The sequence below is a fragment of the Pseudoduganella sp. OTU4001 genome (assembly GCF_038440195.1).
GTDB lineage: Bacteria > Pseudomonadota > Gammaproteobacteria > Burkholderiales > Burkholderiaceae_D > Rugamonas.
Map to the genome: position 1 here is coordinate 1 of NZ_JASATG010000023.1, position 53,937 is coordinate 53,937.

Genomic DNA, 53,937 nt, shown 5'->3' on the forward strand with positions numbered 1-53,937 from the left:
CGCGGCCGGCGTTGCCTGCACCAGCACCGGCTCAATGCGGCGCAATTGCGCCAGCACACCCGCTGCACCCGGTACGCCATGCTGCGCGGCCCGCGCAAACCACGGCAAAGCCTGGGCCCGCGCGGTCAGCGCAACCTCAAATGAAATATGGGTCCCGATCAATTGCCAGGCCTCGTCCACGCCCTGGGCGGCAGCGCGGCATAGCCAATGCAATGCGGTCGGCGCGTTGTGTGGCAGGCTGGCCCCGCCGAAAAGGTAGAGCTTGCCCAAGGCTAGCTGGGCGGCGGCGTCTCCTGACCGCGCTCCCCTGATAATCACCAGCTCTTCTCGATTTGCCATCGATCCTTCCGGTTTCCAAGGAAAAAGCTTGTCCAGTGTAGCTGCGGGGGCTATTACCCGGCGCATGACTCACAGACTTCTTGATATATGACAAATGTGACAGGCCTAGCTTTCGCCTTCCTTACAACTCTTTCACTACTTGACGTCCCCCCGCCCTAAAGGACGGCGATTCCTGCAGCCAGCGTCGCACGTCCGCGACGGAGAATGTTCAACGCAGCATTGAGATCACGATCATGTACCGCGCCGCAATCACTGCAAGTCCACTCTCTTATTCCAAGGCCTGCGATACCTTTCGGCCGCGACTCGGGCAGTGCGCCGCAATTCGAGCAGGTCTGGGTGGTGAATCGTTCGTCCACTTCCACATACCGCGCGCCATGCCTCACAGCCTTGTACGCAAGCATTTTCCGGAAGGACGACCAGCCGGCGTCAAGCACGGACTTCGCCAGGCTGGTTTGGGCGAGTCCGCTGGCATTGATATTACCAACAACAATATGGTCAAAGGCGCGTGCGATCTCCACCGAGCGTTTGTGCAGGAAATCTATCCGGCAGTGCGCCGTGCGCGCCTGAATCGCTTTGACTCTGCGCCGCTTGTGCGCACGCTGCGCCACCGCCAGCGCCGCCTCGGCTCTTCGGTAGTAACCCGGCGCAGGAATCCTCCAGGCATTCGACAGAACCGCGAGCTCCTTCAGGCCCAAGTCAATGCCAACACCGTGTTCGAACTTACGCACTGGCGGGTCAGCGAGTTCGATGACAATATTGAGATACCAGTTGCCCCGGCTATCTTGGGAGAAGCACGTCCCGTCCTTGATCTTTCCTTCGGGCAGAGGGCGCGAGTAAAACACGCGAAACGTGTGGCCCGCATAGCGGAACGCATCGCCTTCACGGTGCAGGTCACGGCCCTTGAGCGGGACCCAACCAAGCGTCTTCATCCCACGGTAGCGCAAGTAGGGACGCCTGTGCTGTGCACGTGACTTGGCAAACTGTTCGCAAACAGCGTTGATCGTACCGGAGTGCAAACCGAGTTCTTTGCTGCTGCCCTTCGTCAAGTTGTTCAAGTCGAAGCCCGTCAGCCAGGGACGAGTGAAACGCAGCGCATCCTTCTGCCGATCGTTGCAGTAATTCCAGACGAAGTTCACCTTCCGGGCTTGCTCGTTCAACAGCCCATACAACGACTTCACACGGTAGCGATAGACGACAATCATACTGTAATTTTATACAGTATCTCACTAATCTCAAGGAGAACGACAGCTTCGCTGCCGGCTCCTTTCACTCCTCACCTTAAAGGACGGGGTTTCTCGGAGCATATTCGATGAATAGCCTGACAAGCGTTTCAAAAATACAACAATGCACACCGGCGGTGCGGATAAATGACCAATTCACCAGAAAAGTGCGCCTAATGCACTTATCGTATAACTATCCCCGCTACCCGGTCTCATTGAAAAAAGGAAGAACACATGAAGAAATCGTTATTGGCCCTGGCCTTGATGGGCGCTTTCAGCAGTGCTGCCTTTGCGCAATCCTCCGTCGTGATCTACGGCACGCTGGATGCCGGCATCACCAAGACCACCAATTCCGCCAACACCGCCATCCTGGAAGGCGGCCGCGACAATAGCAAACTGGGCTTCCGCGGCCAGGAAGACCTGGGCAATGGACTGAAAGCCCTGTTCCACCTGGAAATTCGCTATGAAGTCGACACCGGCAATATCGAACGTTCCACCCGTCCGCTGTTCCAGGGCCAGAGCCGGGTCGGCCTGCAAGGCGGCTTCGGTACCATCCGCCTGGGCCGCGCGCTGACCGCGCTGCAGGAAACCACCACCCAGTTCGATCCATGGTCCGGCATGCCGAACGTGGCGGGCTTCCAGACCGACATGATGGTGGCCGGCTACCGCGCCGCCGTCCCGGGCAGCGGCTCCGACCCGCTGGGCGTATCGAGCACCTCCGGCAACCGCTTCGCCAATGCGCTGTGGTACAACAGCCCGGTGGTGGAAGGCTTCCAGCTGAACCTGAACGTGGGCAGCAAGGAAAACAACGGCCTGACCAGCGCCATCGTGGGCCGCGGCACTGCCGCCGCGCCGCAATATCCGGTGGGTGCGCGCGCCGAAGCCTATCCTTACTCGATCAGCGCTACCTACATGGCGCCGGGCAATACCCCGCAATACGCGGTGTACGTCGGTTCCGAGCGCAACTCGACCGAGGTGAAATGGCACTCCGTGGGCGCCTATTTCCGTCCGATGCCGGCCCTGAAGCTGATGGCCACCTACGGCAAGCAGGACCTGAGCCATATCCGCGCCATCAACGACACCATGAAAGCCTGGGTGCTGGGCGCCAACTACACCGTGGGCACGGGCCTGATCCGCGCCGGCTACGGCCAGCGCGACACCGATGGCGAAATCAAGACCAAGGAACTGTCGGTGGGCTACGAGCACAATATCTCGCCGCGCACCTATATCTACCTGGACCTGTCGCAGAAGAAGGTGCCGGTGGCGACCGCGCCAGCCAGCATGGACATGAACCAGAACCACTACGCGCTGGGTATTCACCACAACTTCTGATGTTTATGCTGCGGGAGCGGGCTGCGGCCCGCCCCGGCAGCTGTTCCCATCGGTTAGAATGTCCACGCCTGCAATATTCGATGTGACATCAACAATGACCGACACCCTGGATTCCACAATCGTCGCGCAGTACCTGGCCGACAATCCCCACTTCTTCGAAGAACACGCCAACCTGCTGGGTGACGTCAAACTGTCCAGCCCCCTGACCGGCCGCGCCGTTTCGCTGCAGGAACGCCAGATGGAAGTCATGCGCGACAAGTACAAGGCGCTGGAACTGCGCCTGTCCGAGCTGACCCGCCACGCCGAAGCCAACGCCGCCATCGCCAACCGTTTCCACGCCTGGAACCAGGCCCTGCTGCAAGTGCGCAGCGATGCCGAAGTGCCGCGCGCCGTGGTGCAAGGCCTGGTCGACAGCTTCCACGTGCCGGCCGCCACCCTGCGGCTGTTCAACGTGGCGCCCGAGTTCGCCGACGAATGGTTCGCCAGCGGCGTGTCGGAAGACGCGCGCCTGTTCGCCAACAGCCTGCTGGCGCCTTACTGCGGCAGCAATAACGATTTCGAAGCCGTGCGCTGGCTCGATGATGCCGAGCACATCAAGTCGGCCGTGATCCTGCCGCTGCGCAAGCCAGGCAGCAAGGGCGCCGCTTTCGGCCTGCTGATCATGGGTTCGCCCGACCCTGAGCGCTTCACCTCGCTGATGGCGACCGACTTCCTGGTGCATATCGGCGAAACCGCCAGCGTCGCGCTGGCGCCCCTGCTGGCCTGAACATGAGCGGCGCCGGCAAGCTGCAACCGGCCGACGCCTACCTGGCCCACCTGGCCACCCAGCGCAAGCTGTCGGCGCACACGGTGGCCGCCTACGGGCGCGACCTGCGCGAGCTGGCCACCCTGTCCGACGGCAAAGCCTGGGACGCCATCACCCACTTCGATATCCGCCGCTACGCGGCCCAGCTGCATAGCCGCGGCCTGGATGCGCGCAGCATCGCCCGCAAGCTGTCCGGCTGGCGCGGCTTCTTCGCCTGGCTCGGCCAGCACAGCACGCTGGCAGCCAACCCGGTGGAAGGCGTGCGCGCGCCCAAGCGCGCCAAGACCCTGCCGAAAGCCCTGTCGGTGGACGACGCGGTGCAGCTGGTCGCCCCGGCCGGTCCCAGCGCCGCCGCCAGCGAGCCGGCCCAGCTGTGCAACCGCGCCATGTTCGAATTGCTGTATTCCAGCGGCCTGCGGGTGTCCGAACTGGCCGGCCTGGACCGCGAATTCCGCAAGGCCGGCGACGGCCAGCCCGCCTCGCTCGGCTGGCTGGAGCTGGAAAACGCCGAAGTGGTGGTCACCGGCAAAGGCAGCAAGATGCGCCGCGTGCCGGTCGGCAGCGCCGCCCTCGCGGCGCTGAAAGCCTGGCTGGCCGTGCGCCCGGCCCCGGCCGACGGCAGCAGCGCCCTCTTCGTCAACGAGCGCGGCAAGCGCGTCACGCCGCGCGTGGTGCAGCTGCGGCTGAAGGCGCACGGCATCCAGGCCGGCGCCCCGGTCGCGGTGCACCCGCACATGCTGCGCCACTCGTTTGCCTCGCACGTGCTGCAATCCTCGGGCGACCTGCGCGCGGTGCAGGAGATGCTGGGACACGCCAGCATTACCTCGACCCAGGTGTATACCGCCCTTGATTTCCAGCACCTTGCGCTGGTCTATGACAAGGCCCATCCAAGGGCTAAAATTAAATAGAGCAAGGCTTGATCCTGCTCAAGTTTGCCCATTTGCCAGCATTTCCAGAATTCCGGCATAATCGACCGATTCCAAATGCAGCGAGTATGACTATGGCAATGATTCCAACCACTATTTTGACCGGCTTCCTCGGCGCCGGCAAAACCACGCTGCTGAACCGCATCCTGCGTGAAGAGCACGGCATGAAGATTGCCGTCATCGAGAACGAATTCGGCCAGGAAAACATCGACAACGAGATCCTGGTGCAGGAATCGCGCGAGCAAATCGTGGAAATGAACAACGGCTGCATCTGCTGCACCGTGCGCGGCGACCTGATCGTCGGCCTGAGCGACCTGGCCAAGCGCCGCGCCGCCGGCGAAATCCAGTTCGACCGCGTGGTCATCGAAACCACCGGCCTGGCCAATCCGGGCCCGGTGGCCCAGACCTTCTTCATTGACGAGGAAGTAGGCGCTAACTACCTGCTCGACGCCGTGGTGACGGTGGTCGATGCACGCCACGCCATGCAGCAGCTGGACGAGCACGAAGAAGCCCAGCGCCAGGTCGGCTTTGCCGACAAGATCCTGCTGTCCAAGACCGACCTGGTGGACGCCGCCGCAGTGGATAGCCTGACGGCACGCCTGAAGCGCATCAACCCGCGCGCGCCGATCAGCCGTTCCGATTTCGGCAAGGCCCCGCTGACCGAAGTGCTGGACCTGCGCGGCTTCAACCTGAATGAAAAGCTGGAAATCGACCCCGACTTCCTGGCCGAGGACGAACACGGGCACGTGCACGACGAACATTGCGGCCACGACCACGAGCACGGCGAGCACTGCGACCACGACCATCACCACCACGCCCATCACACCGACGATATCGCGGCCTTCGTGTTCAAGAGCGAACGCCCGTTCGATCCGGCCAAGCTGGACGAATTCCTGGGCGGTCTCGTTGATGTGTACGGTCCTCGCATGTTGCGTTACAAAGGCGTATTGTTGATGCAGGGCGCAGAAAGGAAGGTTGTGTTCCAGGGCGTGCACCAGCTGATGGGGAGCGACCTGGGGGCAAAATGGGGCGAAAACGAGACACGCGCCAGCAAAATGGTGTTTATTGGTAAAAATCTGCCAAAAGACATCTTTATTACTGGCCTTGAACAATGTTTGGTATAAACTAAGGCGCTTTTTGAAGCAACACAGCGCTGCAATTTGAAAACTCTGTCGTATCGAAGGTAAGCGAAGTCATGACAAAAGCAAATAAATCGACCCCCGCCGCAGACGTCCTGCTCACCGAAGAAGAAATTCTGAAGATGAGCGACAAGGACTATATGAACCCGGCTCAGATGGCGTTTTTCAAGAATAAACTGCAGAACCTCGAAAAGGAATTGCTGAAAAACGCTGGCGAAACCACCGAACACCTGCGCGAAACCGTGCTGGTGCCGGATCCGGCCGACCGTGCCACCATCGAGGAAGAGCACGCCCTGGAACTGCGTACCCGCGACCGCGAGCGCAAGCTGCTGAAGAAGGTGCAGCAATCGATCCAGGCCATCGACAATAACGACTACGGCTATTGCGAAGAAACCGGCGAGCCTATCGGTATCCCACGCCTGATCGCACGTCCAACGGCTACCCTGTCGCTGGAAGCACAGCAGCGCCGTGAGCTGAAACAGAAGCTGTACGGCGACTGATTTCCGACCCATGCGGAAAAAGGCACGCTGCGGCGTGCTTTTTTCTTGCGCCTTCCCCTACGGTACGCCCTTATTTTTTTCCCTTGGGCTACACTAGTGATCCTATGGGACTGTTCTCCATTTTCAAAAAAGGCAAGGCCGACGACGTCATCGTAGACGATGACGATAACGCTGCACGCCTGGCCGCGAACAGCGAACTGGAGCGCCAGCGTGCGCAACAGTCGGACCTGCAGCGCGAAATCGCGCGCGCCACCGCCATGAAAATCGACGCCATCGAGGCGGCGATGGCGGCTGACATCTTCAATGAACCGGAACCGGCCTGGGCCCGCCGCCCGCGCCCGCTGCAAGCGAGCGCCGCGAGCAACGATGGCGCCACCCTGCCCATGCTGGACCAGTACACCACCGAATTGCTGGGCGATGAGGACGTGCCGCTGGAAGCCGCGGCCGCCGAAAGCGCGCCCATCGTGGAAGAGATCGCGATCCTGTATTCCAACGGCCAGTCCGAAGTGGCCGAGCAGATGCTGCTGGGCAGCCTGCCGGATGCCGCGCAAGACCGCACCGTATGGTGGATGCTGTTCGACCTGTACCAGGTGCTGGGCAAGCAGGAAGCCTTCGAAAACATCTCGATCGACTACGCCAGCCAATACGAAACCTCGCCGCCATCGTGGACGGTCCCGGCCGGCGCCGCCAGCGACGCACCGGTGGCAGCGGGCTATTCCGGTGTAGCGCCGACCCTGGGCCTGGCCGGCACCCTGAACGCTTCGATTGCGCCGCAGCTGGAACGGCTGGACAGCATGAACCAGAAGCTGCCGCTGCGCCTGGACTTCTCGCGCGTCAACGGCGTCGAACCGGAAGGCTGCGCGCTGCTGCTGGCCGCCCTGAAAAAGGCCCAGACCGGCGACCGCGAGCTGATCGTGGTGGCGGCCACCGAACTGGCCGACCAGGTGCGCGCCATCCTGCTGATCGGCAGCCGCGAAGGCGGCGAAGCGCCATGGCTGCTCTACCTCGAGCTGCTGCGCCTGCTGAACCGCGAAAAAGAATTCGAAGAATCCTCGATGGACTACTGCGTCACCTTCGAAGTGTCGCCGCCGCCCTTCGTGGCGCCAAGCAAGGTGGCGAATGCCCCGCGCCAGGCCACGGCCGGCGCCTCCGACCGCTTCATGCTGCCGGCAGTCATCGAAGGCGACATCAGCGGCTTGCTGGCCGCCATCGACGAGTACGCCGGCCAGTACCCGGCCCTGGTATTTGACTGCGGCCGCCTGGGCCGCATGGAGTTCGGCGCCGCCAGCTCCCTGCAATCCAAGATCGCCGAATTGTCGGCCGGCGGCGAGCGCCGCATCGAATTCCGCGACCTGAACCACCTGGTCGCGGCGCTGATGCGCTTGCTGGGCTATGCTGATATAGCGCGGTTGTTCCCCCACAAATACTGAACGGAAAAACAGGGACGTAACACGTTTCCTTGAGTTTTGGGGGCCTAGCCCCCAAATACCGCGTTAATCCTCAAACAAAGGCATTAACATGGAACAATTTCACGGCACCACCATCCTGTGCGTGCGTCGCGGCAACGACGTCGCGATCGGCGGCGACGGCCAGGTTACCCTCGGCAACATCGTCATGAAAGGCACCGCACGCAAGGTGCGCAAGCTGTACCAGAACAAGGTGCTGTGCGGCTTCGCCGGCGGCACCGCCGACGCCTTCACCCTGCTCGACCGTTTCGAAGCCAAGCTCGAAAAGCACCAGGGCCATTTGCTGCGCGCCTCGGTCGAAATGGCCAAGGACTGGCGCACCGACCGCGTGCTGCGCCGCCTGGAAGCGATGCTGCTGGTGGCCGACAAGGATTCCACCCTGGTGATCACCGGTAACGGCGACGTGCTGGAACCGGAGCACGGCATCGGCGCCATCGGCTCGGGCGGCAGCTACGCCCAGTCGGCCGCCCTGGCCCTGGCGCAGAACACCGACCTGTCGCCGACGGAGATCGTGAAGAAGTCGCTCACCATCGCGGGCGAACTATGCATCTACACCAACCTGAACCACATCATCGAGACCCTGGACCCAGCATGAACATGACCCCTCAAGAAATCGTCGGCGAACTCGATAAGCATGTGGTCGGCCAAGGCAAGGCCAAGAAAGCCGTCGCCATTGCGCTGCGCAACCGCTGGCGCCGCCAGCAGGTGGAAGAGCCGCTGCGCCATGAGATCACCCCGAAAAACATCCTGATGATCGGCCCGACCGGCGTCGGCAAGACCGAGATCGCGCGCCGCCTGGCCAAGCTGGCCGACGCGCCCTTCATCAAGGTGGAAGCGACCAAATTCACCGAGGTCGGTTATGTGGGCCGCGATGTGGACACCATCATCCGCGACCTGATCGACATCGGCGTCAAGCAGACCCGCCAGTCGGAAATGGCCAAGGTGCGCGCGCGTGCCGAGGATGCGGCCGAAGACCGCGTGCTCGACATCCTGTTGCCGCCGCCGCGCGATTTCGGTTTCTCCGCCAACGGCAACGAGCCGCGCACGGACGACACCACGCGCCAGACCTTCCGCAAGCGCCTGCGCCAGGGCGAGCTGGATGACAAGGAAATCGAGATCGAACTGGCCGAGCAAAGCCCGACCATGGAAATCATGGCGCCGCCTGGCATGGAGGAAATGACGGAGCAGATCAAGTCCATGTTCTCCGGCATGGGCGGCGGCCGCAGGAAGGCGCGCAAGATCAAGATCAAGGAAGCCATGAAGCTGCTGCTCGACGAGGAAGCGGCCAAGCTGGTGAACGAAGACGAGATGAAGAAGAAGGCGCTGGTCAACGTGGAGCAAAACGGCATCGTCTTCCTCGACGAGGTGGACAAGATCGCCTCGCGCTCGGAAGTGGGCGGCGCCGACGTGTCGCGCGCCGGCGTGCAGCGCGACCTGCTGCCGCTGGTGGAGGGCACCACCGTCAACACCAAGTACGGCATGGTGCGCACCGACCATATCCTGTTCATCGCTTCGGGCGCGTTCCACCTGGCCAAGCCGTCGGACCTGATCCCTGAATTGCAGGGCCGTTTCCCGATCCGCGTGGAGCTGGAATCGCTGTCGATTGCCGACTTCGAGCGCATCCTGACCAGTACCGATGCCTGCCTGACCAAGCAGTACGAGGCCTTGCTGGCGACGGAAGGCGTGCAGCTGGACTTTGCGCCGGATGGTATCAACCGCCTGGCGGAGATTGCGTTCCAGGTCAACGAGCGCACCGAGAATATCGGCGCGCGCCGCCTCTATACTGTGATGGAGAAGCTGCTGGAGGAGATTTCCTTCAGCGCGACCGAGAGCGGCGACAAGCAGGTGGTGATCGACGCAGCCTATGTGAACCAGCGGCTGGATGCGCTGGCGGTTAACGAAGATTTGTCGCGCTACGTACTGTAATGGCTAATAAACAGCTGGCGACCCGGCAGAAGATGCGGATCCGCGTCGAGCCCTCGCAAAACTTTGGCAAGCCCCGCAATCCGATTGCGGCGCTGGCCAAGGCACGCGCCGCAGGCCCGCACGACAAGAGCCGCACCACCGCCGAACGCCAGGCTGGGAAGAAGCTGATTGACAAGAAGCTGCGCGGCGACGATGACGACGAAAACCGGTAAACCTGGGTCTGACCCATAGGGTCAGACCCAGGTTTACCGGCTTACCAAACCGGCCCGAGGAACAGGTAAAGCGTCTGCTCGCCATCGCGCGTAGCCCCGGCGCCAAGGAACAGCGGCCCAAACCGCGTCTCGACCGACAGGAACGCACTCCCCGCCTGCTTCAACGCCCGCCCCGTCGCCTCCGACGTGCGGTCAAATCCCCCGCCCGCCTCCAGCGAGAACCCCGCCCTCAGCGTGCCCCCAAAAGCGCTCGGCAGCGCCGCGATCTTACGCGCCAGCACCATCCGCCCCAGCATCATGGTCGGCTCCTGGATCGAATTGGTCGCGGTCCCCGACAGGCGCAGGAAACCTCCCAGCGACACCGGCGAAGCCCCCGCCTGCGAACGCGCCCATTCCAGCGACACATGCCCCGCCCAGTTATCGACACGGAAGGCCTGCAACACCGACGCGCCCCAGTTGAAAGCCGCCGTGCCTACGCCCTTGCCGCTGCCCGGCGTCTGCTCACGCCCAACGTTCACCAGCATGCCGCGCGTCGGGAAGGCCAGCGAATCGAGTGTATCGACGCGGAAGCGCGCAAAAACGGTGGTGTCGTACAGCCGCCCGATGCCGAGCGGCTGCGGTTCCGGAATCAGCGGCCGCACCGAATACGCCTGGCGCGCCACGCCCACAGAGAACTCGCCCCAGTTGCCAAACTGCCGGCCCACCGCGAACGAAGCCGCGCGCGCACTGTAGGATACGCGCGCCAGGCGCTGCCCCTTCTGGAAAATATCGCCGGCAATCTTGCCGATCTGCGCCGACGGCATCACAAACCACTTGCCGCCAGCGCCCAGCGGCTGCCACCACTGCACGCCGACGCCGCGTTCATTGCCTAGCCGCGCTTCGGTGCGGATTTCGCCGCCCCAGCTATTGAGCGCCGACTTCACATGCATCACCTTGATCGCGAAATCATTCGAGTCGCGGAAATCGCTGGCCAGCTCCAGGCCCACGCGCATGCGGCTGCGCGCCCAGTCGGCTTCCGTGGCGCGGATGGTGACGGTGCGTTCGCCCTCCACATCGTCGATATCGGTTTCGACCCGCGCCATATCGCCGCGCCCATAAAGCGCAACGGCGGCTTGCCGCACCTGTTCGCGCGTGGTCGGCTGGCCCGGCTCCAGGCCGGACTGGTTAAGCAATACTTCCGGGTTCACGTCGCGCGTGCCCTGCACCTGCACCCTGGCCAGCTTGACCGGCTTGTCGGCCGTGGCAGGCGTGGCCAGGCGCAGGCTTTCGGTACTGGCGTAATCGCCTTCCGGCACGGCCAGCGCGGCCAGGCGCGGCGCCAGTGCGCGCGCAGCCGCTTCGCCGGCCTTCATGGCCTTGTCCCAGGTGGAAAAGTCGAGGAAGCTGATGCCGTCCAGCTTGGGGGCGATCAGGATATCGTCCTTGCGCAATTCGCTCAGGGAGCGCTGCACGTTCTGCTCGGTCAGGATCTGGAGCATCTGGTTGGCGACGCCGAGCGCGCTGCCCAGTTCCTTTTCGGGCGACAGCGTGGTGCCGACATTGACGGCGATGACGATGTCGGCGCCCATGGCGCGCGCCATGTCGACCGGCAGGTTGCGTACCAGGCCGCCGTCCACCACCAGGTGGTCCTTGATGCGCACCGGGGCGAAGACGCCGGGCACGGCGAGCGATGCGCGCATCGTTTGGAACAGCGGCGTGTTGTCGAGGACCACCAGCTCGCCGGTCAGCAGGTCGGAGGCGACGGAGCGGAATGGTAGCGGGAGCTGGCTCACCGGCAGGTCGCGCGTGCCGGGCGGCAGCAGGCGTTGCAGCGCCATTTCCAGCGCGGCGTTGCCGGCGGCGCCGGGCGGGCCTTGCACGCCTTTCAGGCTGATGCCGAATTCGATGCGGGAGGGCAGCTGGATGTCTTCGTCGCGGCGGCGGAAGTGCAGCTCGTCGCGCGCTGGGCGGTCGGCCACCACGCTGTCCCAGTCGGTGATGGCGGCCATTTTTTCGAGGTCTTTCAGCGAGGCGCCGGCGGCCCAGGCGCCGCCGATCACGCTGCCCATACTGGTGCCGACCACGATGTCGATGGGGATGCGCATCTCTTGCAGGGCGCGCAGGACACCGACGTGGGCGAAGCCTCTGGCGCCGCCGCCGCTTAATACCAGGGCGACTCTTGGCTTGGCTGAAACCGGTAAACCTGGGTCAGACCCAAGGGTCTGACCCGTAGCCTGCAGCGGCCGCGTATCACGGGTCTGACCCTTTGGGTCAGACCCTGGTTTACCGGTTTCGGCAGCGCAGGAGAGGCCCACGCAAAAGCCGAGGACCAGCACCAGCCATTTCATCGGTCAGCCGGCTTCCCGCCAGAAGGTTGCGCCGACGTAGTCGGCGGCTGCGCCGGCGCCATCTGCACCGGTGCCGGCGCCGGCACCATATTCTGCGGCAGCGGCACCGGAGCCGGCGGCTCCATCGAAGGCCCGCCCACCGGCGGCGGTGGCGGCGGCGCAGCAATGCCAGCCACACCAGCACTGCCGCCGGCTTCCACCAGCAGCTCCAGCCGCTTCTGCACCCCACCCTCCATCAGCACCACATGCTTCGGCTGTACTTCCTTCACGCTGACGCCCGGCGCCAGTTCAGCGCCCACCGGATAAGCCTTGGCCGGCTGCCCATCCGCCGAGATAATCGCCACGCTACCGCGACCGCGCGTATCCGCCACCACACCGCGCAGCTGGTAATTGCTGACCACGGCCACCGCAGTATTCCCGCCAAACAGCCCACGCGCCGCATCCATATTCAGTTCCGGCATCTGCGCCAGCGGCACCGCCGCGATCGGACGCTGCTTCGGTTTGAACAGCTGCATGCCCCAATAGGCCAGCGAGGCAGACAGCACCGCCACCGCGGCCACACTGCTAATCAAAGGCAAACGTTTCAATTCAAGTCTCCAGTATCAGCGCACCAGCTGATTGATTTCGATGATCGGCATCAGCACGGCCAGCACGATCAGCAGTACCACCACGCCCATCGCCAGGATCAGCATCGGTTCCAGCAAGCCCGCAATGGTCAGCGTGCGGCGCTCCAGGTCGGCCTCCTGCGCGCTGGCGGCGCGGTCCAGCATGGCGGGCAGTTCACCCGTGATTTCCCCGGCGCGGATCATGTGGATCAGCATCGGCGGGAAGTGTTTTTGCGCGGACAGCGAACGCGCCAGGCTGGCGCCTTCGCGCACCGAGTCGCTGGCCTGTTCGACCAGCTGGCGCATCGCCACGTTCGACAGCGTATCGCGGCTAGTTTCCAGCGCGCGCAGGATCGGCACGCCGGAGCCGGTGGTGATCGCCAGCGTACTGGCGAAGCGCGAGGTATTCAGGCTGCGTTCAAACTTGCCGTACAGCGGCGCCGTCAGCAGCCAGGTATGCCAGCGCAGCTTGACGTCGGGGTTCTGCAGCATCTTGCGCACCACGACGCCGGCCGCCACCGCGATGCCCAGCATGATGAAGCCGTAGTTCCGCACAAAATCGGAAATGGCCAGCATGATCACCGTCAGCAGCGGCAGCTTCTGCTTGGTGTTGGCGAACACCGACACGATCTGCGGCACCACATAGGTGAGCAGGAAGATCACGATCAGGAACGCCACCACGGTCACGATGGCCGGGTAGGTGAAGGCCAGCTTGACCTTTTGCACCAGCGCGTTGCGGCGCTCGATGTAATCGGCAAGGCGCGACAGCACGCGCGACAGCTGGCCGATCTGCTCGCCCGACGCCACCAGCGCGCGGTAAATTTCCTGGAAGTCGCGCGGGTGGCGCGAAAGCGCGTCCGACATCGACGAACCGCCCATCACCTCCGAGCGGATCGACGCCACCAGGTCGCGCACATACGGGCGCTCGGCCTGCTCCAGCAGCGCCGTGAAGGCCTGCTCCAGCGGCAGCCCCGCTTCCAGCAGGCTGGCCAGCTGGCGCGTGAACAGGGCCAGTTCGGTGGTACTCAGTTTTTCGCCGAAGCCGCGGCGCGCGGTGGCGCCGCTGGCGTCGACCTGGGACGAAATCGCATCGACCTTGATCGGCACCAGCCCTTGCGAGCGCAAGTCGGCGCGCGCCGAACGGGCGCTGTCGGCGTTGACCACGCCCTTCTTGCTGGCGCCAGCGGCATCGACGGCTTCATAACGGAAGGCCGGCATCGCTTAGTCCTTCGTCACGCGCAGCAATTCAGCCGGCGTGGTGACGCCCTGCTGCAGCCAGCGCTCGCCGTCTTCGCGCATGGTTGTCATGCCGTGCTTCTGCGCCGCCACGCGGATCTCGGCTTCCGAGGTGCGGTCGTGGATCTGGGCGCGGATATGCTCGTCGGTCTGCAGCAGCTCGTAGATGCCGACGCGGCCCTGGTAGCCGGTGTTGCCGCAATGTTCGCAGCCCACGGCTTTCCACTGCGTGCCGTCGAAGGTCTTGCAGCTCGGGCACAGCTTGCGCACCAGGCGCTGCGCCAGCACCCCCAGCAGGGAGGACGACAGCAGGAACGGTTCGATGCCCATGTCCAGCAGGCGGGTCACGGCGGCGGCGGCGTCGTTGGTGTGCAGGGTCGCCAGCACCAGGTGGCCGGTCAGCGAGGCCTGCACCGCGATCTGCGCGGTTTCCAGGTCGCGGATCTCGCCGATCATGATCACGTCCGGGTCCTGGCGCAGGATGGCGCGCAAGGCCTTGGCGAAGGTCATGTCGATACGCGCATTGACCTGGGTCTGGCCCACGCCTTGCAGGTCGTATTCGACCGGGTCTTCCACCGTCATGATGTTGGTGGCGGTGTTGTTCAGCATGGACAGCGCGGCGTACAGCGTGGTGGTCTTGCCGGAGCCGGTCGGCCCGGTGACCAGCACGATGCCGTGCGGCTGGTTGATCAGGCTATTGAACTGCCCCATCATCTTTTCGCTCATGCCCAGGTGGGACAGGTCGAGGCGGCCGGCTTCCTTGTCCAGCAGACGCAATACGGCGCGCTCGCCATGGCCGGTCGGCAGCGTGGAGACACGCACGTCCACCGGCTTGCCGCCCACGCGCAGCGTGATGCGGCCGTCCTGCGGCAGGCGCTTTTCGGCGATGTCCAGCTGCGCCATGATCTTGATACGCGAGATCAGCGAGCCGTGGATGGCTTTGCGCGGGCGCACGATGTCGCGCAGCGCGCCGTCGACGCGGAAACGCACCACCGAGGTCTGTTCGAACGGTTCGATGTGGATGTCCGATGCGCCGTCGCGCAGGGCCTGCGTCAGCAGCGCGTTGATCATGCGGATCACCGGCGCGTCGTCGGACGATTCCAGCAAGTCTTCGATCGCCGGCACATCCTGCAGCAGCTTGGTCAAATCCAGGTCGGCGTCGAATTCTTCCGCCACCTGCGAGGCGTCGCCGCTGGCACTGGCATAAGCGGTGGCAATCGCCGCTTCCAGGTCGGCGCGCGACAGGTGTTTCAGGTTGATGCGGCCGAAGCGGCGCGACACTTCCGCAATCGCGGAGGCGGGCGTGGCGGCCGACATCATCACATCGACCGCGTGCTCGGCTTCGGCGCTGGGCTGGGCCAGCACCAGGAAGTCGCGCGCGAAGGCGTAGGGCAGGAGGTTGCTCATTGCTGTTGCTTCTGTTCAGGCACGCTGGGCGCGGCAGGCGCAATCGGGCTGGCCAACTGGCCGCTGCCGACCGGCTTGCCGTCCTGCAGCGGCGGCAGCATCGGCGCGCCCAAGCTCTGCACGGTGATGCTCGGCTCCGGCGCCGCTGCCTGCTGCGTCGCCCGCATATAGTCGTAGCGGTCGGCCGTCAGGCTCATGCCCTGTTCGCGGTTGCGGACCACCACCGGGCGCAGGAACACCATCAGGTTGGTTTTCTTGCGGGTGCGTTTCTGGTATTTGAACAGGTTGCCGATCAACGGGATATCGCCCAGGCCCGGCACTTTTTCCACGCCGTCGCTCGAATCGTCCTGAATCAGGCCGCCCAGCACCAGCACCTGGCCGTCATCGGCCACGATATTGTTTTCGATCACGCGGTTCTTCAGGATCAGGCCATTGGCGTTGGACGCCACCGACGTGTCGATGCTGGAGCTTTCGTTGTAGATCGCCAGCTTGATCGTGCCGCCTTCGGAAATCTGGGGGCGCACCTTCAGCGTAATGCCGATGTCCTTGCGGTCAACGGTCGTGAATGGATTGCCGCCGCCGGTGGTGCTGTTGGTGGCGTAGGAGCCGGTCACGATCGGTACGTTCTGGCCAACCTTGATGGTGGCCACTTCGTTATCCAGGGTGAGCATGTTCGGGGTCGACAGAATATTGCTGTCGTCGTCGGCGCCCAATGCGTGCGCCACGGCGCCCAGTCCCAGTTTGCCGTTGGCAAGCTGCTTGAAGATGCCCAGCGTCAGGCCGGAGCCCGGCGCCGACGCGCCGGTGGAGCCCTGGATCAGGCCATTCAGGTTGACGATGCTGTTGCTGCCTGCCACGTTGTTGTAAGTGGTGGCGCCGCCGACACGGTAGGTGTGGCCTTCGCCACTCAGGCCGGCCCATTGCACGCCGAACTCGGACAGCTTGTTGGCATTGATTTCGACGATCATCGCTTCGATATAGACCTGCGCGCGGCGCACGTCCAGCTGGTCGATCACGGCGCGCAGGTTGCGGTAGACGGCTTCCGGTGCGGTGATGATCAGGGTGTTGGTGGTGGCATCGGCCTGGATGAAACCGGCCGCACCGCCGCCGCCCAGCGTGGACTGGCTGCCGCTGCGGCTGTTGCCGCTCAGGGCCGGGTTGGTCGGGCCGCCGGTCGTGCTGCCGGTCTGCGCGCCCTGGCCGCCCAGGTTGGACTGGCCCATCTGGCCGCCGCCGCTGCCGGTGCCCAGCGACGCCAGGCCGCCCTGGCCGGACTGGCCGCCGACCGCGCCGCTGTCGCCGGAGACCACGGCGCGCAGGGTTTCCGCCAGCTTGGTGGCTTCCGCATTCTTCAGGTAGACCACGTGCACATTGCCCGCTTGCGCGGTCGGCTGGTCCAGTTTCGCGATCAGGGACTTTGCCAGGTTGGCGCGCGCCGCCGACGGTGCGCGTACCACCAGCGAGTTGGTGCGCGGGTCAGGCACGGCCGTCACGCGGCCGGAATCGCCGCCGGCGCCCGGCTCCATCAGCTTGTTGACCATGGCGGCCAGGTCGCTGGCGATGGCGTAGCGCACCGGGATCACGTCCAGGTCGGCCGCCGACGGCGCATCCAGCGCGGCGATGATCTTGGCCAGGCGCTTCAGGTTGTCGGCGTAGTCGGTGATGACCAGGGTGTTGTTGCCCGGGTTGGCGTTGATGGTGTTGTTCGGCGTGATCAGGGGACGCAGCACGGTCACCAGGTTGGCCGAGTTTTCGTGGTTCAGGTGGAACACTTGGGTCACCACCTGGTCGCCTTTCGGGCCGGACTGCGCGCCGCCCACCACAGTCGGCGAGGCCTGCAGCTTGGCTTCCGCTTCCGGCACCACCTTGGCGTAGCCGTCGCCGCTGACGATGGCGTAGCCTTGCAGGCGCAGCGCGGAGGCCAGCAGCGAGAACGCTTGCGACTTGGTGATCGGCTTCTCCGACACCAGGTTGATGGTGCCTTTGACGCGCGGGTCGATCAGGAAGGTGATGTTGGTGTAATGGCCGACCGCCTTAACCACCGATTCGATATCGGCGCCGACGAAATTCAGCGCCGCTTCGTCATTGGGCTGGGCCCACGCCGTGGCAGGGACGGCGGCAGGCGCCAGCGCACAGCACAGCATCGCAGCGGCGCTCAGGCGGCGCAGCGCCGGGAAGGATTTTGGGCTTGCAGTGTGTGTTTTCATTATCGGAACTCTAGTGCAATGACGTTTTTAACGCTATTCGGCTTGCGCTGGCCCAGCATGTTCAAAAGGCCGACCAGCTGGTCTTCATATCCTGTTGCTGCTTCCGCCTGGCCGGAGAACTGCAGCCGGCCATGCTCGAATTTCCCTGCGCCGCTCAACAGCAGCGGACCGCGCTGCGAACTCAATGCCAGCGCGGCTTGCTGGCCCTGCCAGTCGAACGCCAGCTGGTAGCTGCCCAGCGGCTTGATCGGGGTCAGGCGCGACGACATATCCTGCATTTCCAGCGTGGTACGGCCGCGCAAGTCGACTGCAGGGCCGGCGCGCTCGATATGCAGCGAAGACCAGGACAGCTTCATGCGGCCGCTCGGCGCCAGCGTGTTCAGCGGCGCGCCCAGTCCCGCCAGGCCGTCGGCCGGCAGCATCAGCGCGGCCGGGCTGACATCCCAGCTGCTAAAACCGCCGCGCAGCGTGACCGGCTGCGACAGCGCGTCCGGGTTTTCCAGCTCCATATCGACGCTGCCCACCAGCACCAGCGGCGACAGGCGCCAGCTGAAGCGGCCCGGCAGCAGCGGCGTCACCGCACCGTCCTGGCTGGCGGCGCCGCCGATGAAGGCGGAGCCGCGCCACAGCGTACCTTGCGCATCCCCCAGGGTCAAACGGCCGCCGCTCTGGCGCTCCACCAGTTGTCCCATCCAGCTCGCCGGCAGGAATGCCAGTACGGTCAGGCCCGCGCTGATGGCAATCGCCAGCAACCACAATACCGCGCGCCTCATTGTGTCCCGCTCTCCTGGCGCAGGGTCAGGTTGGCATCCACCTGGCCGGCCGGGCCTTGCTGCGTCACATGACCCTCCTGCACCGCCACGCGCTGCTCGCGCCGCATCGCGTCGAGCCAGGCCGCCAGGCCAGGGAACGGCACGCCCTTGAATTCCACTTTAATGTAGTCGCCAGTGACGGCGAGGTTTTGCGGCGTCAGGCCGGCCGCTTGCAGCTTGGCCGTCACGCCGTCCTTGCTCAGGGGCTGCGGCTGCACCGGCGGGGTGGCCGCCAGCTGGGTCGCTTCGCCGGCCAGCGCCTGCAGTTCGGCCACTTGCTGGTTCAGCTGCGGCAGCTGTTTTTGCAGCTTTTCGCGGCCGGTCAGGGCCGGGTCGATCAGCACGCCCCAGACCAGGCCCAGGGCCACCACGGCGCCGCCGATGGTGAGCATGCGCTGTTCCTGCTCGTTGCGCGCGCTCCACCAGGCGGCGGCATTGGCTCGGTAGCTGTTGATGGTGTCGTTCAGGCTTGCCATTACTTGCCCCCCGCTTTCACCAGCCATACACCGGGACCGCTCTCGCTGGCAGTCAGCTTGCGCGGCGCCAGCGCCGCCTGCACCTGCGCCAGGGCATTGGCGTCGATGCTGTTCGGCTTGAATTTGACGGTCATGCTGCGGTCCTTGTAATCGATGCCGGCCACCGCCTCGCGGTTGGGCAGCAGGGCCAGGGCTTCGCCCAGCGCGGCGCTCATATTGGTGAATTCATCGGCGCTGCCGCCGCCATTGCTGGCGCGCGCCACGGCGATATTGCGGCGCATCTGGGCTGCCGGGTCGCCGGTCACCGGCTGGTTCGGGTAGGCGGAGCGGAACACCTGCACCATGTTCTGGCGCACGGTGTCGGCTTCGCGCTTGAGGCGCATGTATTCCCAGTTCAGGCCGACGATATTGACCACGACGGCGGCCACCGCAATGCGGTACGGCCACTTCCAGCGCGCCCAGGCGCGGGCGGTGGCGCCGCTGGCGGCGCCCAGGCCGGCCGCCAGGTCGAACGGCACGGCTTTGGCGGCGCTGATGCGGTGCGCCCAGTTGTCTTCTTCCAGGGTGATGCCCGGCACGCTGGCGGCTGCCGCGGCGTATTCGGCGCGCTGCGCCGGCGCCACGTACAGGTGGATCGGCGCGTCGCCGGCCAGCGCGCGCAGGGTTTGCAGCGCCGGCTCGATGGCGTTCGGCAGGGTCAGGCCCAGGCCTTCATACGGGGCGCTGCGCAAGGTCAGTTCCAGGCCCGCGTCGTCCACGCCCAGGGCGGCAGACACGCTGCCCGGCTCCAGCGGCAGGCACAGTTGCACCGGCAGTGCCGAGACGCCATGCGCGCCTTGCGCCACCAGCGCCTTGACCAGCACTTCCAGCCAGGCGCGGTTGGCGACGGCGATCACGCGTTCATCGCTGTCGCCGCTGGCCGGAGCCAGCGCCAGCACGCAATCGAACGGGTCGCCCAGCACTTGTTCTTCCACCAGGTTGGGCAGGGCCGCCTTCAGCTTGGCGCCCGACAGCGGCGGAACTTTGACTTTCAGCAGCGAGACATCGGCGGCGGCCAGCAGCAGCACCACGCGGCGCGCGGTCGACACCAGCTCGCCCAGGTTGCCCAGCGCACCGGCGCCCTGCTGCATCACATTGCCGCCGTCGCCCACCAGGGCGAACAGGCAGCTGGCCGGGACGCCGTTATCGGCGGCTGCGGCGCGGGCCGGATACCGAATGTAGAGTGTTGTCAAAGCTTGCCTTCCCTATTCCCTTAAATTTCCCGAATCCAGATCACCTGCGTGTTGGTGGCCGAGCGCCGCACCAGCGACCAGGACATCAGTTCCGCGCGGTCCAGCTTGACCCGGCTCAGGACCAGGAAGTAATCACTGCCCCAGCCGATCTCGATGTCCTTTTGCAGCTGCTTGCCCAGCGATGCCAATTGCGCTTCGAAAGCCTGCTTGCTGACATACGCCGTGCGCTTGCGCGCGTTCACCAGGGCCTGGCCGTCCTGCAGCGTCATGCCGGGCCCCAAGGCGCCCAGCAACTCCGCCGAGGCGGTGTTGACGTTGATCCGGGTTTGCATCTGCGGCAGCACGACCACGAATTCACGCAGCTTTTCGATGGCTTTCTGGTCGAAGCCCGCCACCGACAGCAAATCCTCCGCGCGCAGCATCTTCATCGGCTGGCCGCTGCCCGCCGGCACCGGCTCCGCGTTGGGGTTGGGCTGTTCCTGCTGCCCCATCAGGCCCGCGCCTTCGCTGCGCGCGACCTGGGTCGCCACCACCCGCGCCAGCGCGGGGTTCAGCTGCAGGTTTTGCAGCAGGCGCGTGAAGACCGCCAACTCCGCCTTGTTGATGCCGCCCGCGCCTCCTTCAATGGCAAGATTCGCAAGATTGTAGCGCGACTGTGCGTCGTAAGTCTGTCCTGAAATTGAAGCGTCGAAGCTTTCGCCTTGCAGCCGTTCGCGTTCCACGAACTGGTCGAGCCGGGTTTCGGCCAGCGGCGTGGCCCACAAGCCGTCGGCGCGCGTCACGCCGTGCGTGTCGGCGGCGTCCTGGCGCAGGATAAGCCGCACCAGATCAAGGCCGCCGCGCAGGATCCAGCGGGTCTGGAAGTGCAGGCGCTGGTTTTCCATCGAGCGAACCTGCACCTGCTGCTGCCAGAACAGGCTGGCCACGATGGACACGGCCAGGGTGGTCAACAGTAGCGCGGTAACAACAGCTACGCCGCGCTGGCGGGTCAGGAAGCGGCGTCTCATACGGCCCCCAGCAGGAAAACCTTGATCAGCGGCGCCGGCTGGCCCTGGATCGACAGCGAAATTTCCAGCCCGGTCGGGCCTTCGGTTTGTGGCGCCACGGGCGGGTTTGGCCCGCCGCCGGCCGGCGGAGGCGTGGCCACCGGCTGCGAATTGCCCGGCGCTTTCCAGCCGCCGGCTTCCCACACGCGCACCGCCATGGCGTCCACCGCGCCTTGCAGGGCGACCCCGTCCTGCGCGCCGCCGTCGCCGATGGCCGACTGCCACAAGGCATCCAGCTGCACCAGGTCGCGCGTCTGCGCCGACTCGCGGCGCAGCAGCACGCCTTCGCGGATCTGGTAGCTCACCACCTGCAGCTGCGAGGCCGCATTCTCGGCCAGCACGGTGCGGATGAACACCAGGCGGGTGTTATCGGCCAGGATATTCTGGCGCTGGCGCAGCAGGTTCTTGTCCGCGATCTGTTCCAGGTCGCTTTGCAGCTGGGCGAAGGTAAGCTGGATGCCGCGCGTCTGCTCCATGTTCTGCGTCAGCTGCTCGCGCGAACGGACGATGCCATCCAGCCCGCGCCAGCCCATCACGGCGACGATGGCCAGCACGGTGATCGCCACCAGCAGTTCGACCAGGGTAAAGCCGCGCGCGTTCTTCATTCCTGCAGCACCAGTTGCACCAGCTTGATGATGCGCCGTTCCGGCGCGCTGGCTTCGAACACGCTGACCTCGACCCGGCGCATGCGCGGATTGGGCGAGGCGATCACGTCTTCTTCACAAATGAAATTCAAATCGGCCTGCGGGCACTCGAAAGTCGTCTTGCCGGTGGGCGGCCAGCCCTTGGCCAGGCGCACCTGCACCAGCCGGTTCTCGGCCGACCAGGTGGCCATCATCGCGGTGCGCAAGCCTTCGCTGTTCTGGGTCAGGCTGCCCATGGCGCGCAAGGCGGCGCCCAGCGCCGTGCCGACAATCAGCAGCGCCACCAGCACTTCCAGCAGGGTAAAGCCACGTTGCCGCATTCTTCAGTCCACAGTGAAATGGCCGATACCGTCGGCGCGGATGGTCGCCCGGGCATCGCCGCTGGCCAGGGTCAGCACGAAAGGACGGTCCACCGGCTCGCGCCCGAAAACGATGCGCATGGTGCCCGGTACATTGATCGGAGGGTCGAGCAGCAGGGTCACCGGCCCTGACTGGAAAGGACGTTCGCGCAGCAGGTCGTCCTGCGGCAGCGTTTCCCAGCTGCGGTCATTGCGCACCAGGAAGCGGTAGCTGTCCGGCCCCGCCTCAAAAGCGATAGGACGGTTGCGCACGATGGCTTCATCGCGCGCCAGCTGCAGCAGAAGGGCGATACGCGACGCCTCCTTCTGCATGGCCTGCGCCTGGGTCGGCGCGGCGCTCATCACGGTCAGGCCGAGCGTGAGGCCGATGATGACCAGCACCACCAGCAGCTCAATCAGCGTGAAGCCGCGCTCAGATTTCCCAGGAGCCGATATCAGCATCGTCGCCGGTACCGCCTGGCTGGCCGTCGGCGCCATAGGAGAACACATCGATTTCACCCTTCACGCCCGGGGACAGGAACTGGTACTGGTTGCCCCATGGGTCCTTCGGCATCTTTTCCAGGTACGGCGCCTTCCAGCCGTTGGCGGCCGGGCCGGCGGTCGGCTTGCTCATCAGCGCTTGCAGGCCCTGTTCCGTGGTCGGGTAGCGCTGGTTGTCCAGCTTGTACATCTTCAGCGCCTGCATGATGGTCGAGATTTCGACCTTGGCGGCGGCAGTCTTGGACTGGCCTACGCGGTCCAGCACCTTAGGCAGCACCAGTGCCGCCAGCACGCCCATGATCACCACCACCACCATGATCTCGATCAGCGTAAAACCGCCGGAGCGGCGTTTGCTTGGTTTTTGCATAAGATTCACTAAAAATTAAACTGGCAGTATAAGTGATTCAATCGTGCTTGCGGCCAATCGCGCCGATTTGGCGCAACACTCCGTCGTTGGAACCGGCGATATTCGCCGGCACCGCCTCCAGCGGTTTTACGGCCGGGCCATTTTCCACGAATGGCTTGATGCCCAGCGCCTGGTCCACTTCCTTAGGATAGATGATCTGGCCGCGCGTGATAACGGCCGCCACCTTGCGCAGGTCTTCAATGTTTTTGGTCGGGTCGCCGTCCACCAGCACCAGGTCGGCCAGCTTGCCGGTTTCGATGCTGCCGCGGTCGGCGCTGGTGCGGGTGTAGCGGGCGCCGTTGCGGGTCGCCACCTGGATTGCCTCGGCCGGGGTCAGGCCGGCCTTGACCAGCATCGCCAGCTCGGAATGCAGGGTGAAGCCGGCCAGGTCGTCGGTGCCGGCCACGATCGGCACGCCGGATTTATGCAGGGTGCCGACGAACTTCACCATCTTGTCGAAGGATTTCTCATACCGGGCCTGGGTCGCGGCATCCGGGATCTTCATGGTGCCGACGTGGAAGCCGCGCGCCACGTCAGGCGGCATATGGTCCTTGATGGCGGCCCACGGCTCGTTGATGTCGCCATCCTTCTGCTTCAGGAAGGCGAAGGTGGCCAGGGTCGGGTCGACCACGATCTGCTTTTTCTTCAGGGTGGCGACGAAATCCTTCACTTCCTTCGAACCCATGTCCAGGCCCGCGACTTTCTCGGCCGGCAGGTAGAAGCGCTCCAGGCTGCGGGTTTCCACGCCCGGCTTGAACAGGAAATTCAGCATCACCTGGTTGATGTGCTGCAGCTCGTCGTAGCCGGCATCCAGCGCCTGCTGGGCGCGCAGGCCGGCCGGTACGTGGCCGGAGACGCGCATGCCGCGCGAGTGGGCATAGGCCACGGTCTCCTTCAGGATCTCTTTCGGGAAGGAGTTATAGATCTTCAGCTGCGGGTAGCCGTGCTCGGCGTACCAGTCGATCGCGCGTTTGGACTGCTCCAGCGTTTTCACCACGAAGCCGCCGTTGGATGAATACGGGCTTTCGCCTTCCAGGAAGCCGGTCGGCACGATCTGCGGCGCCAGCAGCTTGCCGCCCGCCGTCTCGTCGATCATCATTTGCAGCTGGGCGTTGTCGTTGCCCATATCGCGCAGCGTGGTCACGCCGGCCGCCACGTGCAGCGCGCCTTCCCAGCGGCCGATATGGCCATGCATGTCGAACAGGCCTGGCAGCATGATACGGCCGGCGGCGTCGATCTCGTTGACGGCGCCGCGCACCGGTGCGCCGGCCGGCATGATGGCGGAAATGCGGCCGCGCAGCACGTACACGTCGGACGGTGCGCCAACCTTGCCGGTGGCGCTGTCGAAGATGCGCGCATTCTTCACCACGGTCAGGCCTTGCAGCGGGTGCTGCAGCTTGGCCGCCAGGTCGTTCAGCATTCGCGCTTCGGCCTTTTTCTGGCGCTCGGCCAGTACCTTGCCGTTGCCCTGCCAGCCGTCGACGGCGGCCACGAACACGCCCGGTACCACCAGGGCAAACAGTTCAGGCTTGTCACCCTTGGTGGCCCACATGAATTGCGGGCTCAGGCCAATGCCGGTCTGGGCGATCAGTTCAACGGTCTGCTTCTTGCCGTCCGGGCCGGATACTTCCACCTCGTCCAGCACCTTGTGCGTCAGGGTGCCGCTCGGCAGCAGCGGCATGCTGCGGCCAGGCGCGGCGGCCAATGCCGCAATGGCGCGCGAATTGAATTCGTAGCTGCTGTTCAGAGGGACGTAGAGCGCCGCACCGTTGACGTCCGTCGCGCCTTTTTCGGTGGTGGAAGTCCAGGAAGCCTTGCTGCCGTTACGCTCAAACTTTTCATCGACCACCGCGCCGAAGGTCGAATTGCCTTTAACGTGGTAGGCGGTCATGGTGCGGTCGGCGCCAAGACGGAATTCTTCCGTCAGTTCCGGGCCGCGGCCATTGTCCTTGTAGATGAAGCGTACTTTCGTCAGGCCGTCGTCGTGGCTCTCCACCACCTGCTCGCCCATCTGCTTGCCGTTGTTCTCGGAAATGATGACGTAACGCGTTGTTTGCGTGACGGCGGCTTGCGCGAATGCACTGGCGATAGCCAGCGCCAGGACGGCCGAAACTCGCTTCATTGACAGGTCTCCTCTTTATTGATGTTGTGCGCCGCAGACCAGGCAGGCCTCGTTGCGGCTGATGCTAATGCTGTTCCACTCCATATGCAATCCGTCCAGCAGCAGCAGGCGGCCGGCCAGCGACTCGCCGACGCCCATCACCAGCTTGAGCGCTTCGGCAGCCTGCATGGCGCCGACCACGCCGACCAGCGGCGCGAACACGCCCATGGTGGAGCAGGCCACGTCCTCAAACGGCTGGTCTTGCGGGAACAGGCAGGAATAGCAAGGGCCGTGGCGCGTGTCGAACACCGACACCTGGCCGTCGAAGCGGATCACGGCGCCCGATACCAGCGGCACGCCATGCGCCACGCATGCGCGGTTGACGGCGTGGCGGGTCTTGAAGTTGTCGGTGCAGTCCAGCACCACGTCGTGCTGCGCCACCAGCGTCGCCAGGCGCGCATCGTCCATGCGCTCGACCAGCGCTGTAACGCGGCATTCGGGATTGATGGCATTCAGCGTGGTGCGCGCCGATTCGGCCTTGGGCTGGCCCACCCGTTCGGTGGTGTGGGCGATCTGGCGCTGCAGGTTGGTCAGGTCCACCGTATCGTTGTCGACGATGGTGAGATGGCCGATGCCGGCCGAGGCGAGGTACAAGGCCGCCGGCGAGCCCAGGCCGCCCGCGCCAATCACCAGCGCCCTGCCCTGCAGGATGGCCTGCTGGCCCTCGATGCCGATTTCATCGAGCAGGATGTGGCGCGAGTAGCGCAGCAGCTGCTGGTCGTTCATTACTTCGCTGCTAGCTCAGGCTTGGCGGTTTTCACCGGCAGCCCCTTGAAGTGGCGCAGCGCCTGTTCCAGCTGGAAGTCTTCCTTGCTGCCGAATTCGAAAGGCTTCTGTTTTTTCGCGGCAGCCAGCAGGCGCGTTTCCTCTTCCAGTTCATCGCGGCGGATGCGGCCCGGCGTTTCCTCGCCGTCGCCGTTGGCCAGGTGCTTTTGCAGGTCGGCTTCGCGCAGGCGCAGGTGGTTGATGGCATCGCCTTCCGCCGTTTCATCGACCAGCACGTCCGGCACGATGCCCTTGGCCTGGATGCCGCGGCCGTTCGGGGTGAAGTAGCGCGCGGTGGTCAGCTTGACGGCCGAATCGGCGCTGATCTGGCGCAGGGTCTGCACCGAGCCCTTGCCGAAGGTCTGGCTGCCCATCACGGTGGCGCGCTTGTAATCCTGCAGCGCGCCGGCCACGATCTCGGAGGCGGAAGCGGAACCGCCGTTGACCAGCACCACCAGCGGCACCGTCTTGAGCGCAGCCGGCAGCTTGGCCAGCGGGTCGGCACCGCTGCGGAAAGTATAGTTCTCCGCCGTGGCGTGGAAGGTCTGCTTGGAATCGGCCAGCTGGCCGTCGGTGGACACCACCAGCGCATCCTTCGGCAGGAAAGCTGCCGACACGCCGATCGCGCCTTGCACCACGCCGCCCGGATCATTGCGCAGGTCCAGCACCATGCCTTTGATGTTCGGTTCCTTGGCATACAGGGCGGCCAGTTTCTTCGCCATGTCTTCCACGGTCGGTTCCTGGAATTGCGAGATGCGCAGCCAGGCGTAGCCCGGTTCCACCATCTTCACCTTCACGCTTTGCACGCGGATTTCTTCGCGCACGATAGGGATCAGCAGCGGCTTGTCTTCCGTTTTGCGCGACACCGTCAGCACTACTTTGGAGCGCGGTTCGCCGCGCATCTTCTTGATCGCCTCGTCCAGCGTCAGGCCTTTCAGCGGCTGGCTATCGAGGCGGGTAATCAGGTCGCCGGCCTTGATGCCGGCGCGCCAGGCTGGCGAATCCTCGATCGGCGCCACCACCTTCACATAGCCATCCTCCATGCCGACTTCGATGCCGATGCCGACGAACTTGCCGTGGATGGATTCGCGCATTTCCTTGAATGCGCTCTTATCGAGGTAGGTGGAATGGGGATCGAGCGATGCCACCATGCCGGAGATGGCGTCCTGCACCAGCTTCTTTTCGTCGACCTGTTCGACATAGTCGGACTTGATCAGGCTGAAAACTTCGGACAGGGTGCGCAATTCTTCGAGCGGCAATGGCGAGCCGGCTCTCTGCGCGAGGGCGGAAAACTGCATCGAGACGGCGATGCCAGCCACCATACCAAGGCCGACCAGGCCCAGACTCTTCGTTTTGTTGCCCATTGATTGCTTTCTGCCGCTAGAACTTGACCCACCCGGCCGGATCTATCGGCTTGCCCTGGTGGCGCATTTCAAAGTATAAACCCGATTCTTCGTAACCGCCGGTATTTCCGACGGTGGCGATCACCTCGCCCGCTTTGACTACGTCGCCGGCGCGCTTCATCAGCGTTTCGTTGTAGCCGTAGCCGCTCCAGTACTGGCCGCCGTGGTCGATGATAATGAAGTTGCCGTAACCGCGCAGCCAGGTTGCGTGCACCACGCGGCCCGCCGCCACGGCGCGCACTTCGGCGCCGCCGCCAGCTTTCAGCACCATGCCTTTCCAGGCCACGCCGTCGGCGTTCTTGCTGCCGAAGCGCTTTTCCACCTTGCCGTTGACCGGCGTTGGCAGCGCGCCTTTCAGCTTGGCGAACACGCCGTCCGCCACCACAGGCGCCAACGCCACTTCGGACGGACGCGGCGATTTCTCGTCGCGCTGCTCCGCCGGCTCCGGCTTGGCGGCCACCTTCGGTTCTTCTTCCACCGGCAGCGGCTTCGGCGCCGGCTTGCCAGCCTTTTTCGCTTCCTGCGCCAGGCGCTCGCGCTCGGCCTGCGCCTTGGCGCGCGCCAGGGCGCGGGCTTCCGCCTCCGCCTTGGCCTTGGCTGCGCGTTCCGCAGCCAGCTTTTCCTGGCGCGCTTTTTCGGCGGCGGCAATGCGCGCCTGTTCTTCAATCAGCTTATTCAGCTTGTCGACCAGGGCGTCAAGGCGCTGCGCATCCTGCTCCATGCGGCCGGCTTCCTTACGCTGGGTGGCCAGCTTCTTCGACAGGCTGGCCAATGTCGCGGCGCGGCGCGCCTTTTCCTGCTCCAGCTTGACCTTCTGCTGGCGCTCTTCTTCCGCGATTTCATCCAGTTCCTGCTTGGCGTTCTGCGCCTCGGCCTGGTTTTCCTCAACCTTCTTCAGGTTGGCGCGCAGCGAGTCGAGCAGGCGCGCCTGCGACTGCGACACATAGGCCATCAGCTGCAGTTCGCGGTTGATGCGGTTGGGATTGTCGCCGGACAGCAGCAGCTTGATGCGGTCTTCATTGCCGGCCACATACTGCTCGCGCAGCAGCTTGGCCAGCTGCTGCTTCTGCGCCGCCACGGTGGCGGACAGGCGCAGCTGCTCGGCAGCCAGTTCGGCTACCTTGCCATTCAGTTGGACCTGCTCCGCCGCCAGCTCGCGCAAGGTGCGGTTGGCGTCGGAAATGGCTTCCTCCGACTCGGCCAGCGTATCGGCCGCGTCTTCCTTGGCGCTCTCGGTCTTGCCGATTTCCGCCTTCAGGTTGGCCAGCTTGCGCGCCAGCGCCGCCCGCTCCGTCTCGGCGGCAGCTTTTTGCTTGCTGCGTTCGGTCGGTTTCGGGGCGGCCCCGGCGCCATGCACGGCGCCCAGCGCCAGCAGCAGCGCCAGCGCAAGGCCGCGCCAGGCGCCGCGAGTCGGATTCAACGCCACAGGGATTACTTGGCCTTGCCCTGGTTGGCAACAGCTGCCTGGGCGGCAGCGATGGCTGCCGGATCGCCCAGGTAGTAGCTCTTGATCGGCTTCAGGTCGGCGTCCAGCTCATACACCAGCGGCTGGCCGTTCGGGATGTTCAGGCCAACGATATCCTCGTCGCTGATACCGTCCAGCATCTTGATCACAGCGCGCAGGCTGTTGCCGTGGGCCGAAATCAGGATCTGCTTGCCAGACTTGATGGCTGGGACGATCTCATCGTTCCAGGCAGGCATCACGCGCGCCACGGTGTCTTTCAGGCATTCGGTCAGCGGGATGGAATCCTTTGGCAAGCCAGCGTAGCGCGGGTCGTTGAATGAGGTGCGGTCGTCGGAGGGCTCCAGCGCTGGCGGCGGGATATCGTAGCTGCGGCGCCATACCAGCACCTGCGCATCGCCGAACTTGGCGGCGGTCTCGCCCTTGTCCAGGCCCTGCAGCGCGCCGTAATGACGCTCGTTCAGGCGCCAGTCGTGCTTGATCGGCACGTACATTTCATCCATCTCGTCCAGGGTCAGCCACAGGGTGCGGATGGCGCGCTTGAGTACGGAGGTATAGCACAGATCGAAGGAGAAGCCGGCATCTTTCAGGATTTTGCCGGCGGTTTTGGCTTCGTTGACGCCTTTTTCAGTCAGGTCCACATCGGTCCAGCCGGTGAAGCGATTTTCCAGGTTCCAGGTGGATTCGCCATGACGCATGAAAACAATTTTGTACATAGAGCTATATCTATAAGAGTAGGAAATGGGTGGAAATCGCCGCCGAAGCCACGAACAAGCATCTATTTTATAATGCTCGGATTAAATTCAACCATTGGATTCCTGTGAAATTCTTCCTCGACAATATTTTCCTGATCGCCATCGTCGTCCTGTCCGGCGGCGCCCTGCTGTTCCCAGCCCTGATGCAACGCGGTAAAAAGGCTTCCCCAGCCGAAGTCACCTTGCTGATCAACCGCGGCAAGGCCGGCGTGCTCGATGTGCGCGCCAAGGACAAGGCGGAAAGCCGTATTATCGATTCCAAGCATATCCCGCTGGCCGAACTGGGCAACCGCATGGGCGAACTGGACAAGTTCAAGAACAAGACCCTGGTGGTGGTGTGCGATAAAGGGATCAGCGCCTTCAGCGCTGCCCGCATGCTGGAAAAGTCCGGTTTCTCCGACGTTGTCGTGATGGAAGGCGGCATTGATGCCTGGAAGGCACAGAATCTGCCACTGACAAAATAAGGACCAGCCATGACTGCCAGCGTAACCATGTATAGCACCCTGGTCTGCCCGTACTGCGTACGTGCCGAACGTTTGCTCGAAAGCAAGGGTGTCACTGCAATCAACAAAATCCGCGTTGACCTCGACCCGGCCCAGCGCCAGCTGATGATGGAAAAGACCGGCCGCCGTACCGTGCCGCAAATCTACATCGGCGATACGCATGTGGGCGGTTTCGACGATTTATATGCTTTGGACCAGGCGGGCGGCCTTGACCCCTTGTTAAAAGGTTAAACGTCCCCAAATACAACGTTGTGGCCGGCAAAAGGTTTGAAAATAAACCAGTTTTGCTACAATTGCCGTCGCGTTTGACTTGGGCTTACCCTGTGGCCTGGACAAGCATTAACTAAAACTGATACGAGAAAGCGTTCCATGTCTGAAGAAAACCTGCAACCTGTGTTCCAAATCCAACGCGTCTACCTGAAAGACATGTCCCTGGAGCAGCCAAACTCCCCAGCCATCTTCCTGGAGCAGGAAGCCCCTGCGATCGAAGTGGCACTGGACGTGGGCGCCGAGTCGCTGGCCGAAGGCATCTTCGAGTCCACCGTGACCGTGACCGTGACCGCCAAGGTCAAAGACAAAGTCGCTTTCCTGGTTGAAGGCAAGCAAGCCGGTATCTTCGAAGCCCGCAACATCCCAGCTGAACAGCTGGACCCACTGCTGGGCATCGGCTGCCCGAACATTGTGTACCCATACCTGCGTTCGAACATCGCCGACATGATCACCCGCGCCGGCTTCCCTCCGATCCACCTGGCCGAAATCAACTTCGAAGTGTTCTACCAGCAGCGCCTGGCAGCTATCGCTGCCCAGCAAGCTGGTGAAGGCGCTGCCGCGACCCCGGTCGAAGGCTCCGCAACCGTGCAGTAATCTTTCTGCGATACTATGGGGGACCCCGGTTCCCCAAAAAGCAAAGGCCCCGGTGGGCCTTTGCGCATTTTTAAGAGTCTTTTCGATGAATTTACGCCGCATTGTCGCCCTCGCCTTGCCGCTGCTGGCCTGCGCCAGCGCCCAGGCGCTCGACTACCGGTCGGTCGGCGCCAATCCTGCCGTGCTGTACGGCGCGCCGTCCACCCGCGCGGCCAAGCAGTACATTGTCCCGCCCGGCGCCCCGCTGGAAATCGTGCTGACCTATGGCGAATGGGTCAAGGTGCGCGATATGGCCGGCGACCTGGCCTGGACCGAAGCCAAGGGCTTGAGCGCCAAGCAGCGCAATGTGATCGTGCGCGCCGCCAACACCAAGGTCCGCGGCGCGGCCGATGAAAGCTCTCCCGTCGTGTTCATCGCCGACAAAGGCGTGCTGCTGGAACTGGCCGAACCGGCCAGCAACGGCTGGACCAAAGTGAAGCACCGCGACGGCCTGGCCGGCTACGTGCGCAGCTCGGAAATCTGGGGCAATTAATGAACAATCGCAAAATCAGTGTGCTGGGCGCTGGCGCCTGGGGCACGGCGGTGGCGATCGCGGTCGCCGCCCGCCACGACGTGCTGCTGTGGGGCCGCAATGCCGCGGCGATGGCCGAAATGGCCGCCGCGCGCGACAACACCCACTATCTGCAAGGCTACCCTTTCCCCCCTGCGCTGCAGGTGAGCTCGGATTTCGACGCCGCCGTGGCCCATGCCGGCCAGGACGGCTTGCTGATCGCCGCCTGCCCGGTGGCCGGCCTGCGCCCGCTGCTGCAGGCGCTGAAGGGCAAGGACATCCCGAATATCGTCTGGCTGTGCAAGGGCTTTGAGTACGAAACCGGCATGCTGCCGCACCAGATCGTGCGCGAAGTGCTGGGCGAGGGCGTGCCAGCCGGCGCGCTGTCCGGCCCCTCGTTCGCCCAGGAAGTCGCCAAGGGCCTGCCGTGCGCCCTGACCATCGCCTCCACCAATGCCGCGCTGTGCGAACTGGTGGTCAGCACGGTGCATGGCGGCACCATGCGCGTCTACTCCAGCGAAGACATCGTCGGCGTGGAAGTGGGCGGCGCGGTGAAGAACGTGCTGGCCATCGCCACCGGCGTGGCGGATGGCATGGGCCTGGGCCTGAATGCCCGCGCCGCGCTGATCACGCGCGGCCTGGCCGAGATCACCCGCCTCGGCACCGCGCTGGGCGGCAATATCGAGACCTTCATGGGCCTGACCGGCATGGGGGATCTGATCCTGACCTGCACCGGCGACCTGTCGCGCAACCGCCGCGTGGGCCTGGGACTTGCACAAGGCAAGTCGCTGGATACCGTGGTCAACGAACTGGGCCATGTCGCAGAAGGCGTGCCGTGCGCCAAAGCCGTGCGCGAACTGTCGCGCCGTCTCGGGGTGGAAATGCCGATCACCAATGCGGTTGCCAGCGTGCTGTTCGATGGCGTGAAGCCTGCCGAACTGGTGCAAGGCTTGCTGGCGCGCGATCCACGTGCCGAGCAAACTGCAAGTAAATAGCCGCCGCGAAATCCTCAGCCTATAATCGCCGCATACCTCCATGACGAAAGGCGATTATGGGCAGCGCAGTCGAGACAGCAAGTCTGGCGATCGACGCCGGCACCGTCGAAAAGTGGCAGCAAGTGCTGGACCTGATCGCCAAGCTGATCGAAGTTCCGGCAGCGCTGATCATGCGCGTCGAGCCGCCCAGCATCAAGGTATTCCTGTCCAGCCATTCGAATGGCAATCCCTACGAAGAACACGAACTTGCGCCGCTAAATACGGGCCTGTATTGCGAGACCGTGATGGCGCGCCGCGGCCAGCTGCTGGTGCCCAATGCGCTGACCGATCCGGAGTGGGACCGTAACCCCGACATCAAGCTCGGCATGATCTCCTACCTGGGCCTGCCATTGATCTGGCCCGACCAGCATGTGTTCGGCACCATCTGCGTGCTCGACCGCAAAGAGAATGCCTACAACGAACTGCACATGCGCCTGCTGGAGCAATTCCGCGATGTGGTCGAACGCGACCTGCACCAGATTTTCCAGCGCGAGCAGCGCTCCTTCGAAGATGCCCGCCTGCGTGCAGCCGAAGCGGATCGGGTGCGCGCCGAATTTGCCGTACTGCGCGAAGGTGAGCAGCGCGCCCTGCAGCAGCTGCAGCAATTGAACAACCACCTGGAAGAACGGGTAGCCGAACGCACGGCAGAACTGCAAAAGGCCATGGCGCAGATCGTCGTCGCAGAAAAAATGGCGACGGTCGGCCGCCTGGTGAGCGGCATCGCCCACGAACTGAACACACCGCTTGGCAACATCATGCTGGCCGCAACCTCGTTGGCCGACCGTATCAAAGACATCGACCAACAGGCCAGCGAGCGCCGCCTGACCCAGGCCGGCCTGCGCCAGTTGCTGCAGGATGGGTACCAGGCGTGCGAGGTCCTTGAACGCAATGGCAACCGGGCCGGCGAGCTGATCGCCAGTTTCAAGCAGGTGGCGGTGGACCAGGCCGGCCAGGAGCGGCGCAGCTTCCATCTGGACCATGCGCTGGAAAGCCTGGCACGCACACTGGGGCCGCTCACGCGGCGTGCGCAACTGCAGCTGGACGTCGCGGTGCCTGCCGGCTTGCGGATGGACAGCTATCCCGGCCATATCGAGCAGATTATCGCCAAGCTGGTCAGCAACTCGATCGAACACGGCTTTGCTGGGCGCGGCGACCGGCGCGCGCGCATCAGCGCCGCCCAGCATGGTGAGCAGGTGGAACTGGTGTACGAAGATAATGGCTGCGGCATCGACCCGGCCATCCAGCCGCGCGTCTTTGATCCCTTCTTCACCACCCGCGTGGGCGAGGGGGCGCAAGGGCTCGGACTCGCCGTGGTGATGAACGCGGTGCAAGCCATCCTGCACGGCAGCGTGCGATTGGAAAGCAAGCTGCAGGAAGGCGTACGCTTTACCTTCCTGTTGCCGCTTACGACGCCAGTACGATAGTCAGGAGCAGCAGCGAATCGGCATTGGCGCGCAGCGCATGCGGCGCGCCGCCCTCCAGGTGCAGCAGCTCGCCGCCACGCAGGATGGTGGTGCGGCCATGCGCATCGAAGGCCACTTCCCCCTCCAGGCACTGCAGCGTGATCTGTCCGCGCACCGCGTGTTCCGGCAAAGCGCGTCCGGCCGGCACCGTCATGCGGATCAATTCCAGCTGCTCCGTCTTGGCCAGTGCAATGGAAGAAAACTGCGACAAGCTTTCACCGGCCTGCTGGCCGATCCGGACCACTTGCCCGGATGATGCGTGTGGTAGCGCCATATGCCCTCCAAGGATGGTTCCAATGATAGCAGCAGGCGCCCCCGCTCAGCGTTGCGGTGCGCCGATGAATCGGTAAATCCCCGCTCCCACCGCCGCGCCCACAATCGGCGCAATCCAGAACAGCCATAGCTGCGCCACCGCCCAGCCGCCCACATACAGCGCGACCCCGGTGCTGCGCGCCGGATTGACCGAAGTATTGGTAACCGGGATCGAAATCAGGTGGATCAGGGTCAGGCACAGGCCAATCGCAATCGGTGCGAAACCGGCCGGTGCGCGGCCGTCGGTGGCGCCCAGGATCACCACCAGGAACATCGCCGTCATCACTACTTCCGTCACCAGTGCGGCGACCAGGCTGTAGCCGCCCGGCGAGTGCTCGCCATAACCGTTGGAGGCGAAGCCGCCCGCCAGGTCAAACCCGGCCTTGCCACTGGCGATCAGGTACAGCACGCCGCCGGCTGCAAGACCACCCAGCACCTGCGCCACGACATAGCCCGGCAAATCCTTGGCCGGGAAGCGCCCACCGAGCCACAGGCCGACCGACACCGCCGGATTCAGGTGGCAGCCGGAAATATGGCCGATGGCGTACGCCATGGTCAGCACCGTCAGGCCAAAGGCCAGCGACACCCCATGCAAGCCAATCCCCACGCCGGGAAAAGCCGCCGCCAGCACCGCGCTGCCGCAACCGCCCAATACCAGCCAGAAAGTACCGAAGAATTCCGCACCCAGTTTCTGCATGCTTTGCCTCCATCGACAGTTAGTAATTGTGCAAACAGACTAGCGATAATTTTGACCGATGACAACATACTACTGTGTTGCAATGCGGAACACGTGGAAGGGGCGACGTGCTACATTCCTAAACTTTCACCCTGATAGGATTGTTATGCCGACCTCGATCGCCATGCGCGCTGCCATTGCCGCTGCCTTCACCCTCGCCTGCGGCGCCGCCGCTGCCGCACCGACCCTGATCCAGGCCGGCACCCTGCTCGACAAACCGGGCCAGGCGCCGCGCGGCAATTCGACCCTGGTGGTGGAAGATGGCAAGATCCAGGCCGTGCTGGATGGCTTTGTCGGCGCCGAGCGCTATCCGGGCGCGAAGGTGATCGACCTGCGCCAGAAGTTCGTGCTGCCGGGCCTGATCGACAGCCATGTGCACCTGGTGTCCGACCGCGCCGGTACCGAAGGCCAGTTGGCCAACGTCACCACCAGCGCCGCCGCCTGGGCCTACGAGGCGGAGCAGAATGCCGGCAAGACCCTGAACGCCGGCTTCACCACCGTACGCAACCTGGGCGACAGCCGCGACGGCATCACCCTGGCGCTGCGCGATGCGGTGGCCAAGGGCTGGGTCAAGGGTCCGCGCATCATCGACGCCGGCACCTCGATTTCCGCCACCTCCGGCCACATGGACGGCCGTCTTGGTTATGCCGACTGGGTGCAGGAAGGCGTGCACACCCACAACGTGTGCGACGGACCTGAAGAATGCCGCAAGGCCGTGCGCCTGCAGGTGGGCCGTGGCGTGGACGTGATCAAGATCGCCACCACCGGCGGCGTGAACAGCAAGATCGGCGCCGGCGTCGGCAAGCAGATGTTCGACGACGAAGCCAAGGCCCTGATCGAAACCGCCCATATGTACGGCAAGAAGGTGGCCGTGCACGCTCACGGCAAGGATGGCGTTGACCTGGCGCTGGCCATGGGTGCGGATTCCATCGAACACGGCACCCTGCTGGACGAGCAGAGCGTGAAGCTGTTCCTGAAATCGGGCGCTTACTACGTGTCCACCATGTCCACCGTGAACGGCTACAAGGAGCGCCTGGCCGCCAACCCGAATGCCTACGAACCGAATGTGCTGGAGAAGATCAAATGGCGCATCGGCATCACCGGCAAGTCCTTCAAGCTGGCGCACAAGAGCGGCGTGAAGATTGCGTTCGGCACCGACGCCGGCGTCTCCAAGCATGGCCGCAATGCCGATGAATTCGAGTACATGGTGGAATTCGGCATGACCCCGGCGGAAGCGATCAAGGCCGCCACCGTCAATGCCGCCGACCTGCTGGGCGTATCCGCCGTCACCGGCACCCTGGAAGCCGGCAAGGCCGCCGACATCATCGCCGTCAATGGCGACCCGCTGAAGGACGTGAAAGTCCTGAAGCAAGTGCCATTCGTGATGGCGGCCGGCAAGGTATTCAAGCAGGAGTAATCCCTGGCGCCCTCGGGCGCCTAGCGGCGCGAAAATCGCTTGCGTTACCGAAGTAATTGCAATAAAGTAAATTCATGAGCAAAACTTCGTTCGAGGACATGAACTGCCCGATCGCCCAGACCCTGGAACAGGTGGGCGAGTGGTGGTCGCTGGTCATCCTGCGCAATGCCTTCTGCGGCATGAGCCGCTTCCAGGAATTCCAGCAGCACCTGGGCATCAGCACCAGCATCCTGGCGCGGCGGCTGGAGAAGCTGGTGGACAACGGCATCCTGCAGCGCCAGCCTTCGCACGAAGATGCGCGCATCGTCCATTACCGCCTGACCGACAAGGGCCGTTCGCTCTACCCCATCCTCGCCGCCATGACGCTATGGGGCGAGCAGTGGGCGCCAAACCCGCAAGGCGCCCGCCTCACACTGGTGGAAAAAGCCACCGGCCTGCCGGTGGCGGGCGTCGGCATCCGCGCGGCCGATGGGCGCGAGCTGCAACCGGAACAAATCACCACGGTGGCCGGCCCCGGCGCCGATGACAAAACCCACGCTTTGATGCGCATAAGAGAGGAGACCGCATGAGTACTGAAAAAGTCTGGCTCAAATCCTACCCAGAAGGCATTCCCGCCACCATCGATCCCGAGCAATACCGCTCGCTGCCCACACTGCTGGAAGAATCGTTCTCGCGCTTCTCGGAACGCAAAGCCTATGCCTGCATGGGCAGCACCATGAGCTACCGCGACTGGGACCACCACTCGCACGACATGGCGGCCTGGCTGCAGTCGCGCGGCCTGGCCAAAGGTGCGCGCGTGGCTGTGATGATGCCGAATGTGCTGCAGTACCCGATCGCCGTGGCGGCTGCGCTGCGCGCCGGCTGCACCGTGGTCAACGTCAATCCGCTGTACACCGCGCGCGAACTGGAACACCAGCTGGCCGATTCGGGGGCGGAAGCCATCTTCATCCTCGAAAACTTTGCCACCACACTGCAGGCGGTGCTGCCACGCACCCGCATCAAACATATCGTGGTCGCCAGCATGGGCGACATGCTGGGCTTTGCCAAAGGCCCGCTGGTCAACTTCATGGTGCGCAAGGTGAAGAAGCTGGTGCCCGAATTCAGCCTGCCGGGCGCCGTGCCGTTCCGTGCCGCCTTGCGCGCCGGGGCCGGCCAGGCGCTGGCCCCATTCGAGATGGGACATGACGACATCGCCTTCCTGCAATACACCGGCGGCACCACCGGGCTGTCGAAGGGCGCCACGCTGACGCACCGCAATGTGATCGCCAACATGCTGCAGAACGACGCCTGGGCCGCGCCAGCGCTGGCGGAAATCCAGCGCGACGGGCAAGTCATCACGGTTTGCGCTCTGCCGCTGTACCACATCCTGGCGCTGAACGCCTGCATGCTGATGGGCGCGCGCTGGGGCGCAATGAACCTGCTGATCCCCAACCCGCGCGACATGGCCGGCTTTGTGAAGGAGCTGGCGAAACACCGCGTCAACTTCTTCCCCGGCGTGAACACGCTGTTCAACGCCTTGCTGAACCAGCCGGGCCTGGAGCAGGTCGACTTCTCCGGCTTGCGCATCACGCTGGGCGGCGGCATGGCGGTGCAGCAGGTGGTGAGCGAGCGCTGGCAGGCCGCCACCGGCAGCCCGATCCTGGAAGGCTACGGCTTGTCCGAAACTGCGCCTACCGCCACGCTGTGCCGCACCGACCAGCAAGGCTTCAGCGGCACCATCGGCTTGCCGGTGCCTTCCACCGAAGTTGCCATCATCGACGATGCGGGCAACCCGCTGCCGTTCGGCGAGCGCGGCGAGATTGCGATCCGTGGCCCGCAAGTGATGGCCGGCTATTGGCGCCGGCCGAATGAAACCGCTGGCGTGATGACGGCTTCCGGCTATTTCCGCTCGGGCGATATTGGCATCATGGACCAGCAAGGGTACGTGCGCATTGTCGACCGCAAGAAGGACATGATCCTGGTGTCCGGCTTCAACGTCTACCCGACCGAAATCGAATGCGTGGTGGCGGCCCACCCGATGGTGCTGGAATGCGCGTGCGTCGGCGTACCCGATGCCAATTCTGGCGAAGCGGTCAAACTGTTCGTCGTGCGCCGCGATGCCTCGCTCACCAGCGAGCAGCTGATGGACTTCTGCAAGCAGCAGCTGACCGCGTACAAGAAGCCCAAGCACATCGAGTTCCGCGATACGCTGCCCAAGTCCAACGTCGGCAAGATCCTGCGCCGCGAGCTGCGCGAGGAGAAGGCCGCAGCGTAATCCCACGGCGGCGATGGCGCGCCTATAATGGCTGCGCGAACCGGCACGCCTTTGCCGCTTGGGAGGAAAGCATGATCTTCGTTTGGGGCAGGAAGCCGGTCTACTCGCATGCTGGCTACGTTGCCGATTACTGCCCCGTATGCCGGGCGGCACGCGCCTTCTCGGTGCAGCGCATCGGGATGGCATGGCACCTGTGGTATATCACCGTGACCAAAGGCGAACTGGCCGGATACCAGCGCACCTGCTGCGATTGCGGCATGGTGCTGCCGATGGAAACCGGCCATTACACGCGCCTGAGCGCCGAGCAGCTGCCGCTGGTGCAGCTGGAACAAACCACCAATCCCCACCTGTCGATCCGCCACGCCGATGCACTGGCCGCCGCCGCGCGCATGCGCGAAGCGCCTTTGCTGCTCGACGAATCGGAGCGCCGCCGCCAGATCGACGCCGCGCTGCGCCTGCAGGCCGATGCCCTCGACGAATATGAATCCGCCACGCGTCTGGACCGCGAAGTGTGGTGGTCAATCGGCGGCGCCTTCGCGTTCTGCGTTGTGGTGCTGATGGCGCTGCGCCAGCAGGCGCCGGAAAACATGGACAACGGCTTCATCATCGCCTTCTTCCTTGGCCTGGGTGCGGTAGCCTGGCAATTGAGCCAGATGGGCGAACGCTTCCTGCAGCGCGAACTGCTGCCCAAGCTGGCGCGCTCCCTGGCGCCGTTGCAGCCACGCCAGGGGGAGATCGACGACGCCATGCAGCGCCTGCACAGCCAGGGCCGCAAACTGGCCAAACGCATCGATAGCACGCGTATCATGCAGAGCTTGCGTTAACTTTCGTTTCAATATAGTTTACCTTTCGCATTATCCGATAAATCGAAAGGAGACAATGATGAAACGAAGATTGTTTGCAGTATTTCTTGCGTTTTCTGCGATTGCCGCGCAAGCAGGCCAGCCAGAAACTTTCGCTTCCCTGCTGAAAAAAGCCGCGCCCGCAGCGCCCGACGCTGTGGTGGCGCTGGCCGGCAACGCTTTCGTCACCAGCGCCGCCCCGGGCGCGACCGAGGTCATCAACAGCAGCGGCCTGGCCAACTGGACCAGCGCCAGCACCGTCACCAGCCTATGGTTCCGCATGTCGGCCGCCGGCAGCGCCACGCTGTCGCTGGATGCGCGCCTGGCAGGCAGCAATTCGAGCAAGATCCGCGTCACCGCCAACGGCACGCCGTTCGACGTCAACCTCTCCAAGGGCAATACCCGGACCTACGCGGTCGGCACCATCAACGTGCCTGCCGCCGGCTATGTGCGCGTGGACCTGCAAGGCGTGAGCAAGTCCGGCAGCTACTTCGGCGACGTTTCCACCCTGCGCGTCAGTACCACGACACCGCTGAACTACGCCAACGATGCCGCCAATTACTACTGGTCGCGCCGCGGTCCGTCGGTCCACATCGGCTATACCGTACCGGCCAACACCGAGTACTTCTACAACGAGATGATGGTGCCGGTGGGCGAGGACAAGATCGGCTCCTACTTCATGTCCAACGGCTTTAACGGCGGCTACTTCGGCATCCAGGTCAATTCGACCACCGAGCGCCGCGTGCTGTTCTCGATCTGGGATGCCGACAATGGCGCCAAAACCACCCTGGTGCGCAAAGGCCCGGGGGTGGTCGATAACGGTTTTGGCGGCGAAGGCACTGGTGGCCAGTCCTACCTGCTGTACAACTGGGTAGCCGGCAATACCTACCGCTTCATCACCCGCGCCACACCGGACGGCGCCGGCGCCACCGACTTCTCGGCCTGGTTCTACGCGCCGGAAACCAACGCCTGGCGCTTCATCGCCACCTGGAAGCGCCCTGCCACCACGACCTACCACGCCGGCGTCTATTCCTTCCTCGAGAACTTCATCGACACCAACGGCTATATGGAGCGTCGCGTACAGTTCAACAACCAGTGGGCACGCAGCACCAGCGGCGCCTGGACCGAGCTGGTGACGGCACGCTTCACCGGCGATGCCACGGCAGCCAACGCGCAGCGCCTGGACTACGCTGGTGGCTTGCAGGATGGTAAGTTCTACCTGCGTAATGGCGGCTTCTTCAGCCCTAACGTCGCCATCAACCAGTACTTCACCCGCCCAGCGACCGGCCAGCAGCCGACCGTCGACGTGAACACTCTGCCGTAACATTTTTGTATGCCAATGTATCTGGCCCCGCGCCAGATACATTCCCCGCCATCACGGCCGACGCGGCCGACACAAGCGATACACACTACCCCCTTAATCTGGTCACACCTTAACCAAGGAGACCAAGATTATGAAAACCACTTACGCAGGTATCGCAGCAACCCTCGCCATCGCACTGTGCGCCAGCGCCGCGCACGCCGCCGAACCGAAGAAAGAAATGGAGAAGTGCTACGGCGTGGCGAAAGCCGGCCAGAACGACTGCGCCGCAGGCCCAGGCACTTCGTGCGCCGGCACCGCCAAGACCGACTACCAGGGCGACGCCTGGATGCTGGTCGAAAAAGGCACCTGCACCACCATCAAGACCCCTAAGGGCTACGGCTCGCTGAAGGCGAAATGATGAAGCGTATCGTTGCCACCGCCCTGGCCCTGGCACTGGGCGCTGCCGCCACCGCGCAAGCGGCGGCGCCGGCAGCCAAGAACGTCGTCATCATCCCCGGCGCCTTCCTTGATGCCTCCAGCTGGCGCCTGGTGCACGACACCTTGAGCCTGAAAGGATTCAACGTCACCGTCGCCCAGTTGCCGCATACCTCGCTGGACGACGATATCGCCATCGCCCGCAAGACCATCTTCCAGCAGTTCGGCAATGTGGTGGTGGTCGCCAGCGGCATCGGCGGCGCGGTGATGTCCAACGTCGCCACCGGCGACAAGGTGAAAGCGCTGGTCTACGTGGCAGGCCTCATGCCGGAAGTCGGCGAAACCTCGCAGCAGCTGTTGGCATCCATGCCGGCCGCCGGCGAAGGCGCACGGCCCGACCGCGCCGGCTTCCTGTTTTACGACCGTGCACAGTTCCGCAACGACCTGGCCGCCGACCTGACGCCGAACCGCGTCAACTTCATGGCGGCCTCGCAGGTCCCGGTCAGCAATGTGCTGATGGGGACGCCGAGCTGGTTCGCCATGTGGCACCAGAAGCCGAGCTACGGCATCGTCGCCACGCAAGACCGCCTGGTCAGCCCGGAGCTGCAGCGCTGGATGTACCAGCGTGCCGGCGCCAAAGTTACCGAAGTCGCAGCAAGCCATGCAGTACAAGTCTCGCAGCCGGAAGCGGTTGTGAAAGTCATCGAAGACGCTGCCCGCAGCGTCCTTTAAATCCAAGGAGAACACCATGTCCATCGCTACCAAAACCCGCACTTCCCTGGCCGGCGCCGCCGCCCTGATCGCACTGGCTACCCTGGCTGCACCGTCCTTCGCCGCCGACAAGGTGAAAGAGGAACCGGGCCGCTGCTACGGCATCAACACCTGCAAAGGCACCAGCCTGTGCGCCACCGCCAAGAACGACTGCAAAGGCCTGAACGAATGCAAGGGCCAGGGCGTATTGGTGAAAACGCCGACCGAGTGCAAGGCACTGGGCGGCACCCTGACCGAGAAGAAGTAAGCCACCGACGGAGGCATACCATGCACGCACAACGCTTCGGCCTCGGCCTGCGCCGCGAACATTACAGCGATTTCCTCGACGGCGACGTCGATGTGGATTTCGTTGAAGTGATCTCGGAGAACTTCATGGTCGCAGGCGGCCAGCCGCGCGATATCCTGCGCCGCGTGCGCCAGCGCTATCCGGTGGTGCTGCATGGTGTGTCGATGTCGCTCGGCTCGGCCGACGGCTTACGTTCCGATTACCTGGCGCGCTTGCGCGCGCTGGTAGATGAAGTCGAACCGCTGTTCGTCTCCGACCATTTGAGCTGGTCGCGCATCGGCCGCTTCAACTCGCACGACCTGCTGCCGCTGCCCTACACGCAGGAAGCGCTCGACATCATCTGCAACAACATCGACCAGGCGCAGGAAGCACTCGGCCGCACCATGCTGGTCGAGAACCCTTCCAGCTACCTGACCTATGCCGAGTCGAGCATGACGGAATGGGAGTTCATTTCCGCCATGACGAGGCGCACCGGCTGCGGCTTGCTGCTGGACGTGAACAACGTCTTCGTCAGCGCCAGCAACCACGGCTTCGACCCGCAGGACTTCCTGCGCGGCGTACCGATGGACCGCGTTCAGCAGATCCACCTCGCCGGCCACAGCCAGGGCAACGGCCTGCTGATCGACACCCACGACAGCGCCGTCAACGACGCCGTGTGGTCGCTCTACGCACAAACCATCGCCCGCTGCGGCGATGTCGCCACCATGATCGAACGCGATGGCGATATCCCGCCACTGGCCGACCTGCTGGCCGAACTCGACACCGCCCGCCGCCTCGCCGCACACAAGGAGGCAGCATGAACCTCGCCGACCTCCAGCGCAGCTTCCACGCCGAGCTCACCGCCGCCGCAGCCGCGCCGCTCCACGACCCGCGCGTCGCCCTCGGCCACGCCGTCTACCAGAACAATTACCGCGCCGCGCTGGTCGGCTGCCTGCAAGAGAGCTATCCCCTGCTAAACGCCTTCATTGGCGAGCAAGCCTTCCTGCACGCCGCCGCCACGCACATCAACCACCACCCACCCCACGCCTGGACCCTGGACGCCTACGGTGACGATTTCGCGCACACGCTGATGGCGCTCTTCCCCGACAACCCCGACCTGCACGAGCTGGCATGGATCGAACACGCCCTCGGCCAGTCCTTCGTCGACCCCGACGCCGCGCCTGTCGCCGCTGAAGCCTTGGCCGCCGTCAACTGGGAACAAGCCAAACTGCACCTGACACCCACCTCGCACCTGCGCCCCGCCACCACCAACGCCGCCGACCTCTGGTTCGCCCTTCACAACGGCGAACAGCCCGAAAGCGAAATGCTCCCCGCCCCCGGTGGCCTGCTCGTATGGCGGCGCGGCTTCACATCCTGCTTACGTGCGCTGGACGCCACCGAATACGCCGCGCTATCGCACTTGAGGCACAACGGCAGCTTCGCCGGCCTATGCACGCTGCTCGTCGAGCTGGAAGGCGAAGAACAAGGCATCGCCAGCGCCGGCGCCATGCTGGCCGACTGGCTTGGCAGTGAACTGATCACAGGAGTTGAAAATGAATGAATCGCGCCGTTTCTTCTTGCTGGCAGCGATGACCGGCCTCGCCGGCGCCGCCAGCCTCGCATTCGCCCCGGCGCTGGCGGATGCCGCGCTGCCCTTGCACAGCGCCACGGACGCCCTGCGCGCCGTCGCCAACGCCCCGGGCTATCACACCGCCGGCCCCGAAGATGGCCGCCCCATCGTGCTAGCCCGCAGCCACGGCCAACTTCTTGAACAACATGCCGAAGCCGCAAGCCTGCTGGCCGCACAAGGCTTCCACGTCCTGCTGCCGCAACTGCGCGACGCCGCACCGCAAACGCTCGGCCAGGACCTGATCGACTTCATCGACAAGCTCCACATGCCCGAAGCCGTCTTCGTAGGCACCGGCAACGCCGCCCACGCAGCCAAGGCCACCACGCAAGTACGCCGCACCCGTGTGATCGGCCTGGTCCTGGCCAGCCCCGACGCGCGCCCCGCCGCCGACGCGGCCGCAGTCCCAACCATCGCGCTGCCCGCCGACGCCACACCCCAACAAATCGCCGAAGCCGCCGCCGCCCTGGCCCGCCACGGCAAATGGCGCACCTGATCAAGCGAAAAGGAGACCCACCATGAACACCCGCTACGCCCCAGCCAACGCCGCAGCCCCGGCCACTGGCATCGCCGCCCTTCCCGCTCTAGCCGCACGCCTGCTTCCCGCCTCAGTGCAATTACTCGCAGCACGTCTCGCGGTGGCCGCCATCTTCTTCCTCTCCGGCCGCACCAAGGTAGAAGGCTGGTTCACGCTGAAAGAATCGACGCTGCAGCTGTTCCAGTACGAGTACATGCTTCCCTTGATCCCGCCCGAAATCGCCGCCCAGCTGGCCACCTTCGCCGAACACGCCCTGCCAATGCTCTTGGTCGCCGGCCTGTTCACCCGCACCGCCGCCCTCGGCCTGCTGGGTATGACCGCCGTCATCCAGCTCTTCGTCTACCCGCAAGCCTGGCCAACCCACCTGAGCTGGGCCGCCCTGCTGCTGCCCCTGATCGCCCAAGGCGCCGGAAAATTCTCGCTCGACGCACTGTTCACCCGTCGCGCTTGACCCGCAAGACAGGTGGACTAAACTAACTTAGTCTAGTCCACCGCAAGGGAGCGGCGACGATGAAAACTTTCAATATCCATGAAGCAAAGACGCACCTTTCCCGCCTCGTCGAAGAGGCAGCGAACGGAGAACCATTCATCATTGCGAAAGCGGGCAAGCCTTTAGTCAAAGTCACGGCCTTAGCGGCGGATGGCAAACCAAAGGTTCAACGTTTGGGATTTCTGGAGGGACAGTTCTTGGTTCCCGATGACTTTGATGAGTTAGGCAGGGACGAAATCGAGGACATGTTTGGGGTAAGAGAGTGAATATCCTTCTGGACACACATCTCTTGATTTGGGTAGCCAACAGCCCCAGACGTTTGTCCGCTGAAACCCGCGCACTTCTTGAAGACGAGAGCAATGAAATCTACTTCAGCGCTGCAAGCATTTGGGAGATAGCAATCAAGCGTTCGCTAAGGCGCACTAATTTCACCGTCGATCCGCGCTTGCTACGTCGCGGATTGCTCGATCAGATGTACGTGGAGCTGGACATTAAAGCGCAACATGCTCTCGAGCTGTTATCGCTTCCGCCCTTGCACAGAGATCCCTTCGACCGACTGCTCATCGCACAAGCGGCTGTCGAAGGCATCACGCTGTTAAGCGCTGACCGGCTCGTCACGCAATACCCTGGCCCTATCAAACAAGCGTGAAGCCGAAATGAAAAAGCCCAGCCGGTGAGGGCTGGGCTTTCGTGAAGCTGGTGCCGGCTGCAGGACTCGAACCCGCCACCTGATGATTACAAATCAACTGCTCTACCTGATGAGCTAAGCCGGCTGTAAAACTTTCGCCGCGATTATACGCTATTTAATGCGGGTGAGGGTTGGACGGCCGCCTTTCTTTGGCGGTTCGCCGCCATCGTCCGGGCCGTTGTCGTCCTCGCTGCGCGGTGCTGGGGCGCTTGGAACGGAGGACAGGGTCGGCACTGGGGTCGGCTGGTCTTCAACTTCAACCGGCGCTTTCGGTGCGGGCGCTTGGCCCAGCAGCGGTTCGAACGCCATGCCCTGGCCGTTTTCGTTGGCGTAGATCGCCATCACGTTATTGACCGGCACGTAGATTTCGCGCGACACGCCGCCGAAGCGCGCGTGGAAGTGGATCGCGTCGTTGTCCATCTTCAGGCCGGAAGTGGCGCCGAAGCTGATATTCAGGACAATTTCGCCTTTTTTGACGTATTCCATCGGTACCTGGGTCGCGCCATCGACTTTGACAGCCAGGTAAGGGGTATAGCCGCAATCGGTGCACCATTCGTAGATGGCGCGCAGCATATAGGGCTTGGTGGAGATTTCTGCCATGTTCACAACTATAGAGCGCGGCGCACCCACCGGGGCGCGCCGCAGGGCCGGATTAACGGCGCATTACTTTCTCGGACGGAGTCAGCGCTTCGATGTAGGCAGGACGCGAGAAGATACGCTCAGCGTACTTCATCAGCGGCGCAGCGGTCTTCGACAGCTCGATACCATAGTGGTCCAGACGCCACAGCAGCGGAGCCACGGCCACGTCCAGCATGGAGAACTCGTCGCCCAGCATGTACTTGTTCTTCAGGAACAGCGGAGCCAGGGTGGTCAGGCGGTCGCGGATTTCTGCGCGGGCCTTGTCGTGGCTCTTGTCGTTCGCCTTGTTGCGCTCGCTTTCCAGCGTGTGCACGTGCACGAACAGCTCTTTCTCGAAGTTGAACAGCATCAGGCGGGCACGGGCGCGCATCAGCGGGTCGGCCGGCATCAGTTGCGGGTGCGGGAAGCGCTCGTCGATGTACTCATTGATGATGTTCGATTCGTACAGGATCAGTTCGCGCTCGACCAGGATCGGTACCTGGCCGTATGGATTCATGGTCGAAATATCTTCCGGCTTGTTGAACAGGTCAACATCGCGCACTTCGAAGTCCATGCCTTTTTCGAACAGGACCAGGCGGCAGCGCTGGGAGAATGGGCAGGTAGTGCCCGAGTAGAGAACCATCATGTTTTGTAGTTCCTTAGAAACAAAGGGGGCGAGACCGCGAACGGTTCACCCCAGTTGAGCCGCCGGCACCCGGCCGACGGCGCAAACACGCGCCGGAGAACCGGCGCACGCCATTATTTAACTTCTTTCCAGTACGACGCGTTCAGACGCCATGCCAGCAGAGCGAAGAACGACATGAAGATCAGCACCCATACGCCCAGCTGCTTGCGCTTCTGCGCGGCTGGCTCAGCCATCCACTCCATGTAGCCTACGATATCGGCCACGGCGGTGTCGTACTCCAGCTTGGTCATGCTGCCCTTGGTCACTTGCTCGAAGCCCGCAAACTTGTGGATCTTCTTGCTGTGATCGTGCGGATCAGCCACTTCTTCAAACTTGGCCGCCTTCACGCCTTCCAGGTCCCACAGCACGTGTGGCATTGCCGCGTTAGGCAGTACCAGGTTGTTGAAACCGGTTGGACGGGTGTCGTCCTTGTAGAAGGTACGCAGGTAGGTGTACAGGTAGTCGGCACCCGAACCATCCGGACCCGCTTTGGCGCGGGCGATCACGGACAGGTCTGGCGGCACGGTACCGAACCAGGCCTTGGCATCCTTGGCTGGCATGGCGGTGGTCATCAGCTCGCCGACTTTCTCACCGGTGAACAGCAGGTTGTTCTTGATCTGCTCTTCGGTCAGGCCCAGGTCGCGCAGGCGGTTGAAACGCATGCTCGACGCATTGTGGCAATTCAGGCAGTAGTTCACGAACAGCTTGGCACCATTTTGCAGGGCAGCCATGTTGTGCGAACGGTCCGGTGCTTTGTCCAGTGGGTGGCCGCCGCCGCTGGCGAATGCCAGCGCAGGTACCAGGGCCAGGAGGGCCAGCAGTTTCTTGGAAAAGATCATTTATTAGTCCTTTGCTTAGCGTTCTGGTCGTTCAATTAGTGCGGATGGAAAGTGACGCGGTCCGGCACTTTCTTGAACGTACCCATGGTGCTCCACCATGGCATCAGCAGGAAGAAGGCGAAGTAGTACAGGGTAGCAACCTGCGACACGATGGTGCCGACTGGGCTAGGAGCCTGTACACCCAGGTAACCCAGGGCAACGAATGCCACGCCCAGGCCCAGGTATGCGTACTTGTGGCCTTGTGGACGGTAGCGGATCGACTTCACTGGCGAGTGGTCCAGCCATGGCAGGAACGCCAGGATGACCACAGAACCACCGAAGAACACCACGCCCCAGAACTTGGCGTCCAGTGCCCATGGGAACATGCCGATGATGGCCACCAGGGCGATCGCAGCGATGATCGCCTTGGTCATGAAGGCCAGCTTGGACTTCAGCCATACGAAGGAAACGTAAGCAGCGGTCGCGCCCATCAGCACCCACATGAAGTCGGCGGTCGTCGCACGCAGCACGGAGTAGAACGGGGTGAAGTACCAGGTCGGCGCAATGTGCGGCGGGGTCTTCAGCGAGTCACCAGGCAGGAAGTTGTTGTATTCCAGGAAGTAACCGCCCATTTCCGGCGCGAAGAACACCACAGCCGAGAAGATGGTCAGGAACACGGATACGCCGAACAGGTCGTGCACGGTGTAGTAAGGGTGCGAAGGAATCGAATCCACTGGGTGGCCGTCCGGGCCCAGGTTTTCTTTCACTTCGATGCCGTCCGGGTTGGACGAACCGACTTCGTGCAGTGCGATCAGGTGCGCAGCCACCAGGCCCAGCAGGACCAGAGGGATGGCGATCACGTGGAAGGCGAAGAAACGGTTCAGGGTCGCATCGGACACCACGTAGTCGCCACGAATCCACAGCGACAGGTCAGGGCCGATCAGAGGGATCGCGCCGAACAGGTTAACAATAACCTGTGCGCCCCAGTACGACATCTGGCCCCATGGCAGCAGGTAGCCGAAGAACGCTTCGGCCATCAGGCACAGGAAGATGGCGAAACCGAACAGCCAGATCAGTTCACGTGGCTTGCGGTAGGAACCGTACATCAGGCCGCGGGTCATGTGCAGGTACACGATGATGAAGAAGGCCGATGCGCCGGTCGAGTGCATATAACGCACCAGCCAGCCCCATGGGACTTCGCGCATGATGTATTCAACCGATGCGAATGCCAGGCCAGCGTCTGGCTTGTAGTGCATGGTCAGGAAGATACCGGTGACGATCTGCAGGACCAGGACCAGCATGGCCAGGGAACCGAAGATGTACCAGAAGTTGAAGTTCTTAGGAGCGTAGTACTTGCCCCACTGGTCGTTCCACAGCTTGGTCAGCGGGAAACGGTCGTCGACCCAGCCCAGCGCCTTTTGCGCTGCTGGTGCGTCCGCAGGGAATTTGGTTTCCTTGAAAGCGCCCATGGATTATGCCTCGCCTTTCTCGTCTTTACCGATGACCAGCTTGGAATCGCCCACGTACATGTGGCGCGGCACTTCCAGGTTGTCCGGTGCTGGCTTGTTCTTGAACACGCGGCCGGCCATGTCGAAGGTGGAACCGTGGCATGGGCACAGGAAGCCGCCAGCCCAGTCGTCAGGCAGCGATGGCTGCGCGCCGGTCTGGAACTTGGAGGATGGGGAGCAACCCAGGTGGGAGCAGATACCCACGGCCACCAGGATTTCCGGCTTGATGGAACGGTGCTGGTTGCGGGCGTATTCTGGCGTCAGCATGTCCGGGGTACGCTCGGACTTGGCGTCGGCGACTGCGCCTTCGGTCTTCTTCAGCGAATCCACCATTTCCGGCGTACGCTTCAGGATCCAGACTGGCTTACCGCGCCATTCGACGGTTTTCATCTCGCCTGGCTGCAGCGTGGAGATGTCCACTTCCACCGGAGCACCAGCGGCCTTCGCACGTTCGGAAGGCTGGAAAGTGCTTACCAGGGCGCCAGTTGCACCCAAACCGACCACACCACCCGCCGCACACGTGGCGACGAGGAGACCGCGACGGCTCGAATCGACCTGCTTCTCGTTACTCATACAAACCCCAATCAGTCAAAAATCTGAAATCTTTATTAGACAGTTAACAAAGCTTCTAGCAACCTTAAATTATAAAGGAGTGGGAAGACGAATTAAAGCAAAACCTTGCATTCCACCAATCCATCCCCACGTAGCGGCCTCTTGCGCGTTCCATGAAAATCCAGCAAAGTTGATACAAATCCATGAACTTTCGAGGAGATCTGTAATGGGAATGTTGCAAGAATTCAAAGAATTTGCCATGAAAGGCAATGTGATCGACCTGGCGGTCGGTGTGATCATCGGTGCCGCATTCGGCAAAATCGTCGATTCGCTGGTGGCCGATGTGATCATGCCGCCGATCGGGATGCTGCTGGGCGGCCTGGATTTCGCCAACTATTACGTCCCGCTTAATGGCCAGGCACCCACCCTGAGCCTGGTCGAAGCCAAAAAACTGGGCGCGGTATTGGCTTACGGCAACTTCTTCACCATCCTGCTGAATTTCATCATCCTGGCCTTCGTCATCTTCCAGATGGTGCGCCTGGTGTCCAAGCTGCGCCGCGATGAAGCGCCGGCTGCAGTTGCCGCCGAACCAGCCCCGCCGTCCGAAGATATCGTGCTCCTGCGCGAAATTCGCGATTCTTTGCGAAAATAGGAGTTAACCTCCTTTTTGCAGCAAAGCAGCCATGCGACGACTCTGGTTATTGTTTGCACAAACGGTGACCATCGCCCTGGCACTGTACTTTGTGTATACGGCGGTGCAGCGGGGCTCTCCCGCCGCACCAGCTGCGGCGGGCGTGGCCCGTCCCGCCCTGCTGGCCGATGCCGGCCCGCCTTCTCCCGGTTCCTACCGCGCTGCCGCCGGCCGCGCCATGCCCGCCGTGGTCAATATCCTGACCACCAAGGCGATACGCAAGAAGCATCCACTGTCGCGTGATCCATTCTTCAAGCGCTTTTTCGAGCGCGATGAGGACGAGGACCAGAACAGCCTGGGCTCGGGCGTCATCGTCAGCCCGCAGGGCTATATCCTGACCAATTACCACGTGGTGGAAGCCGCCGACGAAATCCAGGTGGTGCTGCCCGATGGCCGCAAGGCGCCGGCCAAACTGGTTGGCACCGATCCGGAAACCGACCTGGCGGTAGTGCGCATCACGCTGGAAAACCTGCCTTCGGTGACCCTGGGCCAGGTGGAGCAGGCCAAGGTGGGCGATGTGGTGCTGGCGATCGGCAATCCGTTCGGCGTGGGCCAGACGGTCACCATGGGCATCATTTCCGCCTTGGGCCGCAACAACCTGCACATCAACCATTTCGAGAATTTCATCCAGACCGATGCCGCCATCAATTTCGGCAACTCGGGCGGCGCCCTGATCGACACCCAGGGCAACCTGCTGGGCATTAACTCGGCCATCTATTCGCAGACCGGCGGCTCGGTCGGCATCGGCTTCGCCATCCCGGTCAGCACGGCGCGCAATGTACTGGAAGCCATCATCAAGGATGGCCACGTGGTGCGCGGCTGGATCGGCGTGGAATCGCAGGAAATCACGCCGGAACTGGCCACCAGTTTCGGCCTGCAGCGCGACACCGGCGCCATCATCGCTGGCGTGGTGCGCAACGGCCCGGCCGACAAGGCTGGCATGCGGCCGGGCGACATCCTGCTGTCGGTGGACGGCAAACCGGTCAAGGACACCAACGAAATGCTGAACCTGATCGCCCAGCTCACCCCGGGTGGCCAGTCGACCATGCGCATCCTGCGCAAGAGCCGCGAAAGCGACCTTCAACTCACGGTGGGCAAACGCCCCCTCGCCAAGAAATAATATGCACCTGCGCGACCTGACCCGTTACCTGACCGAACTGACCGACAATAACAACCGCCCCTGGTTTGTGATGAACAAGCCGCGCTACGACATCCTGCGCGAGGAATTCCTGGAGCTGGTGACCCAGGTGATCGCGGAGCTGGGCAAGTTCGACGCCCAGGTCAAGTTCTGCAACCCGAAGAAGGCCATGTTCCGCATCAACCGCGACGTGCGCTTCGCCCACGACAAAAGCCCGTACAAGACGCATTTCTCGGCCGCCATCGCGCCGAACGATATGCGCCGCCCCAGCATGGCGGGCGGCCCGACCTGGTACTTCCAGATCAGCCCCGAGGGCGTGCTGGGCATCGGCGCCGGCGAATATATCCCGCCGCCGCACCGCCTGAAAGCGCTGCGCAACCACATGGTCAACGACGCGGCCGGCTTCAAGAAGGCCCTGAACAACAAAGCGCTGAAGGCACGCTACGGCAGCATCACCGAGGAGCACAAGCTGCAGCGCCCGCCGAAAGGCTTCGATCCCGAACACGAGCACATCGAATTCATCAAGCTGAAGAGCTTCTTCGTCTACCAGGAAATCAAACTTCCGCTCAACAAGCCGGAAGAACTGCTGCCAATGATCGCCGGCGCCTTTAAGGATGCCTGGCCGCTGGTGCAGTGGATGCGCTCCGCGCCGGTCGAAGAAGCGGAAGCAGCGTAAAATACGGCCCATGGCAATCCTGCGCATCCTGCTGCTGTCCCTGGTCTTCCTGCTCAACCATACGGTTGCAGCGGCGAAGTCGGTGCACACTTGCTGCCTGGATGCCGACTGCCCGGTCTCCGCCTGCATCGACATGGGCTGCCTGCCCGCTGCCGTACCACCGCTGGCGGCGGCGCCCGCAGCGCCGGCGCTGGCACCGCCCGCCGGGGCCGAAGTTTCCGCACCGGCGCCTCGCCGGCATATCTCCGATCCGTTCGACAGCATCTGGCGCCCGCCAGAGTAGCGGGCCTGTACGCCAACTACCTGTCAACTTATTTGGAGAACACCATGAAGAAAATCATCGTCGCCGCCGGCTTGCTGCTGGCATCGGCCGCCGCCTTTGCCGCCAGCAGCGATTGCTGCATGAGCATCGAGTGCTGCCTGCGCATGCTTGGCTGCTGCTAAGGCATGAATACCCACCGCATCGCGGTCATCGCCGGTGACGGCATTGGCAAGGAAGTGATGCCGGAGGGCCTGCGCGTGCTGCACGCTGCTGCAGCACGCTTTGGGCTGTCCCTGGAATTCACTCCCTTCGAATGGGCCAACTGCGACTACTACGTGCAGCATGGCCAGATGATGCCGCCTGACTGGTTCGACCAGCTGAAGGGCTTTGACGCCATCTACTTCGGCGCAGTCGGCTGGCCCGATGCGGTGCCCGACCATATTTCCCTGTGGGGCTCGCTGATCAAGTTCCGCCGCGAGTTCGACCAGTACGTCAACCTGCGCCCGGTGCGCCTGATGCCGGGCGTGCCCTGCCCGCTGGCGGGCAAAAAGCCGGGCGATATCGACTTCTACGTGGTGCGCGAGAATACCGAGGGCGAATATTCCGCCGTCGGCGGCCGCCTGTTCGAAAATACAGAGCGCGAAACCGTGCTGCAGGAAGCCGTGTTCACCCGCAAAGGCGTGGATCGCATTTTGCAATTTGCATTCGAGTTGGCGCAGTCGCGTCCCAAAAAGCACCTGACTTCCGCCACCAAGTCGAACGGCATCGCCATCAGCATGCCCTACTGGGACGAGCGGGTGAAGGCCATGGCCGCGTCCTATCCGGACGTGCGCTGGGACCAGTACCACATCGACATCCTTGCCGCGCGCTTCGTGCTGAGCCCCGAGCGTTTCGATGTGGTAGTGGCGTCCAACCTGTTCGGCGACATCCTGAGCGACCTGGGGCCGGCCTGCGCCGGCACCATCGGCATCGCCCCTTCCGCCAACCTGAACCCGGAGCGCACCCTGCCCTCCCTGTTCGAGCCGGTGCACGGCTCGGCGCCTGATATCTATGGCAAGAATATTGCCAATCCGGTAGCCATGATCTGGTCCGGCGCCATGATGCTGGATTTCCTCGGCAATGGCGACGCCCGCTATACGCAGGCCCACGACGCCATCATGCATGCCATTGAAACGGTGCTGGTACAAGGGCCGCGCACGCCCGATATGGGCGGAAATACCTCCACCAGCGAGATGGGCGCAGCCATCGC

At 63.6% G+C, this 53,937-nt stretch carries 60 protein-coding genes, 1 tRNA gene and 1 pseudogene (1 of these 62 only partly in view); 34 read left to right on the plus strand and 28 right to left on the minus strand.

The window, feature by feature from the left end; all coding sequences use genetic code 11:
- Both AAHE99_RS18810 and AAHE99_RS18815 read right to left on the minus strand, forming a co-directional pair.
- A pseudogene (locus AAHE99_RS18810) lies at positions 1-339 on the minus strand (hypothetical protein); the annotation flags it as partial.
- Between the two features lie 155 nt (positions 340-494).
- A complete protein-coding gene (locus AAHE99_RS18815) occupies positions 495-1,541 on the minus strand; it encodes an RNA-guided endonuclease InsQ/TnpB family protein (protein WP_342118879.1) in 1,047 nt (348 codons plus the stop codon).
- Positions 1,542-1,793: 252 nt separating this feature from the next.
- Between AAHE99_RS18815 and AAHE99_RS18820 the strand changes: the two genes are divergently transcribed.
- The 9 genes from AAHE99_RS18820 (at position 1,794) to AAHE99_RS18860 (ending at position 9,865) form a co-directional block, all read left to right on the plus strand.
- A complete protein-coding gene (locus tag AAHE99_RS18820; RefSeq protein ID WP_342118880.1) occupies positions 1,794-2,891 on the plus strand; it encodes a porin in 1,098 nt (365 codons plus the stop codon).
- A gap of 94 nt (positions 2,892-2,985) precedes the next feature.
- On the plus strand, positions 2,986-3,657 hold the full coding sequence (locus tag AAHE99_RS18825; RefSeq protein ID WP_342118881.1) for a DUF484 family protein: 672 nt from the start codon (positions 2,986-2,988) through the stop codon (positions 3,655-3,657).
- Positions 3,658-3,659: 2 nt separating this feature from the next.
- The gene (locus AAHE99_RS18830; protein WP_342118882.1) at positions 3,660-4,604 is read left to right on the plus strand and encodes a tyrosine-type recombinase/integrase; all 945 of its coding nucleotides are present in this window, start codon (positions 3,660-3,662) and stop codon (positions 4,602-4,604) included.
- 92 nt (positions 4,605-4,696) lie between these two features.
- On the plus strand, positions 4,697-5,746 hold the full coding sequence (locus AAHE99_RS18835; protein WP_342118883.1) for a CobW family GTP-binding protein: 1,050 nt from the start codon (positions 4,697-4,699) through the stop codon (positions 5,744-5,746).
- Between the two features lie 71 nt (positions 5,747-5,817).
- A complete protein-coding gene (gene dksA, locus AAHE99_RS18840) occupies positions 5,818-6,261 on the plus strand; it encodes an RNA polymerase-binding protein DksA (RefSeq protein ID WP_342118884.1) in 444 nt (147 codons plus the stop codon).
- Positions 6,262-6,365: 104 nt separating this feature from the next.
- Positions 6,366-7,691 (plus strand): hypothetical protein, encoded by a 1,326-nt coding sequence (locus AAHE99_RS18845; protein WP_342118886.1) that lies wholly within the window; start codon positions 6,366-6,368, stop codon positions 7,689-7,691.
- An 88-nt stretch (positions 7,692-7,779) separates the two neighbouring features.
- The gene (hslV, locus tag AAHE99_RS18850) at positions 7,780-8,322 is read left to right on the plus strand and encodes an ATP-dependent protease subunit HslV (protein WP_342118887.1); all 543 of its coding nucleotides are present in this window, start codon (positions 7,780-7,782) and stop codon (positions 8,320-8,322) included.
- On the plus strand, positions 8,319-9,653 hold the full coding sequence (gene hslU, locus AAHE99_RS18855) for an ATP-dependent protease ATPase subunit HslU (RefSeq protein WP_342118888.1): 1,335 nt from the start codon (positions 8,319-8,321) through the stop codon (positions 9,651-9,653). The genes hslV and hslU overlap by 4 nt, the downstream gene beginning before the upstream one ends.
- The gene (locus AAHE99_RS18860; protein WP_342118889.1) at positions 9,653-9,865 is read left to right on the plus strand and encodes a hypothetical protein; all 213 of its coding nucleotides are present in this window, start codon (positions 9,653-9,655) and stop codon (positions 9,863-9,865) included. Before hslU ends, AAHE99_RS18860 begins: the two co-directional genes overlap by 1 nt.
- A 41-nt stretch (positions 9,866-9,906) precedes the next feature.
- Here AAHE99_RS18860 and AAHE99_RS18865 read toward each other — a convergent pair whose 3' ends face one another.
- Genes AAHE99_RS18865 through gpmA form a run of 18 tightly spaced genes read right to left on the minus strand, consistent with a single transcriptional unit; the run spans position 9,907 to position 29,609 of the window.
- Positions 9,907-12,192, minus strand: coding sequence for a patatin-like phospholipase family protein (locus tag AAHE99_RS18865; protein WP_342118890.1), 2,286 nt, complete (start codon positions 12,190-12,192; stop codon positions 9,907-9,909).
- Complete coding sequence (locus AAHE99_RS18870; protein ID WP_342118891.1) at positions 12,189-12,779, minus strand: type II secretion system protein N; 591 nt, start codon at positions 12,777-12,779, stop codon at positions 12,189-12,191. The genes AAHE99_RS18865 and AAHE99_RS18870 overlap by 4 nt, the downstream gene beginning before the upstream one ends.
- Positions 12,780-12,794: 15 nt before the next feature.
- The gene (gene gspF / locus AAHE99_RS18875; RefSeq protein ID WP_342118892.1) at positions 12,795-14,015 is read right to left on the minus strand and encodes a type II secretion system inner membrane protein GspF; all 1,221 of its coding nucleotides are present in this window, start codon (positions 14,013-14,015) and stop codon (positions 12,795-12,797) included.
- A gap of 3 nt (positions 14,016-14,018) precedes the next feature.
- Entirely contained in the window at positions 14,019-15,440 is a 1,422-nt protein-coding gene (gene gspE / locus AAHE99_RS18880; protein WP_342118893.1) for a type II secretion system ATPase GspE, read from the minus strand.
- Entirely contained in the window at positions 15,437-17,647 is a 2,211-nt protein-coding gene (gspD, locus tag AAHE99_RS18885) for a type II secretion system secretin GspD (protein WP_342118894.1), read from the minus strand. The genes gspE and gspD overlap by 4 nt, the downstream gene beginning before the upstream one ends.
- Positions 17,647-18,420 carry a type II secretion system protein N gene (locus tag AAHE99_RS18890; protein WP_342118895.1) on the minus strand — a complete coding sequence of 258 codons (774 nt, stop codon included), beginning with the start codon at positions 18,418-18,420 and terminating at the stop codon, positions 17,647-17,649. The genes gspD and AAHE99_RS18890 overlap by 1 nt, the downstream gene beginning before the upstream one ends.
- Positions 18,417-18,935: a type II secretion system protein M gene (locus AAHE99_RS18895; protein ID WP_342118896.1), complete on the minus strand. Its 519-nt coding sequence runs from the start codon at positions 18,933-18,935 to the stop codon at positions 18,417-18,419. The genes AAHE99_RS18890 and AAHE99_RS18895 overlap by 4 nt, the downstream gene beginning before the upstream one ends.
- Positions 18,935-20,167, minus strand: coding sequence for a type II secretion system protein GspL (gspL, locus tag AAHE99_RS18900; RefSeq protein ID WP_342118897.1), 1,233 nt, complete (start codon positions 20,165-20,167; stop codon positions 18,935-18,937). Before gspL ends, AAHE99_RS18895 begins: the two co-directional genes overlap by 1 nt.
- Before the next feature lie 20 nt (positions 20,168-20,187).
- Complete coding sequence (gene gspK, locus AAHE99_RS18905) at positions 20,188-21,174, minus strand: type II secretion system minor pseudopilin GspK (protein WP_342118898.1); 987 nt, start codon at positions 21,172-21,174, stop codon at positions 20,188-20,190.
- Positions 21,171-21,818 (minus strand): PulJ/GspJ family protein, encoded by a 648-nt coding sequence (locus AAHE99_RS18910; protein ID WP_342118899.1) that lies wholly within the window; start codon positions 21,816-21,818, stop codon positions 21,171-21,173. The genes gspK and AAHE99_RS18910 overlap by 4 nt, the downstream gene beginning before the upstream one ends.
- Positions 21,815-22,177, minus strand: coding sequence for a type II secretion system minor pseudopilin GspI (gene gspI, locus AAHE99_RS18915; RefSeq protein WP_342118900.1), 363 nt, complete (start codon positions 22,175-22,177; stop codon positions 21,815-21,817). Before gspI ends, AAHE99_RS18910 begins: the two co-directional genes overlap by 4 nt.
- Before the next feature lie 3 nt (positions 22,178-22,180).
- Positions 22,181-22,657, minus strand: coding sequence for a GspH/FimT family pseudopilin (locus AAHE99_RS18920; protein WP_342118901.1), 477 nt, complete (start codon positions 22,655-22,657; stop codon positions 22,181-22,183).
- Complete coding sequence (gene gspG, locus AAHE99_RS18925; RefSeq protein ID WP_342118902.1) at positions 22,629-23,063, minus strand: type II secretion system major pseudopilin GspG; 435 nt, start codon at positions 23,061-23,063, stop codon at positions 22,629-22,631. The genes AAHE99_RS18920 and gspG overlap by 29 nt, the downstream gene beginning before the upstream one ends.
- A gap of 37 nt (positions 23,064-23,100) precedes the next feature.
- Positions 23,101-25,224, minus strand: a complete 2,124-nt coding sequence (locus tag AAHE99_RS18930) for an amidohydrolase family protein (protein WP_342118903.1) — start codon at positions 25,222-25,224, stop codon at positions 23,101-23,103.
- 15 nt (positions 25,225-25,239) lie between these two features.
- Positions 25,240-25,989 carry a HesA/MoeB/ThiF family protein gene (locus tag AAHE99_RS18935; protein ID WP_342118905.1) on the minus strand — a complete coding sequence of 250 codons (750 nt, stop codon included), beginning with the start codon at positions 25,987-25,989 and terminating at the stop codon, positions 25,240-25,242.
- On the minus strand, positions 25,989-27,392 hold the full coding sequence (locus AAHE99_RS18940; RefSeq protein WP_342118906.1) for a S41 family peptidase: 1,404 nt from the start codon (positions 27,390-27,392) through the stop codon (positions 25,989-25,991). The genes AAHE99_RS18935 and AAHE99_RS18940 overlap by 1 nt, the downstream gene beginning before the upstream one ends.
- Positions 27,393-27,408: 16 nt before the next feature.
- Complete coding sequence (locus tag AAHE99_RS18945) at positions 27,409-28,851, minus strand: murein hydrolase activator EnvC family protein (RefSeq protein WP_446728938.1); 1,443 nt, start codon at positions 28,849-28,851, stop codon at positions 27,409-27,411.
- Positions 28,852-28,862: 11 nt separating this feature from the next.
- Positions 28,863-29,609 carry a 2,3-diphosphoglycerate-dependent phosphoglycerate mutase gene (gene gpmA / locus AAHE99_RS18950; RefSeq protein ID WP_342118907.1) on the minus strand — a complete coding sequence of 249 codons (747 nt, stop codon included), beginning with the start codon at positions 29,607-29,609 and terminating at the stop codon, positions 28,863-28,865.
- A gap of 104 nt (positions 29,610-29,713) precedes the next feature.
- Here gpmA and AAHE99_RS18955 point away from each other — a divergent pair, with 104 nt between their 5' ends.
- The 6 genes from AAHE99_RS18955 (at position 29,714) to AAHE99_RS18980 (ending at position 34,023) form a co-directional block, all read left to right on the plus strand.
- Positions 29,714-30,112 carry a rhodanese-like domain-containing protein gene (locus tag AAHE99_RS18955; protein ID WP_342118908.1) on the plus strand — a complete coding sequence of 133 codons (399 nt, stop codon included), beginning with the start codon at positions 29,714-29,716 and terminating at the stop codon, positions 30,110-30,112.
- Between the two features lie 9 nt (positions 30,113-30,121).
- The gene (grxC, locus tag AAHE99_RS18960; protein ID WP_342118909.1) at positions 30,122-30,382 is read left to right on the plus strand and encodes a glutaredoxin 3; all 261 of its coding nucleotides are present in this window, start codon (positions 30,122-30,124) and stop codon (positions 30,380-30,382) included.
- Positions 30,383-30,520: 138 nt separating this feature from the next.
- Positions 30,521-31,015 carry a protein-export chaperone SecB gene (gene secB, locus AAHE99_RS18965; RefSeq protein WP_342118910.1) on the plus strand — a complete coding sequence of 165 codons (495 nt, stop codon included), beginning with the start codon at positions 30,521-30,523 and terminating at the stop codon, positions 31,013-31,015.
- Between the two features lie 85 nt (positions 31,016-31,100).
- A complete protein-coding gene (locus AAHE99_RS18970; RefSeq protein ID WP_342118911.1) occupies positions 31,101-31,547 on the plus strand; it encodes an SH3 domain-containing protein in 447 nt (148 codons plus the stop codon).
- Positions 31,547-32,560: an NAD(P)H-dependent glycerol-3-phosphate dehydrogenase gene (locus AAHE99_RS18975; RefSeq protein ID WP_342118912.1), complete on the plus strand. Its 1,014-nt coding sequence runs from the start codon at positions 31,547-31,549 to the stop codon at positions 32,558-32,560. The genes AAHE99_RS18970 and AAHE99_RS18975 overlap by 1 nt, the downstream gene beginning before the upstream one ends.
- Before the next feature lie 56 nt (positions 32,561-32,616).
- Positions 32,617-34,023, plus strand: coding sequence for a GAF domain-containing sensor histidine kinase (locus tag AAHE99_RS18980; protein ID WP_342118913.1), 1,407 nt, complete (start codon positions 32,617-32,619; stop codon positions 34,021-34,023).
- Here AAHE99_RS18980 and AAHE99_RS18985 read toward each other — a convergent pair.
- Both AAHE99_RS18985 and aqpZ read right to left on the minus strand, forming a co-directional pair.
- Positions 34,004-34,336 carry a cupin domain-containing protein gene (locus AAHE99_RS18985; RefSeq protein WP_342118914.1) on the minus strand — a complete coding sequence of 111 codons (333 nt, stop codon included), beginning with the start codon at positions 34,334-34,336 and terminating at the stop codon, positions 34,004-34,006. The genes AAHE99_RS18980 and AAHE99_RS18985 overlap by 20 nt on opposite strands.
- Before the next feature lie 45 nt (positions 34,337-34,381).
- Positions 34,382-35,071: an aquaporin Z gene (gene aqpZ / locus AAHE99_RS18990; protein WP_342118915.1), complete on the minus strand. Its 690-nt coding sequence runs from the start codon at positions 35,069-35,071 to the stop codon at positions 34,382-34,384.
- Positions 35,072-35,216: 145 nt separating this feature from the next.
- On the opposite strand from aqpZ, the gene AAHE99_RS18995 reads away from it, so the two are divergent.
- The 14 genes from AAHE99_RS18995 to AAHE99_RS19060 all read left to right on the plus strand — a co-directional run bounded on the left by AAHE99_RS18995 (position 35,217) and on the right by AAHE99_RS19060 (position 45,701).
- The gene (locus AAHE99_RS18995) at positions 35,217-36,527 is read left to right on the plus strand and encodes a metal-dependent hydrolase family protein (RefSeq protein ID WP_342118916.1); all 1,311 of its coding nucleotides are present in this window, start codon (positions 35,217-35,219) and stop codon (positions 36,525-36,527) included.
- A gap of 74 nt (positions 36,528-36,601) precedes the next feature.
- A complete protein-coding gene (locus AAHE99_RS19000) occupies positions 36,602-37,096 on the plus strand; it encodes a winged helix-turn-helix transcriptional regulator (protein ID WP_342118917.1) in 495 nt (164 codons plus the stop codon).
- Complete coding sequence (locus tag AAHE99_RS19005) at positions 37,093-38,781, plus strand: long-chain-fatty-acid--CoA ligase (RefSeq protein WP_342118918.1); 1,689 nt, start codon at positions 37,093-37,095, stop codon at positions 38,779-38,781. The genes AAHE99_RS19000 and AAHE99_RS19005 overlap by 4 nt, the downstream gene beginning before the upstream one ends.
- A 71-nt stretch (positions 38,782-38,852) precedes the next feature.
- Positions 38,853-39,605 carry a hypothetical protein gene (locus AAHE99_RS19010; RefSeq protein WP_342118919.1) on the plus strand — a complete coding sequence of 251 codons (753 nt, stop codon included), beginning with the start codon at positions 38,853-38,855 and terminating at the stop codon, positions 39,603-39,605.
- A gap of 58 nt (positions 39,606-39,663) precedes the next feature.
- Positions 39,664-40,947, plus strand: a complete 1,284-nt coding sequence (locus AAHE99_RS19015; RefSeq protein WP_342118920.1) for a DUF3472 domain-containing protein — start codon at positions 39,664-39,666, stop codon at positions 40,945-40,947.
- Between the two features lie 130 nt (positions 40,948-41,077).
- Positions 41,078-41,344 (plus strand): BufA1 family periplasmic bufferin-type metallophore, encoded by a 267-nt coding sequence (locus AAHE99_RS19020; protein WP_342118921.1) that lies wholly within the window; start codon positions 41,078-41,080, stop codon positions 41,342-41,344.
- Entirely contained in the window at positions 41,341-42,093 is a 753-nt protein-coding gene (locus AAHE99_RS19025) for an alpha/beta fold hydrolase (RefSeq protein WP_342118922.1), read from the plus strand. The genes AAHE99_RS19020 and AAHE99_RS19025 overlap by 4 nt, the downstream gene beginning before the upstream one ends.
- Positions 42,094-42,109: 16 nt before the next feature.
- Complete coding sequence (gene bufA2, locus AAHE99_RS19030; RefSeq protein ID WP_342118923.1) at positions 42,110-42,379, plus strand: BufA2 family periplasmic bufferin-type metallophore; 270 nt, start codon at positions 42,110-42,112, stop codon at positions 42,377-42,379.
- 20 nt (positions 42,380-42,399) lie between these two features.
- Complete coding sequence (gene bufB / locus AAHE99_RS19035; RefSeq protein ID WP_342118924.1) at positions 42,400-43,218, plus strand: MNIO family bufferin maturase; 819 nt, start codon at positions 42,400-42,402, stop codon at positions 43,216-43,218.
- On the plus strand, positions 43,215-43,958 hold the full coding sequence (locus AAHE99_RS19040; protein ID WP_342118925.1) for a DNA-binding domain-containing protein: 744 nt from the start codon (positions 43,215-43,217) through the stop codon (positions 43,956-43,958). Before bufB ends, AAHE99_RS19040 begins: the two co-directional genes overlap by 4 nt.
- A complete protein-coding gene (locus tag AAHE99_RS19045) occupies positions 43,951-44,520 on the plus strand; it encodes a hypothetical protein (protein WP_342118926.1) in 570 nt (189 codons plus the stop codon). Before AAHE99_RS19040 ends, AAHE99_RS19045 begins: the two co-directional genes overlap by 8 nt.
- Positions 44,521-44,542: 22 nt before the next feature.
- The gene (locus AAHE99_RS19050; RefSeq protein ID WP_342118927.1) at positions 44,543-45,013 is read left to right on the plus strand and encodes a DoxX family protein; all 471 of its coding nucleotides are present in this window, start codon (positions 44,543-44,545) and stop codon (positions 45,011-45,013) included.
- Positions 45,014-45,072: 59 nt separating this feature from the next.
- On the plus strand, positions 45,073-45,318 hold the full coding sequence (locus AAHE99_RS19055; RefSeq protein ID WP_342118928.1) for a type II toxin-antitoxin system Phd/YefM family antitoxin: 246 nt from the start codon (positions 45,073-45,075) through the stop codon (positions 45,316-45,318).
- Positions 45,315-45,701 carry a type II toxin-antitoxin system VapC family toxin gene (locus AAHE99_RS19060; protein WP_342118929.1) on the plus strand — a complete coding sequence of 129 codons (387 nt, stop codon included), beginning with the start codon at positions 45,315-45,317 and terminating at the stop codon, positions 45,699-45,701. The genes AAHE99_RS19055 and AAHE99_RS19060 overlap by 4 nt, the downstream gene beginning before the upstream one ends.
- Before the next feature lie 48 nt (positions 45,702-45,749).
- Here AAHE99_RS19060 and AAHE99_RS19065 read toward each other — a convergent pair.
- The 6 genes from AAHE99_RS19065 to petA form a co-directional block, all read right to left on the minus strand.
- Positions 45,750-45,825: transfer RNA gene (locus tag AAHE99_RS19065), tRNA-Thr, on the minus strand.
- A gap of 26 nt (positions 45,826-45,851) precedes the next feature.
- Complete coding sequence (locus AAHE99_RS19070) at positions 45,852-46,340, minus strand: ClpXP protease specificity-enhancing factor (RefSeq protein WP_342118930.1); 489 nt, start codon at positions 46,338-46,340, stop codon at positions 45,852-45,854.
- A 52-nt stretch (positions 46,341-46,392) separates the two neighbouring features.
- Positions 46,393-47,004: a glutathione S-transferase N-terminal domain-containing protein gene (locus AAHE99_RS19075; RefSeq protein ID WP_130316072.1), complete on the minus strand. Its 612-nt coding sequence runs from the start codon at positions 47,002-47,004 to the stop codon at positions 46,393-46,395.
- A gap of 113 nt (positions 47,005-47,117) precedes the next feature.
- Entirely contained in the window at positions 47,118-47,882 is a 765-nt protein-coding gene (locus AAHE99_RS19080; RefSeq protein WP_342118931.1) for a cytochrome c1, read from the minus strand.
- Positions 47,883-47,917: 35 nt separating this feature from the next.
- The gene (locus tag AAHE99_RS19085) at positions 47,918-49,330 is read right to left on the minus strand and encodes a cytochrome b (protein ID WP_342118932.1); all 1,413 of its coding nucleotides are present in this window, start codon (positions 49,328-49,330) and stop codon (positions 47,918-47,920) included.
- A 3-nt stretch (positions 49,331-49,333) separates the two neighbouring features.
- Positions 49,334-49,942, minus strand: a complete 609-nt coding sequence (petA, locus tag AAHE99_RS19090; protein ID WP_342118933.1) for a ubiquinol-cytochrome c reductase iron-sulfur subunit — start codon at positions 49,940-49,942, stop codon at positions 49,334-49,336.
- 205 nt (positions 49,943-50,147) lie between these two features.
- Between petA and mscL the strand changes: the two genes are divergently transcribed.
- The 5 genes from mscL to AAHE99_RS19115 all read left to right on the plus strand — a co-directional run.
- On the plus strand, positions 50,148-50,573 hold the full coding sequence (gene mscL / locus AAHE99_RS19095) for a large conductance mechanosensitive channel protein MscL (RefSeq protein WP_342118934.1): 426 nt from the start codon (positions 50,148-50,150) through the stop codon (positions 50,571-50,573).
- Between the two features lie 31 nt (positions 50,574-50,604).
- A complete protein-coding gene (locus AAHE99_RS19100) occupies positions 50,605-51,732 on the plus strand; it encodes a trypsin-like peptidase domain-containing protein (RefSeq protein WP_342118935.1) in 1,128 nt (375 codons plus the stop codon).
- A 1-nt stretch (position 51,733) separates the two neighbouring features.
- Positions 51,734-52,426: a DUF2461 domain-containing protein gene (locus AAHE99_RS19105; protein WP_342118936.1), complete on the plus strand. Its 693-nt coding sequence runs from the start codon at positions 51,734-51,736 to the stop codon at positions 52,424-52,426.
- Positions 52,427-52,436: 10 nt separating this feature from the next.
- Positions 52,437-52,709 carry a hypothetical protein gene (locus tag AAHE99_RS19110; protein ID WP_342118937.1) on the plus strand — a complete coding sequence of 91 codons (273 nt, stop codon included), beginning with the start codon at positions 52,437-52,439 and terminating at the stop codon, positions 52,707-52,709.
- Between the two features lie 164 nt (positions 52,710-52,873).
- Positions 52,874-53,937: the 5' portion of a tartrate dehydrogenase gene (locus AAHE99_RS19115; RefSeq protein ID WP_342118938.1), read on the plus strand. It continues 13 nt past the right edge of the window; 1,064 of the gene's 1,077 nt are visible here — the first part of the coding sequence; it begins with the start codon at positions 52,874-52,876; its stop codon lies beyond the right edge, outside the window.

Excerpts from the sequence above, each read along its gene's own strand:
- AAHE99_RS19050 (WP_342118927.1), top strand. The coding sequence starts at position 44,543 with ATGAACACCCGCTACGCCCCAGCCAACGCCGCAGCCCCGGCCACTGGC.
- AAHE99_RS18935 (WP_342118905.1), bottom strand. The coding sequence starts at position 25,989 with ATGAACGACCAGCAGCTGCTGCGCTACTCGCGCCACATCCTGCTCGAT.
- bufB (WP_342118924.1), top strand. The coding sequence starts at position 42,400 with ATGCACGCACAACGCTTCGGCCTCGGCCTGCGCCGCGAACATTACAGC.
- petA (WP_342118933.1), bottom strand. The coding sequence starts at position 49,942 with ATGAGTAACGAGAAGCAGGTCGATTCGAGCCGTCGCGGTCTCCTCGTC.
- AAHE99_RS18930 (WP_342118903.1), bottom strand. The coding sequence starts at position 25,224 with ATGAAGCGAGTTTCGGCCGTCCTGGCGCTGGCTATCGCCAGTGCATTC.
- AAHE99_RS19005 (WP_342118918.1), top strand. The coding sequence starts at position 37,093 with ATGAGTACTGAAAAAGTCTGGCTCAAATCCTACCCAGAAGGCATTCCC.
- AAHE99_RS19025 (WP_342118922.1), top strand. The coding sequence starts at position 41,341 with ATGATGAAGCGTATCGTTGCCACCGCCCTGGCCCTGGCACTGGGCGCT.
- gspK (WP_342118898.1), bottom strand. The coding sequence starts at position 21,174 with ATGAGACGCCGCTTCCTGACCCGCCAGCGCGGCGTAGCTGTTGTTACC.
- hslV (WP_342118887.1), top strand. The coding sequence starts at position 7,780 with ATGGAACAATTTCACGGCACCACCATCCTGTGCGTGCGTCGCGGCAAC.
- AAHE99_RS18820 (WP_342118880.1), top strand. The coding sequence starts at position 1,794 with ATGAAGAAATCGTTATTGGCCCTGGCCTTGATGGGCGCTTTCAGCAGT.
- AAHE99_RS19020 (WP_342118921.1), top strand. The coding sequence starts at position 41,078 with ATGAAAACCACTTACGCAGGTATCGCAGCAACCCTCGCCATCGCACTG.
- AAHE99_RS18895 (WP_342118896.1), bottom strand. The coding sequence starts at position 18,935 with ATGGCAAGCCTGAACGACACCATCAACAGCTACCGAGCCAATGCCGCC.
- AAHE99_RS18860 (WP_342118889.1), top strand. The coding sequence starts at position 9,653 with ATGGCTAATAAACAGCTGGCGACCCGGCAGAAGATGCGGATCCGCGTC.
- AAHE99_RS18985 (WP_342118914.1), bottom strand. The coding sequence starts at position 34,336 with ATGGCGCTACCACACGCATCATCCGGGCAAGTGGTCCGGATCGGCCAG.
- gpmA (WP_342118907.1), bottom strand. The coding sequence starts at position 29,609 with ATGTACAAAATTGTTTTCATGCGTCATGGCGAATCCACCTGGAACCTG.
- grxC (WP_342118909.1), top strand. The coding sequence starts at position 30,122 with ATGACTGCCAGCGTAACCATGTATAGCACCCTGGTCTGCCCGTACTGC.
- AAHE99_RS18825 (WP_342118881.1), top strand. The coding sequence starts at position 2,986 with ATGACCGACACCCTGGATTCCACAATCGTCGCGCAGTACCTGGCCGAC.
- AAHE99_RS19000 (WP_342118917.1), top strand. The coding sequence starts at position 36,602 with ATGAGCAAAACTTCGTTCGAGGACATGAACTGCCCGATCGCCCAGACC.
- gspF (WP_342118892.1), bottom strand. The coding sequence starts at position 14,015 with ATGCCGGCCTTCCGTTATGAAGCCGTCGATGCCGCTGGCGCCAGCAAG.
- AAHE99_RS18940 (WP_342118906.1), bottom strand. The coding sequence starts at position 27,392 with ATGGGCAACAAAACGAAGAGTCTGGGCCTGGTCGGCCTTGGTATGGTG.
- aqpZ (WP_342118915.1), bottom strand. The coding sequence starts at position 35,071 with ATGCAGAAACTGGGTGCGGAATTCTTCGGTACTTTCTGGCTGGTATTG.
- AAHE99_RS18845 (WP_342118886.1), top strand. The coding sequence starts at position 6,366 with ATGGGACTGTTCTCCATTTTCAAAAAAGGCAAGGCCGACGACGTCATC.
- AAHE99_RS19080 (WP_342118931.1), bottom strand. The coding sequence starts at position 47,882 with ATGATCTTTTCCAAGAAACTGCTGGCCCTCCTGGCCCTGGTACCTGCG.
- AAHE99_RS18970 (WP_342118911.1), top strand. The coding sequence starts at position 31,101 with ATGAATTTACGCCGCATTGTCGCCCTCGCCTTGCCGCTGCTGGCCTGC.
- bufA2 (WP_342118923.1), top strand. The coding sequence starts at position 42,110 with ATGTCCATCGCTACCAAAACCCGCACTTCCCTGGCCGGCGCCGCCGCC.
- AAHE99_RS19045 (WP_342118926.1), top strand. The coding sequence starts at position 43,951 with ATGAATGAATCGCGCCGTTTCTTCTTGCTGGCAGCGATGACCGGCCTC.
- AAHE99_RS18830 (WP_342118882.1), top strand. The coding sequence starts at position 3,660 with ATGAGCGGCGCCGGCAAGCTGCAACCGGCCGACGCCTACCTGGCCCAC.
- AAHE99_RS18995 (WP_342118916.1), top strand. The coding sequence starts at position 35,217 with ATGCCGACCTCGATCGCCATGCGCGCTGCCATTGCCGCTGCCTTCACC.
- AAHE99_RS18835 (WP_342118883.1), top strand. The coding sequence starts at position 4,697 with ATGGCAATGATTCCAACCACTATTTTGACCGGCTTCCTCGGCGCCGGC.
- AAHE99_RS19055 (WP_342118928.1), top strand. The coding sequence starts at position 45,073 with ATGAAAACTTTCAATATCCATGAAGCAAAGACGCACCTTTCCCGCCTC.
- AAHE99_RS18865 (WP_342118890.1), bottom strand. The coding sequence starts at position 12,192 with ATGAAATGGCTGGTGCTGGTCCTCGGCTTTTGCGTGGGCCTCTCCTGC.
- AAHE99_RS19075 (WP_130316072.1), bottom strand. The coding sequence starts at position 47,004 with ATGATGGTTCTCTACTCGGGCACTACCTGCCCATTCTCCCAGCGCTGC.
- AAHE99_RS19010 (WP_342118919.1), top strand. The coding sequence starts at position 38,853 with ATGATCTTCGTTTGGGGCAGGAAGCCGGTCTACTCGCATGCTGGCTAC.
- dksA (WP_342118884.1), top strand. The coding sequence starts at position 5,818 with ATGACAAAAGCAAATAAATCGACCCCCGCCGCAGACGTCCTGCTCACC.
- AAHE99_RS18980 (WP_342118913.1), top strand. The coding sequence starts at position 32,617 with ATGGGCAGCGCAGTCGAGACAGCAAGTCTGGCGATCGACGCCGGCACC.
- AAHE99_RS19105 (WP_342118936.1), top strand. The coding sequence starts at position 51,734 with ATGCACCTGCGCGACCTGACCCGTTACCTGACCGAACTGACCGACAAT.
- AAHE99_RS19110 (WP_342118937.1), top strand. The coding sequence starts at position 52,437 with ATGGCAATCCTGCGCATCCTGCTGCTGTCCCTGGTCTTCCTGCTCAAC.
- mscL (WP_342118934.1), top strand. The coding sequence starts at position 50,148 with ATGGGAATGTTGCAAGAATTCAAAGAATTTGCCATGAAAGGCAATGTG.
- gspG (WP_342118902.1), bottom strand. The coding sequence starts at position 23,063 with ATGCAAAAACCAAGCAAACGCCGCTCCGGCGGTTTTACGCTGATCGAG.
- hslU (WP_342118888.1), top strand. The coding sequence starts at position 8,319 with ATGAACATGACCCCTCAAGAAATCGTCGGCGAACTCGATAAGCATGTG.
- AAHE99_RS18975 (WP_342118912.1), top strand. The coding sequence starts at position 31,547 with ATGAACAATCGCAAAATCAGTGTGCTGGGCGCTGGCGCCTGGGGCACG.
- gspE (WP_342118893.1), bottom strand. The coding sequence starts at position 15,440 with ATGAGCAACCTCCTGCCCTACGCCTTCGCGCGCGACTTCCTGGTGCTG.
- gspD (WP_342118894.1), bottom strand. The coding sequence starts at position 17,647 with ATGAAAACACACACTGCAAGCCCAAAATCCTTCCCGGCGCTGCGCCGC.
- AAHE99_RS18920 (WP_342118901.1), bottom strand. The coding sequence starts at position 22,657 with ATGCTGATATCGGCTCCTGGGAAATCTGAGCGCGGCTTCACGCTGATT.
- AAHE99_RS18910 (WP_342118899.1), bottom strand. The coding sequence starts at position 21,818 with ATGAAGAACGCGCGCGGCTTTACCCTGGTCGAACTGCTGGTGGCGATC.
- AAHE99_RS19070 (WP_342118930.1), bottom strand. The coding sequence starts at position 46,340 with ATGGCAGAAATCTCCACCAAGCCCTATATGCTGCGCGCCATCTACGAA.
- AAHE99_RS19015 (WP_342118920.1), top strand. The coding sequence starts at position 39,664 with ATGAAACGAAGATTGTTTGCAGTATTTCTTGCGTTTTCTGCGATTGCC.
- AAHE99_RS19100 (WP_342118935.1), top strand. The coding sequence starts at position 50,605 with ATGCGACGACTCTGGTTATTGTTTGCACAAACGGTGACCATCGCCCTG.
- AAHE99_RS19040 (WP_342118925.1), top strand. The coding sequence starts at position 43,215 with ATGAACCTCGCCGACCTCCAGCGCAGCTTCCACGCCGAGCTCACCGCC.
- AAHE99_RS18815 (WP_342118879.1), bottom strand. The coding sequence starts at position 1,541 with ATGATTGTCGTCTATCGCTACCGTGTGAAGTCGTTGTATGGGCTGTTG.
- AAHE99_RS19085 (WP_342118932.1), bottom strand. The coding sequence starts at position 49,330 with ATGGGCGCTTTCAAGGAAACCAAATTCCCTGCGGACGCACCAGCAGCG.
- AAHE99_RS18890 (WP_342118895.1), bottom strand. The coding sequence starts at position 18,420 with ATGAGGCGCGCGGTATTGTGGTTGCTGGCGATTGCCATCAGCGCGGGC.
- gspI (WP_342118900.1), bottom strand. The coding sequence starts at position 22,177 with ATGCGGCAACGTGGCTTTACCCTGCTGGAAGTGCTGGTGGCGCTGCTG.
- secB (WP_342118910.1), top strand. The coding sequence starts at position 30,521 with ATGTCTGAAGAAAACCTGCAACCTGTGTTCCAAATCCAACGCGTCTAC.